Consider the following 57671-nt stretch of genomic DNA (forward strand, 5'->3'; position numbering starts at 1 on the left):
ATCTGTGGCATTGTACTTTTCAGGGAACCAATTACCTGCCGGCCCGCCGTCATGGTCTGAAGATACTGACGACCATCCACGACTTAAACTTTCTTCATGAAAGCAAATCCAGAAAAAAGGAAACCAAATACCTGAAAAAAATTCAGGAGTTGATCCATCGCTCGGATCATATCGTCACCATTTCCAATTTCGTCCGGAATCAGATTCTGGAATATCTGAATATCGAACCGGAAAAAATTTCAGTGATTTATAACGGCACCAATATGCCAAAGTCTTCACGGCTACAGCGTCCACAGGAACTCAATGATCATCCTTTTTTCTTTTCCATTGGCACCATAACAGATAAGAAAAATTTTCACGTCCTTCCTGCTATGCTGCTGAATAATGATTACCATCTGGTTATCGCCGGGGTAACCCAGAGCCAGAGTTACCGCAATCAGATCATTGAAGAAGCAGCCAGACTGGGGGTTTCAGAGCGGGTCAAGTTAATCGGACCAGTAAGTGATTGTGAGAAATTCTGGCTCTACCAGCATTGCGCTGCTTTTTGTTTTCCTTCGCTGGCAGAAGGATTCGGACTGCCGGTAGTTGAAGCCATGCAGTTTGGAACACCGGTAATCCTTTCCAAGGCAACTTCGCTGCCGGAAGTGGGTGGACCACATGCACTTTATTATAACGACACCGATACAGAGAATATCAATATGGCCGCCGAAAATTTTCTGAATCAGGAAATTACACAGGAAAAGAGAAACCATTTAAAAAAACAGGCAGGCCGGTTCCGCTGGGACATCGCTGCAAAAAAATACTGTGAGTTATACGGAAAAATGTAGCAGTCCGGCATTAACTTACACTTCATGGAAATTTCGCTACTGGTTGGATTAAAAAACAATCTTTCATATAGCCGGTATTTTTATACAACGACAAGAGAACTTTATCCTGAGATAGAGATTGTTTTTGTCAGTTATGGCAGTAATGACGGCACCCATGAATGGCTCGATGGCCTGGATGATCCCCATCTGAAATATTATTACGAAGCAAGACCAAAAACCCTTTCCGATACTTATAATAAATGTATTGAACTGGCGACCAAAAAATATGTAGCCTTTTTGCATAATGATATGGTACTGGCCCCCGGATTTGCCGAAGGCCTTTTAGCAGATACAGGCGGTGGGGATCTGGTCTTCTACAGAGTTGTGGAACCGCCTGTTTTTGCCGGAGACCAGCATGCCTGGAAACTGGTACAGGATTTCGGTTCGGGACTTGAAGATTTCAACCGGACGGCATTCCTTGAATATGCAGCTCAGCTACCACAGGAACAACGTTTCGTTAGTGCTGACCCCTTTTTTTTCCTCTGTACCGCGAGAAAGGCACTGATCAGGATCGGGGGACTCGACCCCATATTTAATCCCATGTTTTGCGAAGACAATGATCTGTTGTACCGGCTGGAACTGCTGGGACTGACCGCTTATCAGTCCTGTAATGCACTGGCCTATCATTTTGTAAGCAAAACATCCCGGTTCTCTCCGGAATTTTCCGAAAGGACGACCCGAATCGAAATGCAATCGCGACGTAATTTTTATAGAAAATGGGGTTTTGGGCCCCATGCTGCCGTCCGGGAAAAAAGAAACTATGGCCTGATACTCAAAAATCCCGAGTTCCAGCTCCTGCAGGCCCTGGAGCCACTGGTGGACCGCATCTATACCGACGCTGATATCGAAGCGTATATTACTACCGTTCAGCCGGCCACTGATATTGATCTGCGCAAAAAATTTCTACCTGCCAGCTGGCTCCCCGCTGAGGATATACTGATTTATTTTGACGGTGCCCGCTTCAACACTGCAAACCTTCGTATTTTCGAAAACCTGTCCACACAGATCCAAAAAATATTAAACAGTTCTTGGTTCCGGTTCAAAAAGTACCTATTTTGGTCCAAGACACGGAAAATTGGCGATCTGCGCATCCGTATCAACCAAATAAAAACTTACGAGCGGAACTTAATCATCAGAAAATGATCTTCCATTTCTTCAAAAAAATCAGGATTTCTTTTTGCCTGACGGTCTGTAATGAAGTTACAGAACTGGAAAATTTGCTGAACCGGTTGATCCCTTATATCAGAAAAGGAGATGAAATCCTGGTGCTCCGGGATACTACGCTGCCCGATCGGCAGGTTCAGGAATTGTTATTGCAATACAAACCACATATTACTGCAGTTATCGAAAAAAAGCTCGAAAATGATTTCAGTCGCTTTAAGAATAATTTAATCCGGGAAGCCACCGGTGATTATATATTTCAAATCGATGCAGATGAGCTGCCGCAGGAACATTTACTAGCATCATTGCGTGGCCTGCTGGCCCGGTACAGTCGGGCCGATTGCTTTTGCGTGGCTCGTATCAATACCGTAAAAGGAATCAACGACACGCAATTGCAGCAATGGAACTGGAAGCTAAATGAACAGAACTATATCAACTATCCGGATTACCAAATGCGAATTTTTCGCACACGAAAAGGGATCCATTGGGAAAACCGGGTCCATGAGAAACTGGTAAACTTCACAAGACTGCAATACCTGCCTTCTGAAAACTTTGATCTCTGTCTGATCCACGAGAAAACAATTGATCGCCAGATGCAGCAGAACAAACGCTATGAAAATATGTAATGCGCTTAGGATGTCTGACCTACCCAGGCAATCGCCCTGTCAAACTTTTCCAGAATCTGTTCCCAGTTATAATAGGTTTTAACATAATTTATGGCGCGTTGCGACATCAGTTCCAGCCGGGCTTCATCGAGCCCGAGTACTTCGTCCAACACTGTCTGAAATTCCGGATAATTTCGGTAATAAAATCCAGACTGGCTGTCCTTGATATGATGGGTCAGTACTTCACAATTACCGTTGACAACTACCAGTTTTCCCTCGAGCATGGCTTCCAGTGTCACCATGGAGAGGCTTTCATATTTCGATGGCATGATGACAGCACGGCTCCTGCGGATCAGCATGATTTTGTCCGCTTCTTCAATAAACCCTGTTTTTAAAATCTTATCATTGGTCTTCACTCCCATGAAATCCTTACCTACCAGGACCAGCTGCAGATTTTTACCCCTGGCATACCGTTCGAAAAATTTCACCAGTTCGCCGCAGCCCTTATGCGCATCGATCCGACCCACATAAATAAAATAATCCGTATGTATGCCAAAATCCTCAGGTTGCTTCTCCGAATCCGCAGGCAGGGCGTTAACAATACCTACGCCGGCAATATCATTATGGGGAGTGGGGTCCATAAAATGGGTTTCTATCAGATTCTTTTCCGACCGTGTATTGTACATAATAAACTTCGGCTCACTGAATAGTTTCTCGTATGGTTTGGTATACAAGGGCGGTTCGTCATGGGCAGTAGGGATGAAAATGGCCTTCTCCTTAACCAGTGACATGCCTACCACCGTCGGGTAATACAGGTAGGTAAAAAATATAAAGACGTCATATTGGTCCGTTTCCTTTTTGATATAATGTATCAGATCCGGACAATAAGGACCCTGACCGGATACCCAGTTTTCGATATCCCGGGGTTGTACCCTGGTGATTTGAAAATGCCGAACACAAAAATCAAAGAGTCCCAGAAAACGCAATAGTTTGAAATACTTTTTTTTCTGTTGCAGGGCCCGCCTGGCTTTCCGCGTCTTTTTGCGGGATTGGATAAAGGTCCGAAACCTTTTGACCGGAATACCATTTACCTGATCGTCGCCGGCATCATAATGATTCGCCCAGCCATGGTAATCGAGCGCTGTCGTGGTCAGGATCTGTACATCATAGCGCCGGGCTAGTTGTTCTGCAAGTACCCTGGCGTGATATTCTGCACCGCCATTTACTTCTATACCATATCGCTGACATACGATTGCTATTTTAGTCAAACCGTTCCTGATTTTAAATGATCAATTGGACGCCCATTACTCCCGATAGCTGTCACCACCGGGCTTTCCGGTCAGACGGATAAATAATCGGTAGCGCAACAAAACTTTCCTGAGGATTGATTTGCTGTCTGCTGTCCGGCCTTTTCAGCCAATGCTTGCAGGACGCAAAATTTATGCCTGTTCTTTCACCGAGGATGGAATGTACGCCCGTCGGAAGACGGGGATGGGCTATAGCCATTTTTTCAATTGTTCCAATGCCACTTTCATATCTTTTTGAAGCGGCGCTTCCAGTACCATCAAACGATCGGACGCGTCGGTTATTTGCAGTCGGTGGGCATGCAGGGCGAGACGATTGAGCAGGGGCCTTTCCTGTTCCAGCCCTTTGCTCAGTTTGAACTTCCTTTTGATCGATGATAACAATAGTACTTTCCCGTCACCGTATAAGGGATCCACGGCCAGCGGATGGCCCAGGTGCCGGGCATGTACCCGGATCTGATGGGTTCTCCCAGTATGAATCCGGAACTCCGCCCAGCTGTAGGGACCCAACTGTTCCAGAATCCGGTAATCGGTTAGCGCCGGCTTTCCTCTTTTATGGACCAGCATGCTGCCTCTTTTGGTCATATTCTCTGCGATGGGTGCATCGATATGGCCCTCGGTGGCTGCCGGGGTTCCCAGCAGCAGTCCCAGGTACCATTTTCCGGTCTTACGCTGTTCGAACTGCAGGGAAAAATGTCGGTGGGCGGACGCGTTTTTGGCAAAAATGATCAACCCGCTGGTGTCCCGGTCCAGCCTGTGTACGGTAAAGATTTCCGGATAATATTCCTGCAGGAGCTCTTTGAGGCTTTGTTCCTTACCCGCCCGGTCAGGAACGCTGAGCATGCCCGAAGGTTTGTTTAGGGCAATCAGATTGCCGTCTTCATAAATCAGGATATCTTTCAGCTTCATGCCAGGAATCATTAAACTTCCGCCGGGTTATCCCGCTTTATTTTCTTCTAATTGCTTGGCCTGGAATTTTTTATGAAATTCCTGCGCAAAAGCTTTCATATCTGCTACCTGATCCTGATATTTGGTGGCACGCCCGTAGGTATCAGCCATGGTCATCAGGGTCTGATAGAAAAAATCAGCCATTTCATCCATCATCATGTCCTTGGTCCAAAGGTCTATCCGCAGGGCGGCTTTATCTTCGCCATCCCAAAAAGATAACATCATTGCTTTGGCTTTCTGCGCCGCATCCGCTGTACTTTCCGTGGCGGCCCAGCTGATACTGTCCGGTACCCGGCCTTCATCCATATGCACATCAATGCTGATGGTTGATTTCATTGCTATTTTTTTATTTTTTATTTTTCGGATTATAATACCGGATATTCAGGTCTACTGCTCCGGATCCGCAGGACCGGCCAATGCCGGTAACTGTCGGGACCAGCAAAAGTAGCGTATTCCTTTTTCCTGAACCGGTTCTTTCAGCCTCCACTAAATATTGTCCTGATTTTCTCAAAGGATTCCCGGCGCCGGATCTCCGGTTCCAGCGCACTGCCGGCCCTGATATAACGGCTGCGCAGGGATTCCGACTTATACAGATCCATAAGTGCCCGGGCCATTGCTTCAGGCTGGTCGTCCTCAGCAAAGCACAGGGCATCCGACAGCAACTCGCGGGCAGCAGGATGTGGTCCCATAACGACGGGAATGCCCGCCTGAAGCGCTTCCAGGGCTTCCAGGGGTGATTGTTTCCGTCCGATTTGGCTGACCAGCCCGTAAGCAGCCCTAAGCTTATCCCCCAACGCTGAAGCGTCCGTTATTTGTACGTCCTGCCGGTATTTATAGGTCAGGAGCTTTTCGGTGATTTGCAGGGCTGTTTCGGGATGCTGATTCCTCAAGACCAGTACCAGCTTCCAGTTGCTCTGCTGCATCCGCTTAAAAATGCTGAAAGCCCGCAACAGCGTCATAATGGACCCGGTTCCTGCGTCAAAATCCGTATAAATAAAATATTCTCTGCCCTCATTAAATTGGTCTTTAAACAAACTAATGTTAAAATTCTGATGCCCGCTGACTTCAGGTACCAGCCATTCCACAAGTTCCGTTGCTCCTTCCAGCTGAGGATTGGCCTTTATAAACAGGGTTTTGAGCGCTGCATTCAGACAGATTACACGAAGATTAGGTACCGGGTCCACCCGCTGACGAGCGGAACCAGGTGCTGTAATAAAAAGGATTTGACGTTGCAGCGGTTCGCGGCGCACCGGCTGATCAAAACTGATCCAATTTTTGACAGAATTCTGCTTAATCAGCCTTCTAAATGCCCTTTTTCTAAATAATTGGTCAATTTTACTGAAATATACAGTTTGAATATTGGCTGGTAAATCAACCGCTTTGCCGGCACCGGTCGTCAGAAAACGCCGCAGGGGAAAATGGAAGGCCAGATCCAAAAGCACCGCTTCGGCCAGGGCTGCTTTCGCAGCGCTATCGTCCAGGCCGGTAGCATCCAGGAAAACCACCTGTTCAGAAGGATCCGCTAATTTTTCCGGTTTTGTCTTCGAAACGCCAGTCACTTCAGCATTTTTTTTTATCCCGGGTGCCGGGAAAACACATTTTTTTTATCAATTCAATTATCTTTGTACCACATCTGCAAAGGTATACGCCTCAAAGTAACACTTAACCGCTCATATCGTTTGCAATACCCCAAAAAATTTTATGGAATATAATACTACTAGAAACCACCTGGCTATGCGTGAGTATGGCAGGCATGTGCAGAAGATGGTGGAACATATCCTTTCCATTGAAGATCCGGAAAGAAGACAGAATAATGCAGAAGCCGTTATTGAATTAATGGGTTTTCTGAATCCACATTTGAAGAACGTCGAAGATTTCAGACATAAACTCTGGGACCACCTGTTTCTTATATCAGACTTCACATTGGTGGTAGATTCTCCTTACCCGATTCCTACCAAGGAAACCTATAAGGCGAAGCCCCAACCCCTGCCTTACCCCAAACGCTCTTCCCGTTTTTCGCATCTGGGCAAGAATCTGGAAGACGTCATTAACAAGGCATTGGAAGAACAGGATCCGGAGAAAAAACAGGCTTTCGCCAATGTGATTGCCTATTACATGAAACTGGCCTATAATAACTGGCATAAAGAAGTTGTGCATGACGATGCCATCCAGAGTGAATTGACCAGCATCACGAACGGTCAGTTGGAATTTACCAATACCCCGCATGTTAAAGCCTATCGCATGCAACCTGAGGCCCCCAGTAAAAATTACGGTAAGCGCAATAAGTTTCAACAACAGCGCAATGGAAACGGCAATGGTAATGGCAACCGCCGGAACAGTAACGGTAACAGTGGTGGTTACAAAAAGAAAAGATTCTAAACAAAGAATTAAGAGAAAGGTAGCCGGTAACAGTTTGTTACCGGTTTTTTATTTTTCGGGAGTCAGCATCCGCTCGCTTCAGGCCTCGGCCTTGCCGGCAGCAGCCAGCTTTTCTTCCCAGGACCATGCTGAGCTCATCATATCATCCAATCCATAACGGATTTCCCAGCCCAGCCGGTTAACGGCGTAGTCATTATTGGCATAAATGGCAATCACGTCGCCTGCGCGACGCGGCCCGATTTCGTAATTCAAAGAACGACTGCTTACGCGCTCAAAGGCCTGAATCGCTTCCAATACGGTTACACCGTTCCCGGTACCCAGATTAAAAACCTCATAATTTCCGTTGTTTTTGCCGGACTCAAGAAACTGCACTGCCAGGGTATGGGCATGCGCAATATCACTGACATGAATAAAGTCCCGCAGACAGCTACCGTCCCGGGTATCATAATCCGCGCCGTAGACAATCATTTTGGGTAGTTTGCCGATTGCCGTTTGGGTAATCGCCGGAAACAGATTCTGTGGTTTGCCAATCGGCAACTCACCGATCTCGATAGATGGATGGGCGCCTACCGGATTAAAATACCGCAGCGAAATAATATTGACAGCCGGATTGACCTTGGCAAAATCACGCAGGATCTGCTCTCCCATCTGTTTGGTAGCACCATAAGGGCTCTCAGCGGGTTTGGTGGGCGTCTGTTCAGTTACCGGAATGGCATCAGGATTGCCATAGACCGTACAGGAAGAGGAAAATACAAAATTATGAACGTTAAAGGTCTCGGTACATTTCAGGACATTAATCAGGGAATTCAGGTTATTGTCAAAGTATTCCAGGGGCTTCTCGACTGATTCGCCCACTGCCTTATAAGCAGCGAAATGGATGATTCCCGTAATATCCGGATTCTCCTGAAATACGGCATGGGTGTCATCATAACTACAAAGGTCTACCTTATAATTCTTTACGGTTTTTCCGGTAATCGTTTCCACACCTTTCAGTATATCCGGATTGGAACGGCTGTTATTGTCAATTGAAATGACTTCAAAACCATTTTGAATCAAATCCACCAGGGTATGGGATCCGATATATCCGCAACCGCCCGTAACTAAAATCTTTGCCATAATTGTTATTCCTTTTAATATTATATGTCCGCAGGCAGGCCATCATTACGCCGATGAGTCATCATCGCAGCTGTATCTTCAGCCAAACCTGTCAGGATCAGCCCCTGCCGGGAACGCAAAGTTGCAGGATTTTCCTTAAAATAGCTATCTGGAATTAAGAAACGATTGCCCGGACTATGAAATACACAATGCTGGCAAAGACCGCACTAATGGGAATGGTAAGTATCCAGGCCCAGAGCAGGTTAATGGTCACACCCCAACGGACGGCAGAAAGCCGTTTGGTGGCACCTACACCCATTATGGCTCCGGTAATGGTATGGGTGGTGCTCACCGGTATTTTAAGCTCTTCGGTTATAAATAAGGTCATCGCACCCGCAGTTTCCGCAGCCACCCCTTCGAAAGGCGTCACTTTGGTAATTTTGGTTCCCATGGTTTTCACGATTTTCCATCCACCGCTCATGGTTCCCAGGGCAATAGCGGAATAACAGGCCAGCGGGATCCAGCCAACCATATGTTCCAGAGAATAGCTGCTCGGGTCATAAGCCACCAGGGCTGCCATTATAATTCCCATCACCTTCTGGGCATCGTTGCCACCATGTCCGATGCTGAAAACAGCCGAAGACAGGAGTTGCAAACGCTTGAACCATATATTGGCACGATGTGCGTTGAGGGTGCTGAGAAATAAAGAGAATACAGCCATGATGATGACGATCATGCCAAAAAGGAAAAACTTAAAATTTTTGGAGTCCATCAGGACCTGCCAGAAATAAGATTGGTAATGGGTTTGTAATAGTGCCGGATCTGTCTCAAAACTAAAATACCAGAACAGGAATACCACCAGAATAAGCGAGATCGAAAACAGTTTAATTCCCCAGCTTTTCCTAAATGAATTGATGAACCAGATCGACATCAGGAAGGCCATGATCAAACCGATCAGCGGAGCTAAAAATATAAAAGAAGCAATCTTCAGCACCACGGCGGAGTTAACGGAAGCCAGGGTTTGGGAATGCGCAATGGCGGCACCGGCAAATCCGCCGATCAGGGTATGCGAGGATGAAGACGGAATACCCCGCCACCAGGTAAACAGGTTCCAGATAATGGCCGCCACCAGGCCGGAAAAAATAACGTTCAGATCGATGTACTGTTCTTTAACAGTTTTGGCGATCGTATTGGCCACCCCATGGTCGCGGAAAATAAAATAAGCGACAAAATTGAATAATGCCGCCCATAAAACCGCCTGAAAAGGGGTTAGTACCTTGGTAGATACTACCGTTGCTATAGAGTTGGCCGCATCATGAAATCCGTTGATATAATCAAATATCAGTGCGAGTGATATAATTATTACAAGGTAAGTAAACATATTTTTAAACTGCTGATTCTTTAAGCGGCCAGAGGGTGTGGAACAGCTACATGGCTAATGCTATCTGCCACTGCTTACGCATATTTAATAATGATCGACTCAATGACATTACCTGCATCTTCACATTTATCTGTGATCAGCTCCATCACCTGGTAGATATCCCTTCTCTTAATCAGTTCTTTGGCATCTACATCGCTATTAAATAATTTCTCGATGCTCATATCAAAAACATCGTCTCCCTGGTTTTCTATGCTGTTTATTTTCACCAGGGCTTCGGTAATATTGCGAATATTCTTCATGTTGCGCAATTCTGCAACTGCAGCCTTCACCTGCTGGGTACCCACTTCGATCAGGTCGGCCATTTTCTGAATGCCCGTCTCGTTGGGATTGACTTTATAAAAATTAATCTTTTTGGTAGCGGAATGCGTAAAATCAACAATATCATCCAGTGCCGTAGCGAGTGAATGGATGTCTTCGCGGTCAAAAGGCGTGATAAAATTGCGGCCTAACTCTGTAAATACTTTATGGGTCAGGTCATCATTATCATGTTCCACGTCAACGATATCCTGCACCAGTGCGGTTCTTTTATCGTAGTCGGGCTCGTAGACCATCTGCTTTAAAATTGTACCAGAACGGGCAACATTGGCAGCTATTTCCTCAAACAACTCATAAAAAACCGTGCTGGCGGGTGTAAAAATCTTCAAAAATGAATTGAGACCCATAGTATTGATTTTAAAGTAGTGGCAAAAATATCGGCTTCCCTGCTTATATCTTTTAAAATTACGGGAATTAATAATTCCTTAATATGGAAATTTCCATTTATGTGTATAACCCTTTGTCTGAAATTTCAATGCAGCGATCTGTAAATCAGTGCGCTGTCAGAAAAGTTTCAATCTATTTCCAGCAGTTGGCAAAAGATTATAAGAATACATTGACCCTGCTGAAATGGGAAATAAGACCCATTCATTTTCCGGTAACCTTTTGTTCATATTTTAATAATACCCGCTTAACCCTGTGGTAATACTGGTGGGGCAATTTTGCCAAGTATTCCTGCTGCGCGCAACCATCCAAGCGCACTCAGCGGACTGCAGTACGATAAGTTTTTTTAAATAAAAAAATGAAACAAATGAAAACTTTGAAAAATGGTATGAGTGTGTTGCTGGTTCTGGCCCTGGGTTTTACCGCCTGTTCCAAAACTGATGATCCGGGGGAAGATCCGGCCGGCTCTGACAATATTCTGGTTACACAGCATATCAGCACTGATACCAAATGGACCAAAAATAATGTTTATGAACTGGCAGGTCGGATTACCGTACTGAACGGCGCCACCCTGACAATTGAAGCCGGCACCATCATTAAAGGTCAGGCTGGCAGCGGTGCGAATTCCACGGTACTGCTGGTAGCCAGGGGAGGAAAACTAATGGCCGAAGGCAGCGCAACGGCGCCCATCATCTTTACTTCCGTAGCTGATGAAATCAGCCCCGCAGATATTACAGCAGGAAATTTCGCAAGCCCCAATCTGGCGCCCACTGTAAACGGACTCTGGGGAGGTGTCATCCTGCTCGGTAAGGCTAAGATATCCGCCTCTGCCGCTGAAATTCAGATTGAAGGCATCCCTACTTCGGATCAGAATGGTCTGTATGGAGGTAGTGATGATGCAGATAATTCCGGGACATTGAAATATGTTTCGATTCGACACGGAGGTACCTTAATCGGCGCAGAAAATGAAATCAATGGTTTGACACTTGGTGGTGTCGGATCCGGAACGATTATCGATCAACTTGAGGTCGTTGCTAATCAGGATGACGGAATTGAATGGTTCGGAGGCGCTGTGAATGCAAAAAATGTAGTCGTCTGGAACTGTGGCGATGACGGGATTGATACAGACCAGTCCTGGCACGGCAGTCTCGACAATTTTGCCGTAATTACCGTCAAGGGTCACGCCTTTGAACTGGACGGCCCTGAAGGGACAGCAAACTATGGCGCGCACACCATTCAGAATGGCTATGTGAATGCTGCTGGTACAGCGGACCTGATCAACACTGACGCCAACACCTACGTCAATCTGAAAAATATTTTTGTGACGGGTATCAGTGCGGGACAGGTAATCCGGCACAATGCAGTCTCAGGTGGTATCGTCGGTTATGACGGAATCAATCTGGAGCTGCCGTCCGGCGTTATTGGAGATTATGTGAAAAACAATGACGGGAACCCGGTAAGTCCTGTTCCTGCCGGCATTCAGAGTGGCACAAATTCTACTTTCAACAAATCCGGTCTTAGCTGGACCTGGACGGCTCAGGCAGGACAGCTTTAGACCCTAATTGAATCCTACAAACAATATATCAGATACAGGTCCGTCCACCCTTGGTTACGGACCTTTTATTATACTTTAAGAATTGAAAATGAACAGACGCATTCTCCTGTTTTTACTGGTTTTTTATTCCGGAAACCTATTGGCTCAATTACAACCGGCGACCATCCGTGGCAATGTGATCGACAATGCCAGCGGTGAACCCCTTAAATCCGTTACGGTAAAAATTGCCGGTCGTTCCCAGGCGCTCAGTACGGATCTGGAGGGCAGTTTTTCATTCACCCTGCCCGCGGGGACTTACACCCTGGAACTCAGCTATGTTTCCTATCAGTCAATGACCATTCAGGATATCAGCGCCACTCCCGGACAAGTGACATTACTGACCGATCTGAGGCTGCAGCCTGCTGTCCGGCAGATCGAAGCAGTTGTGGTAACCGCCCGGCAGACCCGAAACTCGGAGGCCGCCATTTATACCATCAAAAGAAGATCGCCGGCAATGATGGATGGCATCTCAGCCGATAAAATGCGGTTAGCCGGAGATGCTACAGCGGGTGCCGCTGCCAAAAGAGTTACCGGCGTGACCGTCGAAGAAGGTAAATATGTCTACGTACGGGGACTGGGTGATCGCTATTCCAAGACCACACTCAATGGCATGGAGATCCCGGGACTGGATCCGGATCGTAATAGCCTGCAAATGGACATCTTCCCTGCGGCTATGATTGACAATATCATGGTCAGTAAAAATTTCGTGGCCGACCTGCCAGCCGATTTTACCGGTGGTGCCATGAATATTGAGCTCAAAGATTTTCCTTCACGCAAAACATTTGGCATTTCGGTGGGGCTGTCTGTCAACCCTGATATGCATTTCAATTCCAATTATCTGAGTTATTCGGGTGGGAAGACCGACTTTTTGGGGATCGACGACGGTACCCGCCAACTTCCTGCGGGCGCCCGTGGCACCATCCCTTCTCCCACCAGCGGACACAGTACGGCACAGATAACGAATTTTATCGGGCGTTTCAATAAGACACTCGGCGCCACCCCTACGACCAGTCTCTTTGATTATGATTTTTCTATTTCATGGGGCAATCAGGTGCGACTGAAAGGCAATAAATCCCGTCATCTGGGCTACCTGATTTCGGCTTCTTATAAAAACGAGACAAGACTCTTCAATGATATCATTTACGGGGAATATCAGAAAGATGCCGACCCGGAGGTGTATGAATTGAATGCAGCCACATTACAGCAGGGGCAGGTAGGCGAACAGTCCGCTTTGCTGGGCCTATTGGGAGGACTGGCCTATAAAACCGAAAATTCTAAACTACGACTTACTGCTATGCACCTGCAGAATGGCATTAGCCGCGCAGGCCGGTTTGACATCGAAAATACAGGAGCTGCGGTAGGCACTTCGGGTTACAGGGCCCAATCCAACAACCTGGAATACAACCAGCGCTCGCTGACCAACCTGTTTTTGAACGGTGACCACCGTTTTCCTAATCCGGACTGGGAACTGGACTGGCGTATCTCGCCCACCTATTCTATTTCCAATGATCCAGATATCCGCAAGACCGCTTTCACTTATGATCCCGGCAAAACCTGGTTTTCGGCCGGAGCCGGAGGCAACCCTTCCCGTATCTGGCGTTATCTGAATGAACTGAACCTTTCGTCGCGGATCGACCTGACGAAAAAATATAGTTTCCGCGAACGGGCAGCAAAACTGAAATTCGGTTTCAGTAATCTTTATAAGAACCGGGACTATGAAATTCTTTCCTATGACCTTCAGTTCTTCCAGCCGCAGGACTGGTCCCAGATCCAGTATGATCCGAATCAGGTACTGTCGGAATCTTTTATCTATCCGAACAGCCCCAACGGCGCCTATTTTGTTTCAGGCAACAATTCGCCCAATCCCAATGAATTTCAATCCAGTATACTGAACACCGCAGCCTATGTTTCCAATGAACTGCCTGTTACCGAAAAACTGCGTGCCATCCTTGGTCTCCGGGCGGAACAATATACCCAGCGGCATACCGGGCGCGATCAGAATTATGCCAATGGCAATACCGTCCAGGGCCTTAACCTGAATAACGCAAAAGTGCTCAACAGCTTCAAATTATTTCCGACACTGAACCTGATTTATGCCCTCCGTGCGAATCAGAACCTGCGGCTTTCATACGGACGTACCATCGCACGACCCTCTTTCAAGGAAATGTCTTTTGCACAGATTCTGGACCCGATTTCGAACCGCATTTTTAATGGAAGCCTGTTGGCTTATCCGGGAGAATGGGAGGGGTCATTGAAAGAAACAGACATCAATAACTTTGACGCCCGCTGGGAACTATTCCTTCCTGGCACACAAATATTTTCAGTCAGTGCTTTTGCCAAAACCTTTAAAAATCCCATCGAACTCGTACGAATCTATACCCAGCAGACCAGCACCGAATACCAGGCCCGAAATGTGGGTAGCGGTATCCTGGCCGGTGCAGAACTGGAATTCAGGAAAAACTTCGATTTTATTTCCGAGACCTTTCGTTCACTGAGCCTGAGCGGCAATTTTACTTATGTGTATTCAAAAATCGACATGACCCACACAGAGTACCAGGCCCGCAACGGCAATTATAAAAAAACAGGCGAGTCCGTAAAAAAAGACCGGGCTATGGCGGGGCAGGCTCCCTGGGTCATCAATGCCGGCCTGAGCTATAATAATATTGACCATGGTATTGATGCCGGACTGTTCTATAATGTCAAGGGACCCGTACTCTGGATTGTAGGCGGCAGCCTGTTTCCGGATGTATGTCAATTGCCTTTCCACAGCCTGAATCTGAGTATCGGCAAAAAAATAGGAGAAAGGTTCAACATGGACCTGAAAATTTCAAACCTGCTGAATCAGAGGGCCCAAAAGGTTTACCGCTCCTACCAGGCTGCCGACCAGCCATTCGAAACTTATCGTCCCGGATCTGCTTTTGGCCTGGGTCTCAGCTATAGCCTGTAAACCGAAACTGCGCCGGCAGTCGTCCACAACGTCGCTGGTTACTGCACCGCTTCAGGCCGGTAAACATAGGCGATGGTGTATAGTTCTTTTTTGAGTTCCGGCAACAGTTCACCGATTTTCAAGTCACGGGACTGGGGAGTCGGTTCACAAACCGTATAGCGGGCACCATCATACTGGATGGTGGTGCCCACCGGTTTGTCAAACTGCACGGCTATCGTAACATGACCGGGATAGGCCAGCACGATCATCGGCAACCGGTAAATCTCTTTTACCAGAAAAAAGAAAAGACCTACCCTGTCGTCACAATCACTATAGGGAGAAAGCAGGGTCTGTTCGGGTGACAGACGTTTTTCCGAACCAAAATACCTGCTATCGGTTTCAAAGGGAAATGCATACCGCGTAAAATGCATCAGGTAATCCACCCCTGCCCGCTGGTGCATACCTTTTAATTGCTTTTTCAGCATCACAATCAGGGAGCGATAGGTTTCATTGCTCAGCGGGATATTCAGGTAATCAGCATATGCCACCACCGGGTAATTATTAAAGAGTCGGTTGATCTGGGGGTTGATGCGGATATTAAACTGATATTCACTGGTATGATAACGGAAGGCCAGTTGCCGGTTTCTGTATGCAGCCGGATCAAAATCCGGCAAGCGGGTAATCTTATAGGAAAAACCCCTTTGCTGCCCGGGTAAGGCCAGCGGTATCACTTCAAAGGGCTCCTGCTCAAAATTAATATTGCTGCCGTAATCATGATAATTCAGGCACACGAATTGCCGGCCATCCGACTGCATCCGGTATGGGATATTAAAAATATTCTCATCACACTGGATGTACAGCAACAGCTTCTTCCCGTGATGGCTGAGTAGTACACCATAGCCACTTTGCACCAGAAAATACCATTTGTACAGGGTATAGCGCAGGTAATTCTCTTCCTTGGGACTGAGGACCTGCGCGGTCTGGCGTACCAGCTGATAATAGAGCCAGTCATCGGGCCGGTGATTGCGGCGGTAAGTTTCCAGTGCTGTAAACAGATTGCGGTAGTCCCGCTGGCGGATGGCCTGGTAGAAAGTCCGGACCTGGTCGGCGTCCGGCCGCTGCGCCTTGAAATCCACGAAGTTGTCGCGGTCAAATTCAAAACTTATGCGTTCGCCGTAAAAATCAAAGCTCACCGGAGCAGCACCTGCCCTGGTACCCGAAAAGAGCCATATCAAGCCGAATAATATGATGTACCCGCTTTTCATATCCGGAAGGATCTTAAAGTTAGTGATCTTTATCCGGCTTGAATATTAAGTTTTACGGGATGGTGAAGGGACCCAATCGCTTAGTTATTCTCCCGGACGCCGATCAGGGAATAGAGTATGGAAGATCCCAAGGAAAGCAGAATACTGAAGGCGAGGGCCCACCAAAATCCTTCTACGACCACACCCTTGAAAAAATTGGCCGCCAACAATACCATCAGGGCATTAATAACCAGTAAGAAAAGTCCCAGGGTGATCATGGTTACCGGGATCGTGAGAATGACCAAAACAGGTTTCACAATGGCATTGAGAACAGCCAGAACCAGGGCAAAAAGTGCAGCGGTTTTCATATCTGCAATCTTCACCCCGTTGAGGATGCTTTGCAGTAAATAAGCAATTAGTGCGGTAATCAGTACTTTAAGGATAAAGTTCATCGGGAATTGTTTATTAAAGCATAAAGATAGTTTTTAGAAATATCTTGCATGCTGATTATTGAAATATTATTTTTTAGTGACTGCCATACCTGTTTGCAGCCTATATTTGATGCCGGAATATCCTGGTTTCCATGCCGCGTAAACTATTATATATTGTAAATCCTGTTTCCGGTACCAGCTCCAAGGAGCGGATCCGGCAGCTCATTTCCAGGGAAACCGAAAAAGCTGGATTCCCTTTTCAGTTTTTCCCTTCCGTGGCTGACGGCAACTACCAATTCCTCTTTGATACTATTATAAACGAAAAGTTTACCGATATTATTATTGTAGGCGGCGACGGAACCGTCAGTCAGGTGGTCGACCAACTCAAACATTTACCGGTAGAATTCGGTATCATTCCCAGGGGATCCGGCAATGGCCTGGCTTACGGAGCAGGAATTCCTTCCGGTATTAAAAAAGCCCTGCAAACTGTTTTTACCGGAAAAAGCCGACTGACTGACGGATTTCGGATTAACCGGAAATTCGCCTGCATGCTCTGTGGTCTCGGATTCGATGGTAAGGTGGCACATGAATTTTCCCGGCAGGCACAAAGAGGACTGGCCACGTATATAAAAGTCAGTGTCAAAAATTTCTGGTCCGCCAGACCTTATCGATTTAATATCGGGCTGGCCACTAAAAACTTCGACATCGAAGCTTATTTTATCAGTATCGCCAACAGTAATCAGTTCGGCAATAATTTCACCATCGCTCCCCATGCGGATCTGAGTGATGGATTACTGGATATCGTGATTGTGACAGAACAGTCGAAACTGGAAATGTTGTATAATACCGTAATGCAGATCACAGGACTCAACCCCCTGAAAACCCAGAAGCAGATTCGCAACCACCGGGGGATCATTTATTTTCAAGCCAGTGAAATTATCATTGGCAATACCGGACTGGCCCCCATGCATATTGACGGTGAACCAGTTGTATCCGATTTACGGGTCCATGCCGAAATTGAGGAAAAATGTTTTAAATTGATCAGCTAATGACCCGGGCAAGACAGCAACCCATTTATTTACCGAGCCGCTACCAGCAACAATATCCGGAAGCCGGGTGTGACGAGGCCGGGCGTGGTTGCTATGCGGGACCGGTCTTTGCTGCAGCAGTGATCCTTCCCGCTGATTTCCGGCATCCCCTGCTTAATGACAGTAAACAGTTAAAACCGGAATTACGACTGGAGCTCAGGGAACTGATTATCGAAACTGCGCTGGCCTATGGGATTGCCATGGTCGATGTCGAGGAAATTGATCATACCAATATCCTGAAGGCAGCGCAGCGCGCCATGCATATGGCGCTGGATGCCCTTGCCCCCGCGCCGGGTTTTATTGCTGTAGACGGTAATTATTTTATCCCTTACCGCCAGGTGCCTCATGCCTGTATCGTTCGGGGGGACGGTTTATACGCACATATCGCGGCAGCGAGCATCCTGGCTAAAACGGCACGGGATGCCTACATGATGGATTTGCACCAGCAATACCCCCAATACAACTGGTGCTCCAACAAGGGCTATGGCACAGCAGCACACCGTGAGGCCATACAGGAACACGGACTATGCGAGCACCACCGCAAAAGCTTTAGGATCCAGCCTGTACAGCAGCCCTTATGGGAATGAAATCAGGCGGTGCCTACCTATTTCAGGGGATGATGGCTAATTTCAATACAGGAAACTTTAATTACGAAACAATATTTGATTAATTTTAGTGATCTAACCTAAAAATTTACAGGTATGAAGAAAATTATATTCCCCTTACTGGCGGGCCTTATTTACACAGGTGTATACGCACAAAGTGATGATAAAGCGGATGCCAAAAAAGAAGAACCGAAAAAAGAAGAAGCCACTGCAAAAAAGTCTGATCGGAAAACCAAGGCAAAATCAGCAGAAAAAGAAACGGCCGAAGAGCGTCATGAGCGACAAAAGGAAGGCTGGCGTCGCTTTGGACGTGCGCAGCGGGACTTCTGGAAGGCGGAACATGAAAAACATGTAGCCGATAAAGAAGATAAAGATTCGGATAAACCGAAAGAAAAGGCCGAAAAGACAACATCAAAAGATGCATCAGCTTCCGAGGACAAGCGTGAAGTAAAAAGGGAAGGTCCTCCCAAACCACCGAACCCGTTTAAAAAGAAAAAGAAAAAGGAAGATCAGGATAAAGACGAACAGGAAGCGGAATAGTACCTACGGCCTCAGAAAACTGCTGCGGCATGCCGCAGCGTTTTAATGTCCCGCCGGCAGGAATGAATCAACTGCCCGGATTCCTGCGATCCAGTCCCCAAATGAGCTTGGTTTGAATGGTATGCAGGAAATTATTCTCTGAAAGACGCAATAATTCGATTCCGAATTTCTCCTTCCTTACCGCCAGCGAGACCTTTTTATGGACAATTTCCTTTCGGGAATCCAGTCCGCAGATGATCTCATCCCAACGACTTTCGATTTCAAAGGATATAATACTCTTATCACTGACTACCAACGACCTGACGTTCAGGTGATGTGGTGCTACCGGCGTAATGATAAAATTTTCAGAATCCGGGAATACAATGGGTCCCCCACAGCTCAGTGAATATCCGGTTGAACCCGTAGGCGTGGAAACGATCAGGCCATCAGACCAATAGGTGTTCAGGAACTCACCATTGATATACGTATGTACTTTTAACATCGACGCAGTATCACGTTTCAGGATCGCAAATTCATTCAGTCCGAAAGGCACATCTCCGAATATCGGGAGATCTGAATCTACATGAATCAGGGCCCGTTTCTCGCTGATATAGGTACGTAGCGCCAGGGCTTTGATGGCCAGGCTCAGGTTGTCCCGGCCAATACTAGCCAGAAAACCAAGCCGCCCGAAATTAATCCCCATTACTGCAATAGGCTTGTCTTTGATCAGAATGACGGTGTCCAGCAAAGTGCCATCTCCGCCAAGGCTGATGATAAATTCCACATCATCACCCAACTCCGCAGCCCCCACGAAAGTAGGGGTATGGGGATCCAGTTGTAAGGGCTCCTTCAGATCTTCAAACAGGGGCCGGTAAACGATATAGCTGAACTTATAATGATCAAGTTCCTCAAAAAACTTTTTCACATCCTCATAAGTGGCACGGTCCACTCCCCTGCTGTAAACGGCTACTTTCATGAATTTTAAAAGATATTCTTCTTGTGTAAATATACCCCGTTTTGCCCTAACTGATTAAAGGAGAGCTCCACCTTAAGTGTAAAATCGTATTCCGTAAAGATATCCAGTCCCAGGCCACCGCCATAAACCATACGGTTGTTCAGACGATTGGATGGCTCAGGGTCGGGATCATAGGAATAACCCGCATTGCCAAAAACTTTTCCGTAAATTTTGAGCGGAATATTTCGGGAAACATATTTTTTGAGAAAAGGCAGCTGAAGGCTGAAATTAGCCAGTCGGTGCGCCAGGGTCGCATTGACCAATCCGCCGGCGACACCATCCATTACATAATATTCATAGCCCCGTAAAAACATATCACCATAACCTAACAGCTGTTTATTGATAAAAGGCTGGTCAAATGGAAGTTTCAGGGTTCCAAGCGCAGAAAGGCTGTAATAGGTATTGCGACCCAGATGCCAGTTACCCAGCCCCCGGGCGTGTAATTGCCAAAGGTTCATATTGCGGTCGAACCCGATTTTACCGAAATAAAGTTCTGCAGCATATCCCTTGGTCGGATAAGGAATATAATCCAGGTTCTGGTAAATCATCCGATAATAGATTCTGGGGAATCGTACATTGTCGGTACCATTCGCCAGAAATTCAGGATTGAGCTTTCGTACGGTATCGCCGATATGCAAAGTACTGTAGCCGATACCAAAAATATGTCGTGTAAAAAAAGCAGGCCGATAAGTAGTCTCTACAAATCCGTCGAAAAAATTACGCAGGTACTTTTCATTGTCTTTTACAAAGAGCTGTTTGTCATTTTCAGTCCCATAATTAATCTCATGATTCTTGCCCAGTGACAGATCCACATTAATCCCCCATTTCAGGTCTTTGTCGATATAAGGCCGGCTGTAGCTGAGCCTTAGCTGTTTGGTATAACCGGTGATAAAATAAAAACGCAATTTATCATTGTTGCCACTGACATTGGTATAGAGCAATTTAACGCCATAATCCAGTCGTTTCGCATCTGCTCCCTTCTCAAAAAGCCATTGATTCAGATTACGGTCGACAGGCTTCACATAAGGAATCGGCCATAAATACCAACGCTCCTTGACTTTAACACCCACGTCTACATAATGTCCTTCGAAACGCTTGACATGCACATTGACTTCATTCACGGCAAAAAGCGAGGTATTCAGCAATTGCGTTTTACCCTGAGAGAATAGATCCGGAATCTGGCTGATGAGAATCGAATCTCCTGACTTAAAAGGTAGTTCCCTGAGGATAATGATATCGCGGGTCTTTCGGTTGCCTTCAATGGTAATATCCCGGATTACAAAATAATTGTCCGTTGTAGGGGGTATGATACTATCCGTAATAAAAGTGTTGGTCCCGACCGGCGAAGGTGTTTTTACGGTATCCCGCCGAAGATCCAGTGAATCCACCTGACCAAAAGCCTCCCTACTACCCAACAAAATAAGCAGACCCAATAAATATGTACGGGGGAATTTTCTCACGTTTTCACAAAATACGGATATGGGGTAAAATTAAATGTTAAGATAGTTGATCAGGTTTTCATAGTTGTCCCTGAGTTCATTGGCATAGAGCTCTTCGCCAAAATAGTGCTTAACATGATACTCATAACGCTGAAATGTCGCGATCACGTCGGACACTTCCAGTTTATTCAGTTTGAGGGTCACCTGCAGCATTCCCGTTTCCTTATTGACTGAAGTATTCAGCTGGGTAATCTGTGCATCGTTGGTTTCCACAATTTTACTGATTTCAGAAAAAGAGTACTGTCGGGGCTCCATTTCCAGAACGACCAGGGCGCCGGCTTCTTCCAGGTTCAGAAATCCCGCCAGATCCTGCACCAGGCGACCCGTCATCAGGGCACCCTTGTACTGTCCTTCCGTATCGGTAACTGCCAGAACGCCAAAGCCCGTACTGGCAGCCAGTGCAACGGCTTTCAGGAAATGTTCCTGTTCCTGCAGCACTACCTGCGACAAGCGGGCATTGAGTTCATTGATTAATACAGCTCCATCCTCCTCCTGCAGGACTGCTTCCGTTATCATACCCAGGTACCGGCCTTCCAGCACAACGGGTAATTGCTGCAACTGATCGTGGTACATCCATTGCAATACCGTATCAACGGTATCCGATAATTTTACCTGCGGGAGCTGTTCTAAAAGAAGGTCTTTTATTAACATTTGTGCGCCTGTTTTTAATAAGACTTAAATTCTCAGGCATTTGTTGCAATAGCGGCATGCTTTTTCAGGAAATCGAATAAAATCGTATTGAATTCGCCCGGGACTTCCATCATAGGAGCATGACCACATTTGTCTATAAAATGCAACTCACTGTTTGGTAGTAGTTTATGAAATTCTTCAGCGACAAACGGCGGTGTTACATTATCATTCTTTCCCCAGATCAAAAGTGCGGGAATATTTATCTTGGAGAGTTCCTTTTCCAGATTATTGCGAATTGCACTCTTGGCCAACGCAATTATTTTAATAACCTTCAGCCGGTTATTGGTAATGGAAAATACTTCTTCCACCAGCTCTTCAGTTGCCATGGCCGGATCATAGAAAGTATACTCCGTTTTTTTTCTGATATATTCCCGGTCGCCGCGTTTGGGATAGCTGTCGCCCATAGCACTTTCAAAAAGTCCTGAACTGCCTGTCAGGGTAATGGTTTTCACCGGGTTCGCTTCATTTTTCAATAAATAAACCAGGCCTACATGACCTCCCAGCGAATTACCCAGCAGGTGGATATTCTGGTACCCCCTAAATTCAATAAATTTATGCAGGTATTTAGCCAGTCCGCTGACACTGGTGTGCAGGATATCCATTTCCAGTAAGGGCAATAAGGGTACCACCACCTTATTATACTGCTTAAAATGATCAATCAATCCTGAAAAATTGCTCAGGGCACCGAATAGACCATGTAAGAGTAACAGGGGCTCACCTTCGCCTTCCTCGACAAAGCTAAATTTATCCTCTTGTTTTATTTCGTATTTCATTCCACACAATATCGCCGCTAATATATTGATTTTAATTATCTATATCACGAATCGGCAGTATTTTATTTAAGCCCGGGACTTTTACAGGCGTCCGAACATCTTCTCTATCTGCTCTTCTTTAAATTCCAGATAGGTTGGCGACCCGTCAGGGGCGGTATTAAAGGGCTGACACTGGAACAGGTCCCGGACTAATTGTCTCATCTCTCGTTGGGTAAGCCGAATACCAGTCTTGACGGCGCGCTGCCGCGCCAGGGAACGAATGAGCTTTTCCCGTTCAGATATCCGGATATCACTGCTGAAATGTTTGTATTGCTCCAGGGTGAAGTCGATGACTTGTTTTTCATCCCCAGGCTCCAGATCTGCCGGGGTACCCTGGATCAGATAACGATGTCCCCCGGCGGGTTCTATCAGATAACCCAGCTGTCCAAAATAAGGCAGCAGCTCCTGTAAAAGACCTGCATCGGCGGGAATCAGATCGATGGTAACCGGAAACATAGTGCTTTGTGTTGCTATCGGCTTGTCAGCGGCAGCCTGACTCATTTGCTGGTAGAGGACCCGTTCATGCGCGGCCTGCTGATGGATCAGCAGAAAACTCTGTTCTCCTCCAATAAGAATATAGGTTTTTAAAACCTGTAAAAGATCGGTATGTTCGTCAATTTCAAAAGCCTGCTGGGGCAACGCAGTTAACTGTCCGGAAGATGGGGGCGGATTTTTTTCGTACTCAAACAGCGCATCTTCTTCTTTCAGCGGGGCATAAAAGTCTTTCCAATCCTGTAGTGGCTCGGCAGGTTTTTCTATAAAATGCGCCTGATGCTTCCGGGTAAATCCCTTATAGAGATCGGAACCTGCCGCTTCCTGTTGTTTATTGGAGGTAAAGGGTTGGGACACGGCCGGCAATTGTTGAATCCGGGCATCCAGATCAAAATCCAGCGTGGGCGTAATACTGAACTGCGCAAGGGCATGTTTGATAGCCGCCTGAACAAAAGCATAGATAATTTTTTCGTCTTCAAATTTTATCTCCTGCTTGGTGGGATGCACATTCACATCTACCTGTTCGGGGTCCAGCTCAATAAAGAGCACATACATGGGAAAACTGCCTGCCGGCAGCATTTCCTGGTACGCATTCATAACGGCATGATGCAGGTAGGGGCTTCTGATAAAACGATTATTGATGAAGAAATACTGGTCCCCGCGGGTTTTTCGGGCTGTTTCCGGCTTTCCCGTAAAGCCGTAGATATTCATATAATCTGTTTCCTCCTTTACCGCGACCATCTTCGCGTTGTAATTATTTCCCAATAGTTGCAGTATCCGTTGCTTGAGATTGCCTTTTTCCAGATAAAATACCTGTTGTCCGTTGGAAGTCAGTGAAAACTGAATTTCAGGAAAAGCCAGGGCGACCCTCGTGAATTCGTCAATAATATGCCGCATTTCCGAGGCATTGCTTTTCAGAAAATTGCGTCGGGCGGGAATATTAAAAAACAGGTTTTTCATGGCAATGCTGGTACCCTCGGGGACCGCAACCGGTTCCAATGACTGAATCCTGCTATTGGCCACCCGCAGGAAATGGCCGGCTTCATCGTCCGGGCGTTTGGTTTTCAGTTCCACTTCGGCGACTGCCGCAATCGAAGCCAGTGCCTCACCCCGGAAGCCCATAGTACTTATATGGAACAGGTCTTCAATCTGTTTTATTTTGGAAGTAGCATGGCGGTCGAAACATACCCTGGCATCAGCCTCGCTCATACCGCACCCGTTATCGATGACCTGTAAAAGGGATTTACCCGCATCCGCTATCAACACTTTTATTTCGGTGGCCCCGGCATCTACCGCATTTTCCATGAGTTCCTTCACCGCACTGGCGGGTCGCTGTATTACTTCGCCGGCGGCGATCTGGTTGGCTATATTATCCGGTAATAAGACTATCTTGTCGGGCACGTTTTGCATTTTTTAAAGCGTGTAAAGGTACAATAATTAACGGGGCGCCCAAATACAGCAGCGTAGGTTGCGTCGCTTTGACCCGGCATAATTTCTGGCAGGATATTTTATTAATTGGGTTCAATCGGGCCCTCGGGCCTTCCCTTTAGCTGTATAAGATTTTTCCTGTAGGTTTGTAATCTCCTTAAAATTCCATATGATGACGAAGCGATCTTTATTCTTTTTATTGATTTTCCTTGGTTTTTCCTGCACTTTGATGGCCCAATCCGGCGATGCCGCCGCACAATGGGTGGATGCCACTTATAAAAAGCTGAGTCCCGAGCAACGGATCGCCCAGCTGATTATTATCAGAGCCTATTCCAACAGAGGGGTGGAAGCCCATGTGGTAAATGATATCAAAAAATACAATGTGGGTTCCATCTGTTTTTTTCAGGGCGGACCGGTACGGCAGGCAGAACTGACCAACTATTACCAAGGTCTGGCCAAAACGCCTATTTTGATTACAATTGACGGAGAATATGGCCTGGGCATGCGCCTGGACAGCGTCACTAAATACCCCTACGCCATGACACTGGGCGCCGTTGCCGATTCCAATCTGATCTACGAAGTTGGAAAATGTATTGGCGAACAACATAAAAGGCTGGGCGTGCATGTGGACTACGCACCGGTGGTAGACATCAACAATAACCCCAATAATCCAGTGATCGGCTTCCGGTCATTCGGTGAAGACAAATACCGGGTAGCCAGGGATGGTGTTGCCTTTATGAAAGGTATGCAGGATGCGGGTATTATGGCCTGCGCCAAACATTTTCCGGGTCATGGTGATGTAGCAGTGGATTCCCATCTGGACCTGCCCGTGATCAAAAAAACCCGCAGTCAGCTTGACGACCTGGAATTATATCCTTTCAGGGAAATGATCAAAGCCGGCGTACAGAGTGTGATGGTGGGCCATCTTTCCGTTCCCTCGATTGATAATGGACGGAACCGGGCCACTTCGATATCTAAAAACGCGGTAGATGGTCTACTGCGAAAAGAACTGGGTTTTGACGGATTGACTTTTACCGATGCCCTGGAAATGAAAGGGGTGGCCAAATACTTTCCAGGCGGCACCATTGCCGTTGAAGCACTGATTGCCGGTAATGATATGCTTTGTCTTCCTGAATCCGTTCCGGGAACAATTAAAGCGGTAAAAGAAGCGATCAAAAAGGGACGACTGAGCTGGCAGGATATTGAAGCCAAAACAAAAAAGGTCCTGCTGGCCAAATACAAGCTCGGGCTGGGCCAATATCAGCCCGTGAATCTTCGCAACCTGACAGCCGACCTGAATGCCGCCACCGAAGGGATCCGTCACCAGATTGCCCGGCAGTCTATAACCCTGCTGAAACTGGCAGAAGTCAATACCTTCCGTAATGAATTCTTCTCTCTGCCGCTGCAGAAAACTGAAAAAATAGCCTATGTGGCCCTGGGCAGCAGCCAGAATACCACCCTGGGCAAAAAGCTGAAAGAAACCCTGAATGCTGATGTTTTCTATGCCTCCTACAGCGACGCCGCTAAAACGGGTACGATTGTCAAGGCGGTCAACGAAGGCAAATACGATAAGGTTATTATCGGATTCCATAATATCAGCACCCGCAAGGGAAGCCGCAATTACGGCATTTCGCGCAGCGCCATACAAAACTGGTATGGCCTGAATAAAACCAATGCAATCACGCTGGTATTCGGTAATCCGTTGTCGGCCGCCAGCCTCTGTCAGGCCAAGAACCTGGCGATCTGTTATGAAGACGATGACGCTTTTCAGGAAGAAGCCGCCAACTGGCTGAAAGGAGACTTTACAGCGAGCGGCACCCTGCCGGTATCCGTCTGCAGTTATAAATTCGGAGACGGAATTACGGGTGATGCCTCTTTTCGCTCCGCGCTCCGACCGATTGGCCAGGGAGATGCCCGTTTTGCAGCCGTAGATGCCATTGCCCAGGAAGGAATTAATAAACGGGCTTATCCGGGTTGTGTGGTCCTGGCTGCCAAAGACGGAAAAATCGTTTATCATAAAGCATTTGGAAATTTTACTTACGACACCACACACCCGATGGAATTGGGGTCGATCTTCGATCTGGCTTCTGTGACTAAGGTTTCGGCGGTGACCGTCTCTATCATGAAAATGGTGGACCAGGGACGGGTCAGTTTAAAAAAAAAATTAAAAGATTATCTGCCTTTCACCCGTGGTTCGGATAAAGCGGAACTCACCCTGGAAAATATAATCCTGCACCAGGCCGGGATGGTGCCTTTCATTGCCTTCTATAAAGCAACCCTGGGAGCAGATGGTAATCCGCGCCCCGATCTTTATCGTTCCCGACCAGAAATGGGCTTTACCACCCAGGTTGCCAGGGATCTTTACTTGCGTAACGACTGGAAAGATACCATCTGGAAAACAATTCTGGACAGCCCGGTTACGCCGCAGGGAGTTAAATATATTTACAGCGATAATGATTTCTGGTTTCTGGGAAAAATCGTAGAAGTCGTATCAGGAAAACCCCTGGACCAGTATGTAAGAGACAGCTTTTATCTGCCCCTGCATATGCGGACCACCGGTTATCATCCCCTGGATCGGTTTCCGATAGATCGAATTGTACCTACTGAAAGTGAATACGGCTTCCGCAATCAATTGATTCAGGGTACCGTACATGACGAGGGGGCAGCGCTGGGAGGTGGTGTTGCCGGCCATGCAGGCCTGTTTTCTACCGCCTATGATCTGGGTAAACTCTATCAAATGTTACTCAATGGCGGCGAACTCAATGGAAAGCGATTCCTTAATTGGGAGACGATTCAGAATTTTACATCCTATCACACACCGATCAGTCGCCGCGGCTATGGATTTGACAAACCAGAGAAAGACAATGCGGTACGCCAGCACCCTTACCCCAGCACACTGGCCTCCCCCCAGACTTATGGACACACGGGGTTTACAGGCACCTGCGTCTGGGTAGATCCGAAATATAATATTGTTTTCATCTTTCTGTCCAACCGGGTATACCCCAGCCGCAACAGTCCCGGTTTGGGAAACCTGTACACCCGCAGCAGGCTGCAGGATGCCATTTACAAAGGGCTCGGCCTGCCGGACTAGGAATATATGCCAACCGCCATGAAATCATGCGCTGCTTTACTACTTTTCGTTTTATTGGTCAGTTCCTGCCACCAGAAACACCGTCGGGTTATCCGCGGCTTTTATTACTGGAAGACCCATTTCAGGCCCGGCCCTTTCGAAAAAACCTACCTGGACAGTCTGCATACAGAAAAACTCTATGTAAAATTTTTTGACATTCTTTGGGACCCACTTCAGCAAGCGGCGCTGCCTGTCGCTAAAATCCGGGTCGCTGATACCGCGTTTCTAAAGCGCCGACAGCTGGTTCCGACCGTTTTTATCACGAACGAAACGCTCTATAAACTGGACAGCAGTCGCGTCCGTCTTTTGGCGGGGAATATCGCTTCGCTTTTGCTTAAATACCAACAATTGTATCAGCTCGACAATGTGAAAGAGATTCAGATGGATTGTGACTGGACAGTTGCTACACGTGACAAATATTTTTACCTGCTGGAGCGAATTAAATCTTTGCATCCGGAAAAAATACTTTCCGCCACCATCAGATTGCATCAGGTAAAATATACCCGCAGCTCCGGCATCCCTCCTGTCGACCGGGGGCTGTTAATGTGTTACAATATGGGCAACCTCCAGGAAGTCGGCAGCCGGAATTCCATCGTAGATCCGGAACTGTTTAAAAAGTACAGCCCCTCAATTAGTTCTTATCCGCTGCCACTTGATATCGGACTGTCACTTTTTGACTGGTTTGTGCTATTTCGGCAAAATAAATACGCCGGACTGTTTTCTGAAATACCAGATTCCGTCTTGTCCGGATTCAATCGACGCGCTCCCAACCTGTTTTCCATCCCAAGGGACACCCTGCTGGGCGACCGGTCACTTCAGTCAGGAGATCTGCTTCGACGAGAGACCAGTAATTACCAGGCACTCCGCGATCTGGTGACGGAACTCAGCCAACGACTAACAGATGACACGCTCAGTCTGGTGCTGTATCATTGCGATTCAGTAATTTTAAAAAAATATTCAGTACATGAACTGGAAAGCTTATTCAGCGGTCTGCGGGCTGATTAGTGTAGCCCTGACGTCGGTTCCGCAAAATATCATTGGTTGCGGTGGCAGTTTGGACCCCTATGATTACTATGTCGGTTTCTTTAATCAATATGCGGCCTCTCAGTTGCAGTATAAACCCTTTTTCTATACCAACGAATTGTTTCTATACGATCGGGAGGAGCCAAAGAATCCGCAGGAGGTATTAATCGGAGAATGGAAAGATTTTACCGGCAATCAGGCATCTGCGAAAGACGTAAACACCCTGGTCATGAAATGGCCGGCCAGAGATATCAGCACCTTGTATTACCATATCGAAAAAGGTCGCCCCGCCCGACTACCGGATTCTGTCGGTAACAATTCGATGGCCAGGTTTTTTCTGAAAAACCGAAACCTCGAAGCACTGGGCTATTTGCTGTATGCCAAAAAAGTCGAACCGCATGTAACCAGCACCGACACCTGGGAGCCGGAAACCCGGGATAGTTTGATGATGGATAAACTGTTGAAAAATGGACTACAGCTCTATCGGGCTGCCAAAACAGATTTGTTCCGTATGAAATATGCCTATCAGATTATCCGGCTGGCGCATTACAATCATCATTACCGGGAGGCTGCCCAGTACTACGAAGATCTGGCTGCCGGCAATCCTACCCAAACGGTTCTCCAGCCGTTATCACTGGCACTGAAAGCCGGTGCCCTGTTCCGGCTGGGGCAAAACAAGCAGGCCGCCTACCTGTTCTCCCAGGCATTTATGGCTGGGGACGTAAAAAAAGTATCCAATTTTTACGGCTTTAACTGGTCCGTAGTCAGAAACGAAGACCGCCAACCATATTTGGCTTTTTGTAAAAACGCGCAGGAAAAAACAGCGATGCTTTCCCTATTTGCACTCCAGAATCCCGAGCCTGATTTACAGGCAATTCAGGAAATTTATACACTGGATCCTTCCGCTGAACTCCTGTCAACACTGGTAATAAGAGAAATCAATAAATATGAAGAGCGGTATCTGACGCCGCTCATAGGAAGGGCTTACAATACCGGCCTATTGGGTATCGAATATTATTATCAATTCAATAATGAGCAGGAAACGGATAGTTTGCTCCGGAACCGAAAGCCGGGGCTGGTGTCATTGGTAAATTTTCTGAACGATGCGGCTAAGTCGCAAAAAGTAAAGGATCCCGCCCTGATGCGGGTGGCAGGCGCTTATGGAGCCTATATGCTCAGGGACTTCTCCAAAGCCAGGGATTATCTGGCGCAGGCGCGCTCGATGAAATTATCTTCCCGGCTGGAAGATCAATGGATGCTGACCAATTTGCTGGTTCAGATCAGTGCCCAGGAGAAAATTGACGCGGCTTTCGAAAAAGATATACTGCCTTCCCTGGAATGGCTCTATAAGAAAGCAAGTCCGCCTGTAGCCTCCGGCACCCGTCAGGACTTAGACTGGAATGGGGAAACGCTTCAATGGCGAAAGTTCTATCGTAATCTGGCAGTAGAAATATTGTCTAAAAGGTACAGGGCCCAGGGTGATCTTCAGAAAGCCCTGCTGGCCATGGGATCGGCAGAAACCATTGAGCCCTATTATTATACGGCACTGGATTATATGCGAGACCTGTTCAGCGGCAAACAAACCGAAGTCTTGTATCAGTTCCTGAATGCGAAGAAATTCACTCCCTACGAAGCTTTTTTAGCCCGTCATATCAAGCTAACCATCAGCGAAGTAGCTGATTTTGCCGGTACCGCTTACCTGCGGGACTATAATTACGATAAAGCCATCAGCTGGCTGCAAAAATCAGATGGCAGCAAAGAGATCGGGAAGGATCCTTTTATAGAACTCATGTATGACCGGGAAGAGGAGCTACCAGGGAATCGCGTAACCACCACCAAGCTGGCTTATGCACGAGAGATGAAAAGGCTTCAGGCGCTGACTCAGGCGGATCCCGCCCAACGGGCTGCAACTTACTATAAGCTGGCCCTGGGCTACTATAATGTCACTTATTACGGCTATGCATGGAACCTGGTGGAATATTTCCGTAGCGGGGTAGATGGTTATCATATACCAGCTAACGCCACAGGTTTTCAAAAAGAATATTATGGTGCATTTACAGCCCAGGAATATTTTAAAAAGGCCTTGGATGCCAGTAAAGATCCGGAGTTTCAAGCCAAATGTCTTTTCATGATGGCCCGTTGCAGTCAGAAGCAAATTACCAAACCCCGATATCTGGATTTTGGATATGACCAGTATGATCTGTTCAAACAAAAGGAGAAGGAATATTATAAGGAATTCGCCAGCAATAAATATTTTCCTCAAATGCAGACGCGCTTCGGAGATACCCGTTTTTTCCAGGAGGCAAAAAGCCGCTGTTCCTATTTAGCCGATTTCCTTTCCAATTGAACAGGAGCGGCTGGTGAACGAGCGGTAACCAGTACCGAGCGAGCGCTGGAATCTCATCAGAACTTGTAATTTGGAAAAATCCTGCTGTTACAATAGAATTTTTTAATACTTTTGCCTCCCTCCGAAAGGGAAAGTTCTTGCTATCTAATTAATTTTTTACCGGTTTAACCGGTAAAGGTCCTATAGCTCAGTCGGTTAGAGCATCTGACTCATAATCAGAGGGTCCCTGGTTCGAGCCCAGGTGGGACCACATTAAAAATCAAACGTTTATCTACATGATAAGCGTTTTTTCATTTATAGATATAGCACATTTATAACACAAGTGCGAAATAAGCCTCCCTTCCCATTATCTAGCTAAATTATAAAAGGATAATCCCCGGGAGGCGGGAAAAGGCTAGTTAAACGGGAATTCTATACCCATTCCCTTTTTTTTGGTTTCCCGAATAGACCGAAGCCACCTCTTTTCTTTTTCGTTTTTCGGTTTCCTTAACCCCTGCGAAAGATATAACATAATGATATCCGGGTCGAGGTCCATTGCGTCGAAATTTCTAATGATTTTTTTTGCCATAATGTAACGTTTTGATTGAGTTTTTCTCAGCGTGAAATTAAAAAAAGCTAATTAGCAGGGAACGCTATTCCGCCGCCCTGTTTCTTTATCTCCTTAATTTCTCTGAGTAGCCTTTTTTCGTATTCATTTTTCGGTTTCCTTAACCCCCAGAGAAAGGTATAACATAATGATATCAGGGTCGAGGTCCATAGAATCGATGTCCCTAACGATTTTTTTTGCCATGATGTAAATGATTGAATTGGTATCTCCCCCGGGCGGAGGTAGGCCATCGGCCTAAGAATCACTAAGATAATGAAAAACTTTCGAAAAGTTAAAATCGCGGTGTAAAAACGATATCGCCCGTCTCCCCTGTACCGTGTTGTCATGGATTCCATCCCCTGAAAGAAAATCGTCGGCAATGTCATTAGGAAAAGCAGGGCAAGTATAACCTCCCCCCTTTAAGATACGAAGTACTTGCTACTTATTTATTGCCTTATTGACGCTCCTGTTTTGTCTTTGCTTTATCTCCTTCTAACCCCATTCTTCCATTTCCATTTTGTTGTACTTACTCCGGTATTCAATGGGGGTAAGTCCGCTATACCTTTTAAATACATCCCGGAATGCCTTTGTATCTACATACCCGACGTCATACATGACTTCGGTAATATTTTTGCGGCTGGCTTCAAAACTTCGTTTGGCCGCTTCTACCCTGACGCGCTGGATATAATTTATGACGGTGTTGTTGGTAGCCTGCTTGAACCGACGCTCAAAACTACGACGGCTGACATTCACATTACCGGCCAGTTCATCTACCGACAGCTTTTCCGCGAATTTCCTTTCAATCAACTGTTGCGCAGTCAACACTTCTTTATCGTTATGATTCTTCTGACCGGTAAATATGGTAAAACTTGCCTGACTGTGCCGATCAATATCTATGGCAAAATACTTGGCAGCCAGGATAGCGGTGTCCCGATCTGCATACTTTTCCAACAGATACAATAATAAGCTCCAGAGTGAATGGGCGCCGCCGCTGGAATATAAACGGCCCAGGTCCGTAATTACAGAACCATCAACGACTTCCACCTGGGGGAACGTATACCGAAACTGATCATAGTAAGCCCAGTGTGTCGAACAGGATTTTCCGTCCAGCAAACCCGTTTTGGCCAGCAAAAAAGCGCCCAGGCATAAACTGGCCACTTCGCTGCCATTTTCATACATGCTGCGTATCCAGGACACAGCTTTAAGGTTGGCTTTTACGGCTATTTGTAAATCACCGTATAAGGCAGGCAACAGTATCAAATCGGTAGTTTCAACATCCTTTAGTAGCCGGTGAGTGCTGATCATGTATTCCCCGTCGTTTACCTGAACCGATCTTTTAAGGCCAATATATTCCACATCAAAAGCAGCTGATTTTCCGGATGATAATAATAACTCATTGGCAGTATTGAACAACCGATAGGCTGGCGTAATGGCTTCGATTGCGCCATGTTCGGGTACATAAATAGAAATCTTTTTCATCATTAATTAGGGTTTGTTTAGTGAATGACATTTATTCAGCGCACTTTCCCGAAACAGCTGCCACAGCTACAAATTTATATCCGCCTTTTAAAAGAAAAACGTTCTCAACCGACTCCTGCTCCTTGATGGCAGAATAAGGTCTTTCATTACAATGCCCTTTCTACGCTTACCGGCGTTTTTAGCGCCGGATTTTTGAAACCGAAAGGTAGGACTATTAATTGGCGGAATCAACCCCCAAACTTGTCGTTTTCACACAGTAGAAAAACGCCGGGAGCAGATGATCTTTGTATCAACAAACAAATTATTCAAATCAAAAGAAATGTCATGAAAAAGAAAAGAATATGCTACTGGATCACCACAGGACTGATTTTTGCCTTCGACGGACTGATTCCTGCATTTACCTCAAATACAGATATGGCCATAGAAGGCATCCGGCACTTGGGATATCCGGATTACTTCCGGGTACTGCTTACATTTTTCAAAGTTTCCGGTGCTTTAATCCTGATTCTGCCAATTTTCAAAGGCCGCATTAAGGAATGGGCTTATGCCGGTTTTAGTTTTAACTTTGTTTGTGCGCTAATTTCCGGTCTTGTTGTAGACGGTCCGGGCGTACAGATGACAGCCCCGTTACTGGCCATGATATTGTTAGGTGCTTCCTATTATTATTACCATCAATTACAGCGGGAGCCGCTTCAGTTCCAAAAAGCCCCTGCAACCAATATTCGGTTTTCCTGATGCAGCGCTTCAGATTTTCATTCACCTTTAATTAAAATATTATGGCATCACTATTACCTTATTTAAATTTTCACGGACAATCCACAGCCGCGATGGACTTTTACCAAAAAATATTTGGCGGCGACCTCACCATCTCGCTGGCGGGTGATACGCCGGCGAAAGACCAAATGCCCCCTGAATATCATGACAAAGTGTTACATAGTCATTTGAAAGGCGGCATCATTGAAATTATGGCAACCGACATGACGCCGCAAAAACCTGTTGAAGGCAATACCGTCTATCTGACGCTTATCTGCGAAAATGAACAGGAGTTGCGGGACTTCTTTAATAAACTGTCAGAAGACGCCATCGTTGATCAACCCGTGCAACAGGCTTTCTTCGGTTGGTTCGCATCACTTCAGGACAAATTCAATAAACACTGGATGCTTCAGGCCCCGGCACCTCAGCAGCAATGAACCGTTAAAGCCGTCACATTCTAATTCTAAAACAAAATAATATCATCCGTTTTCAGTTTTTATATCAAGGCAAGTCCTGCCGGATATAATCAATTGAAAACTCAAAAAAAAATCTCATGAAAAAAAATTCAGTAGCACTGCACCGGGTCTTTACAGCCGCGCCCGAAAAAGTATTTCGCGCCTTTTCCGATGTGGACGCCATTGCGTCCTGGCTTCCGCCTTATGGCTACCTCTGCCAGGTTCATCAAATGGAGTTTAAAGAAGGGGGCACTTATAAAATGTCCTTCGTCAATTTCTCTACCGGGAACGGCCATTCATTTGGTGGGAAATACCTGGAAATCAAACCCAATGAATTCCTAAAATATTCCGACGCATTTGACGATCCTAATATGCCCGGAGAAATGATGACCACTGTCTCTTTAACCAAAGTATCCTGTGGAACATCCATCCAGATAAACCAGGAAGGCTTGCCGGATATGATTCCCGTAGAGATGTGCTACCTGGGATGGCAGGAAAGCCTGGAAAAGCTGAAAAAACTGGTAGAGCCGAATATCCCCGATGGCGCTTAGTGCGCAGGCAATATTTCGACGGATTACAGCATCTGTTAAGGCACTTCATCAACCTTGGTTGGGAAGTGCCTTTTAAACGTTATTTTTTAAGAGGTGATGAACACATTTGGACTGGCTAAAACGCATTTGTTGTACATTTAACATCAAGAATCACCATACTAAAATTCAGATGCAATGCAGAAGAATTATGAAAGAGTATTCAATATGTCATTTGCAGGTCTTTATCCCCTGTATATTCAGAAAATTACCAAAAAAGACCGGACCAAAGAAGAACTGGACACCGTTCTTTGTTGGCTTACCGGTTATACGCCTCAAGGCCTGCAGCAACAGATTGATAAAAAGACGACCCTTCGGGATTTTCTCGGACAAGCGCCTCTGATACATCCGAACAGTTCCAAAATCACGGGCATGATCTGTGGTTATCGGATAGAGGATATCGAAGATCCACTCATGCAGCAAATCCGGTATATGGATAAACTGGTCGACGAATTAGCCAAGGGCCGGGCCATGGAAAAAATTCTGAGAAACTGATGCGCCACAGAGATGTCAGGCGGTTGCGATTCACGTCCTTAAATTACGATTCTAAGCCGGGCGTAATTGAGTAGAATTTTTTTCTCACCATTTTCTTGAAACCGGATTACGGCCATGGGGTTGTGACTGGCTCCCTCCATTTTCAGGATCTCACCAAATCCGAATTTCTGATGTTCGACTTTCTGTCCTACCGCCAATTCGGATATTTCACTGGCAGTGAAACCCGGGGTGGGGGTATGATCTTTGACCTGAGCTTCCGTTTTCGCGGGCAGGTAGGCCGGAGCGGTCTTTTTCCCGGGAGGGGGACCATACTTTTTCTCTGCGTCAGTGGCTGCCTTAGCCCCCCATCCGCCATTCATCCTTTCAAATGCACTGCCTCCGGCGCCGAAGGAACTGTTGAGGCGGGTACCACCGCCGGCGAAACTGCGGTCCAGATGGGATTCGGGCAACTCCGCGATAAACCGACTGGGTTCATTCTGAACCAGCTGACCGAATTTGTACCGGGTATTGGCATAGCTGATCCATAATTTCTTTTTTGCACGGGTTACGACCACATAGAACAAACGACGCTCTTCTTCGAGTTCTTCGCGGGTATTGATACTCATGGCATTCGGAAACAGCATTTCTTCCAGACCGGCTGCAAAAACGCACTGAAATTCCAGGCCTTTGGCGGCATGTATCGTCATGAGCTTCACGGTATCAGCATCGGGGTCCTTTTCATCAGCATCAGTCAGCAGGGTAATTTGCTGCAGATAAGCGCCCAGGGTTTTGTCCACTACTTCCCCTTCGTCATTATCGGGTGATTCCACCCATTCCTTGATAGAGTTCAGCAGCTCCTGGATATTCTCATAACGTTGTAAGCCTTCAGTACTCTTATCGTTAAAGAGTTCTTTAACCAGGTTGGTCTGTTTGCCCACATGAAATGCCAGTTCATAGGCATTCTGCTTTTCCAGCATGCTGGCAAAACTGCGGATCATCGTTACAAAATCGTTGATGACCGCCAGGGTACCCGATCTGAATCCATGAACGGAAGCCTCTTCCAGAATCTGCCACATGGTCTTGTTCTGGGTATTGGCCAGCAATATGATCTTATCCACCGTAGTTTTGCCGATTCCTCGCGTAGGATAATTAATAATCCGCTTCAGCGCTTCTTCATCCCGGTTGTTGATGATCACCCGCAGGTAAGCAACCAGATCTTTGATCTCCTTACGTTGATAGAAACTGACACCGCCATACATCGTATATGGAATGCTCATTCTTCTCAGAGATTCTTCAAATGCCCGGCTCTGGGCATTGGTACGGTATAATATGGCAAAATCCCGGTTCTGAAAATGATTCCTCAGCTTTTGTTCCTGAATGGTATCGGCCACGAACTTTCCTTCTTCGTTATCCGACATTGTCTTAACGATCCTGATTTTCTCACCTTCAGCATTCTCAGTAAACAGCACTTTGGGTATCTGCCCTTTATTTTTACTGATCACTTCGTTGGCGATATGGATGATACTTTGGGTGCTCCGGTAATTCTGTTCCAGTTTAACCAGTTTCACGTCATCATAATCTTTCTGAAACTGCAATATATTCTGTATCGTCGCCCCCCGGAAGCTATAGATACTTTGGGCATCATCACCCACCACGCAGACATTTTCATGCATCGCACCCAACAGTTTGATGACTTCGTATTGTGCCGGGTTAGTATCCTGGTACTCGTCGATCATTATGTACCGGAACTTATGCTGGTATTTGCTGAGCGACTCCGGGAAATTTTTCAGTAGTTCATAAAACTTGAGCAGCAAATCATCGAAGTCCATGGCCCCGTTCTTAAAACAACGCTTACAATACGCATCGTAAATCCTGGCTATGGCGGGTCGATTGGCGCGCAGGTCTTCCTGCTGAATATGGTAATCATTGGCGTAATCCTGTGGACTCACCAGTGCATTTTTGGCCCCGGATATCCGGTTGTAGATGGTATTGGGCTTATAATGCTTGTCATCGAGTTGCATTTCATGGATGACGGTTTTTACCACACTTTTGGCGTCATCGGTATCGTAGATGGTAAAATTGTTCGGATAGCCCAGTTTATGCGCTTCGGCCCTTAAAATCCGGGCAAAGACACTGTGGAAGGTTCCGATATATAAATTCCTGGCTTCGTTATTGCCCAGAATATGGGTGACCCGTTCCTTCATCTCTTTGGCCGCCTTGTTGGTAAAGGTCAGGGCCAGAATATTAAAGGCATCGACACCACTGGCCATCAGATGGGCGATGCGGGTGGTCAATACCTTGGTTTTTCCGCTGCCCGCCCCTGCGATAATCATTATGGGTCCATTGATATGTAATACGGCTTCCCGTTGCCGTTCGTTTAGTCCTTTCAAGTAATCCTGCATGGCCGCAAGGTACGAAGTGCCGGATAGCCTAAAAAGTTTTGTGTAAAATTTGTACCAGACCGCCCTTTAGCCGTTAAACCCTTTCCACTGGAATGCGTCCAAAGAGCGGTCCTTAAAAAATTTAACATCTAAAAACAGCAGGATTCTCGCAGCAAGCACATCTAAGAAAAGGACCCCGCCTGTAAGCAGGATCCGGCAGAAAGGAAGATCTTCAATCATAGAAGGTCGTCCCTGCCCTGATTATTAATAAAAAAAAGAAAAAAGTATGAAAAAAACAGTTTTAATTGCCGTCGGGCTGGCTCTGTTTACGGTCTCCGCCAGTTATGCCCAGGATGCCCCTCCTCCCACGAAGGAAAAAAAAGAACAAAGGGCCCGCAGGGATGGCCGGGGTAACCCTTACGAAAGCCTGAACCTGACTCAGGACCAGAAAGATAAGGTTAAGGCTTATAACGAAGAGCAGAAAAAGAAAATGGATGCCATCCGGGACGATGCGTCGCTGAGTGATGATCAAAAAAGAGAAAAAAGAATGGAATTGATGAAGGCTGGCAGAACCCATATGGAGTCGCTGCTCACACCTGAACAAAAGGAAAAATGGAAAGCCATGCGTAAAGAAAGAGCCAAAGAGAGAGGTCAGCGGGGCAACCGAAGATCGGCCAATAACAATTGATTCTTTCAGGTTAAGAAAATTCTGCCAAAAGCCACTTTCATCGTAAAGTGGCTTTTGTTTGGGCCAATGTTTATCTTTGCTGGCTACTGTTGAAAAACAGCAAGGCGCTGGCCGGAAAAGTCTTCTCAGAGACCGGTTCCGTTTCCAGAACCCCCAAATCATTAAAAAATGAAAAAGACAGACCCCCGGTTTGAAAAATTTGCCCATAAAAAGAGCAATGCCGCAATAAAAGAAGCATTTAAACAGGAAAAACGCCAATATAAAAAGCAAAGGGCTGCTTTTTTTGATCAACAGCGACAGGAAGCAGCCGCCCGGCAACAGGCAGCGGTACAAATACCCCGCGAACAACCGACCCTCGAGCAAATGCCACTGAATAAATACCTGGCACACGGCGGCATCTGTAGCCGCAGGGATGCTGCCGAACTGATCCGCGAAGGCAAGGTGAAAGTCAATGGAAAGGCCATTCTGGAACCTGGTTATAAAATGGCGCCCGGCGATCAGGTGACTGCAAATGGGAAAAAAGTATCCATTACCAAAAACCTGGTATATATCCTGCTGAACAAACCCAAAGATTATATTACCACAACCGATGACCCTCAGAAAAGAAAAACCGTACTGGACATCATTAAAAAAGCCACGACCGAAAGGGTTTATCCGGTAGGTCGACTGGACAGAAACACTTCCGGCGTACTGCTCATTACCAATGATGGCGACCTGGCCCAGCAGTTGACACATCCCAGCAGTCAGGTGAAAAAGATTTACGCAGTCACCCTTAACAAACCACTTGAGAAAAACGATTTTGATAAAATTCTGAAGGGGGTAGTCCTGGAGGACGGACCTGCACCGGTGGATGTACTGGCCTATAGTGATCTCAAGGATAAGACCCAGCTGGGTGTAGAGATTCACTCGGGGCGCAACCGGATTGTACGCCGTATATTTGAACACCTAGGTTACGACGTAAAAAACCTGGACCGGGTCATGTTTGCCGGCCTCACCAAAAAGAATATTGAACGGGGCAAATACCGGTTTCTGAATGAAAAAGAAGTCCGTGCCCTGAAATATTTTGGCAAGGGCGGTAAACCGGGCGCTGGCAATACAGCCAGGAAGGCCAGTCAGGCAGGTCAGACAGGTACTAAAAACCGGCGCACCCAACCTCCTAAAACAGCTGAAACTACCCGGACCCCGGCGAAAGAACCTGTTGTCGGCACGCCATCCTTTCGGCCGAAAAAAAGATCCGGCGGGACGACTGCTAAGACGCCAGGTGGGGCAGCGCGGCCAGGGACCCGATCAGCAGTCAAAACCGGGCGGTCCGCGCCTTCCAATGCAAGCAGTCGCAGACCCCGATCGGCGAAATAAATAAATAGTATAAATAATCCGGTGAACTTCCAGGCAATTAAAGATTGTTTAGCATCACAGGTGTTAGCAACTTACTTAAGCCCCGAAAAGGTTGTAAGTCTTTGTCACTCCATACCTTTACGTGCGAGTCCCTAAGGAGATTTCGGTTGATGCTGACATTACAAATCTACTTTTGTTGCAAAAATCAATACTTTTGTCGCTTACATGCCATCAGCTAAAGACCGATGGGTTTTACGCAAATTTTTATAAATAAGTACAAAGATGTCATTAGAACAAACGATTAATTCCGATATCAAAACGGCAATGCTGGCCAAGGACGCCACAGCATTAACCAGTCTTCGGGCGGTTAAAGCCGCCATACTCCTGGCAAAGACGGCATCAGGCGCCAAAGACAGCCTCTCAGAAGATGATGAGATTAAACTTCTCCAAAAACTTGTAAAACAACGCAAAGATTCGCTGGAAATTTACCAGACCCAGAATCGTCCGGATCTGGCGGAGAAAGAATCCGCAGAAATCGCCATTATTGAAAAATATTTACCGGCGCCCCTATCTGCAGAGGAACTAAAAGCCGCTTTGCAGCAGATTATCGCAGATACCGGTGCCACCTCAGCGGCAGATATGGGGAAAGTTATGGGCGCGGCCAGCAAGGCGCTGGCCGGAAAAGCAGATGGGAAAACCATCTCCACTCTGGTTAAAGAACTCCTGGCTTCTTAACCCCGAAAATTTTGATTGTTGATTGTATAACCGCCGTGCTCGTCGTGATGGCCCTGATCAAGGGCTATCGGAACGGCCTGATTGTAGGGGTCGCTTCGTACCTGGCACTGATTATCGGTCTGGCAGCAGCCATGAAACTTTCTGCAGTGGTCGCAGATCACCTCAGCAGCTCCTTACAGGTTTCTGGGAAATGGATGCCCTTTCTGGCCTTTATTCTGGTCTTCGGTCTGGTCGTTTTTCTGATAAGAGGACTCTCGCGCCTGGTGCAGGGGTTCTCCGAAAAGATTATGCTGGGAGGACTGAACAAGCTGGGCGGCATGTTGCTTTACATCGCTGTAAACCTGACTGTCTGGGGAATTCTGCTGTTCTATCTCGGGCAATTGGGACTGATTTCGGAAAAATCCATGACCCGTTCCATGAGCTATCCTTATGTAAGTGCCCTGGGTCGTTTTGGAATTGACGGCCTGGGAAAAATCATCCCGGTGTTTAAAGACCTCTTCGGTCAGCTGGAATTATTTTTTGAAGGAGTGGCGGCCCAGGCAGTTTAATCAAGACTTACTCGGCTGTAAAAGCCACTTGATCTGGGGGATTCGAACGACCTGTATTTTGTTGCCTGCTGTTCCTTAATCCGGTCGGTAAATAATTTGCCAAATAAATGATCGGTCTCATGCTGGAAAATAACCGCAGTAAATCCTTCTAAAATCTCTTCCTGTTGCGCACCACTCTTCTCGTCTGTATAAGAAATGCCAATCAGATAATGGCGCAGGACCTCTCCATATCCTTCAAATGACAGATCGCCTTCACCACCTCGGGTCAGCAGGTCAGAACCCCAGATAATCCGGGGATTGATGAAAAACTGAAACGGCTGGCCTGGCTTATCATATCGCTGGACCCAGATCAGGTTGCGGTTAATGCCTACCTGTGGAGCGGCAATACCCACGCCGCGATTATTGCTGTCCAGCACGGCTTTCAGCATCCGGCTTTTCAGGACGGGCAGTAAGGGGTCCTGCCAGGAAATTGCTGCTGACAGGCTACGCAAAGCCTTGGCCCCTGCCGGTTCAGCCAGCGGTATCACCCGCAGGGCCTTGCTGGTGTCCCCCGACAAAATAAACTGCTGTTCGGCGGCAGAAAACCCCTGTCCCCCCACCATATTCGCCAATAATAAGGACCCGGTAATAAAAATGATAAACTTCGTCATACAGCGCATTTTGAGAAAAATCAGGAATTCGACGGTAAGCAGCGCGGATCTGCTAATGTGCCTCCAGCCAATTGGCACCCTGGCCGCATTCCGCAATTACCGGTACGGCATTGGGCAGGGGCAGTGCGGCCTGCATATGCTCCAGTATCAGCGGTTTCAATTCATCGACTTCGTCCATCAGTGCATCAAAAATCAACTCATCATGAACCTGCAGGATCATCCTGCTTTTCAGGCCCGCCTTTTTCATGGCCGCGTGTACCTTTTGCATGGCGAGTTTGATCATATCGGCGGCGGTACCCTGGATCGGGGAATTAATCGCATTACGTTCCGCAAAGCCCCGTACCGTAAAATTATTGGAATTTATGTCTTTCAACCAACGTTTGCGACCCATCAGGGTCTGCACATAACCATTTTCCCGGGCAAAATTTATGGAAGCATCCATATACTGTTGGATACCACTGAACTCTTTCTTATAACTGTCAATAATAGCTTTTGCTTCTGTCCGGGAAATTCCCAGGTTGTCTGCCAGCCCAAATGCGCCCTGACCGTAAATAATGCCAAAATTCACGCTCTTGGCTTTATAACGCATTTCCCGGGTAACTTCTGAAACCGGAACACCGAAAACCTGAGCCGCTGTTGCAGTATGGATATCCTCACCGCTCTGAAATGCTTTCACCATGTTGGTATCACCACTCATGGCAGCTACAATCCGCAGTTCAATTTGGGAATAATCCGCAGATAACAGAACATAGTTTTCCGCCCTTGGTATAAAGGCTTTTCTGATCTCCTTGCCCCGATCAGTCCTGACCGGAATATTCTGCAGGTTGGGATTGTTGCTCGCCAGACGGCCGGTAACAGCCACTGCCTGACCATAGGTTGTATGTACCCGGCCGGTGCGCGGATTGATCAGTTGCGGCAGGGCATCCACGTAGGTGGATTTCAGCTTGGTCAACTCCCGGAAATTCAAAATCTCTTCGGCAATATGATGGCCCTTGGCGGCCAGTTTCTGAAGAACATCTTCACCGGTCTGATACTGACCGGTTTTGGTTTTTCTGGCCGATGTTTCCAGTTTCAACTTGTCAAATAACACTTCTCCCAGTTGTCTCGGCGACGCCAGGTTAAAACGGACACCGGCGATTTCAAAAACTTTTTTCTCTGCCGCGGCCGCATCTTTCTCGAGTTCCCGGGAATAGGCGTTCAGAAAAGTCTCGTCAATTTTCACCCCTTCATATTCCATATCAGTAAGTACCGGAACCAATGGATTCTCTACCTCCCTGAATACCCGCTCCACTTCCTTATCTTTCAGCATCGGGTGAAATATCTCTTTGAGCTGCAGCGTAATATCCGCATCCTCAGCTGCATAATCCGTAATTTTCTCTGGTTCCACATCCCGCATCGTTCCCTGTTGCTTGCCTTTTTTACCGATCAGGGATTCAATGGGAATCGGTTCGTAACCCAGGTATTTTTCACTGAGCTGGTCCATACCCCTTTTCCCATCCGGATCGATGACATAATGCGCCAGCATGGTGTCAAAAAGTTGCCCTTTGATTTCGATCCCCTGCCATTTCATAATCAGCAGGTCATATTTCAGGTTCTGCCCAATCCAGGTTTTGGAGGGGTCCTCGAAAAGCGGGCGAAACTGTTTCAGTAATCCTGCGGTGGCATCCTGATCAGGAGGACAGGGTACCCAGAAGGCTTCGCCCGCTGTAACGGCAAAACTCATCCCAACGAGTTCCGCAAGATTGGCATCAATACCGGTCGTTTCGGTATCAAAGCAGATCTCATCATGCGCTGCAAGTTTTTCGAGGAGTTTGGCTATTTCCTGGTCCCCGCTGACCGCTATATACTGATGCGCGGTATCCTGAATGGTTTTCAGGGTTAGCAGGGCGGCCGGATCGCCGCCGGCCGCGGCCGGCGCCAGCAATGCGGATGGCTCGATGACATTTCCGAATAAATCGATCTGTACGCCTTTGGCAGCCGGCTGCTTATCAGCGGTGGCTGGTGCCGGGCCATCCGGACTATCGCCCAATAACCGCCGGGCCAGGGTCCGGAATTCCAGTTCCCCAAAAATTTCCGTCAGGGCAGCCCAGTCCCAATCTTTTACTTCAAAATCCTGCTCATGAAACTGAACCGGTGCATCTGTGATAATCGTAGCCAGTTTTTTGGACAGCAATGCCAGGTCCTTACCCTCCACGACTTTGCGGCCCAGCGCGCCCTTAATTTCTTCCGCATGAGCCACCACATTCTCAAGGTTATCGTACTGGGCCAGCAGCTTGGCCGCTGTCTTCTCACCTACACCGGCGATACCCGGTATATTATCCACGGCATCACCCATCAGGCCCAGCACATCTATGACCTGATCCACCCGTTGAATATTCCATTTTTCACAAACTTCCTCGGGACCCATAATCTGCACTTCGCCTCCCTGATAGCCTGGTTTATATATTTTTATTTTATCGGTCACCAGCTGACCATAGTCTTTGTCGGGCGTGACCATAAAAACTTCATATCCGACCGCTTCTGCCTGTTGGGCCAGGGTGCCGATGACATCATCGGCTTCGTAACCGTCCGTTTCAATACAGGGTATATTGAACCCTTTTATGATACGTTTAATGTCTGGAACGGCTATTAAGATATCTTCCGGTGTCTCCTGCCGGTTGGCCTTATAGGCCGAATAATCAATATGTCTTTCGGTTGGGGCATGGGTGTCAAAACATACCGCCATATGGGTAGGCTGTTGTTTGTTTAGCAGTTCTACCAAGGTATTGGTAAATCCGAACTGCGCGTTTGTATTCTTATTCTTACTGGTAATCCGGGGACTTCGAATCAGGGCATAATAAGCCCGGAATACCAGGGCATAAGCATCTAACAAAAACAACTTTTTTTCCATCACGCTAAGGTAAGCGGCAGTCGGAAGAATGAAAAATTTAAATCCCTCAACCTGAACCTGGGAATAGATAAAGCACCCCGTTCTGGAAACGGGGTTTTGGTGGGAAGAAAATGGCGGCCGGACAGGTCAATCCGCCGGACTACCGCCCTTATTGGGTCGCCGGGCTTCAAAAATTTGGACGATACTGCATTGATGGTTATATTTTTGCGCAAAACCAATGATATGTTACAAATAAATGTGATCAGGCAGAATGTGCAGGAAGCGAAGGATCGTTTAGTTGTTAAAAATTTTACAGCACTCGAACTCGTTGACAAGGCAGTAGAGCTAGATGACCGCCGCAAGAAATTACAACTGGACTTTGATACCAATCAGGCTTTGGTCAACAGTGCGTCCAAAGAAATAGCAGGTTTGGTTACAAAAGGAGATCAGGCGGCCATTGCTGCAAAAAAACAGGAAGTGGCTACATTAAAAGCGGGACTGCAACCGATTATCGAAGCGTTGGCAAATACCGAAAAAACGTTGGAGGAGGTATTGGTGCTGATCCCCAACCTGCCGGCACCTGAAGTACCAGCGGGCCATGGAGCGGAAGACAATGTGGTCGTGCGTGAAGGAGGCAACCGCCCCCAGCTGCAACAGGGAGCCCGACCCCACTGGGACCTGATCAAAGAATTTGATCTGGTAGATTTTGAAACCGGCGCCAAAATTACAGGTAGGGGCTTCCCCCTGTACAAAGGGGCGGGAGCGCGGTTGCAACGCAGCCTGGTACAGTATTTCCTCGATTTTAATATTGCGGCCGGTTACACGGAATACCTGCCGCCTTTTATGGTTAATGAAGCTTCCGCTTACGGCACCGGCCAATTGCCTGACAAGGAAGGTCAGATGTACTATATGCCTGCCGATCAGTTTTATCTGATTCCCACCGCAGAGGTTCCCGTCACGAATATCTACCGTGATACCATCGTCAAAGCGGCATCTTTACCGGTAAAGATGACTGCCTATTCGCCCTGTTTCCGACGCGAAGCCGGAAGCTTCGGGAAGGATGTACGGGGACTCAACCGGGTGCATCAGTTCGAGAAAGTAGAAATTGTTCAGTTAACTGACCCTGAAAAAAGTTATGAAGCTTTAGAAGAAATGGTAGCGCATGTAGAAAAACTGCTTGGTTCCCTGGAACTGCCCTACCGGATACTGAAGCTTTGTGGAGGCGATATGAGCTTTACTTCAGCCCTGACCTATGATTTTGAAGTTTATAGTGCAGCCCAGCAGCGTTGGCTGGAAGTCAGTTCTACATCCAATTTTGAGAGCTATCAAACCAACAGGATGAAAATTCGCTTTAAGGATGATAACGGCAAAACGCGGCTCCTGCATTCATTGAATGGCAGCTCATTAGCGTTACCCAGAATTATGGCATGTCTTTTGGAAAATAATCAACAGGAAAATGAAATAATCCTTCCAAAAGCATTACATTCATACTTCGGAAGAGAAACTATCAAAAAATAAAGGAAATAACGATGAAGAAAACTATTACGGCCCTGGTGGCCATCACGACTTTTGTTATCGCCTGTTCTCCCAAAGTTACCAGTACTCCAACAGGTGCAGGTTCAGCCGAAGCAGGTGGCGCACTGATCAGTTCAGCCAAATGTACCAAATGTCATAAAGACCAGACGGCCCACGTGGCCCGTCACACCTATGATGAACAGGAGAAGCTGATGCACACGATGGCAAAAAAAGCCAGACTAAGTCCTGAAGAAACCGCCGATCTCCTGGCATATGTAAAAGCCAACGCAAAACAATAAAAGGTAAAAAATAAAGGAAAGAATACTAAAATCCGGGCTTAAATGTCCGGATTTTTTTTGAATGAAATTTCCGTCTGCCGCTGTGCTCTTTTCCTTTTAGCTTCACCATTTAAACCTAATTGAAAAAATTCAGTCAACCATGAAACAGTTTTCTGTATGATCGTATCAAACGCTGATAAAAACAAACATCTACTTTGGCGCGCCGGCTTCGGACCCGCCGCAAAACAGTTGGACGAACTGCAGCGGCTATCTCCCGAAAAGCTGTGGAAATCAATGCGAAAAGCTTCTTCCCGTCAACCTGATTATATCAATGTGGTGCCCAAAGATCTGGCGGACCTGTATGATGCCTACGGTCAGCGGTCGCGGCGGGCGGACCCGGAAGAACGTCGTTTATTGAACCGGATGCAGCAGGCTGCCGTCAGGGACCTGAACACCCGATGGTTCAGCGAAATCGTCAGCAGTCCGGCTCAGCTACGAGAAAAAATGGCTTTTTTCTGGCACGGCCATTTTGCGAGCCGCAACCGAAATATTTTTTACAATCAGCTGTTGCTGCATGTCTTCAGAAAACATGGTTTGGGGAACTTTGGAACCCTGCTTAAAGAAGTTTCGCATGCGGCTTCCATGCTCTATTTCTTGAACAATCAGCAAAACCGAAAAGGTCGTCCCAATGAAAATTTCGCCAGAGAGGTTATGGAACTCTTCACCTTGGGCCGGGGGCACTATTCAGAAACGGACATTAAAGAGGCTGCCCGGGCATTTACCGGATGGACTGCCAACAGAAACGGCGAATTTATCTTCAGGGAAAAATTCCATGATGAGGGCGAAAAAACGGTACTGGGTAAAAAGGGAAATTTTAATGGGGATGATGTGTTGGACATTATCCTGGAACAACGGCAGACGGCACTTTTCATTACCCAGAAAATCTACCGCTTTTTTGTCCATACAAATCCGGATGAGGCGTTGATACAATCGCTGGCGAAACGTTTTTACGATTCCGGCTATGATATCAACAGGCTTATGGAAGATATCTTTACCAGCGATTGGTTTTACGATGCCAAAAATATCGGGGGCCTGATCAAATCACCGATTGAACTGCTTGCAGGCATCCACCGAATGATTCCGATGGAAGTACAGCGTGAAAACGCCATGTTCAACCTGCAGAAAATTTTGGGACAACAGTTACTTTACCCGCCCAATGTGGCAGGCTGGCCGGGAGGGCAGGCCTGGATCGACAGCAGTACCCTGATGATGCGCCTGCGGATACCACAAATGTTCAATGACAAAGACGAGTTGAATGTGACGCCCAAACAGGATGATGATTTGATGATGGGCCGCACCAGGGAAGGAAGCCCGGCGGTTCCCGCCCGGCCCGCTAAAAAAAGATATGGCGCAATTGAAGCAAGTATAAACTGGGCGCCCTATTTGAAACAATACGATGATATCAAGCGCGAGGAATTGCTGCAGGCCATCAGAAATAATTTACTGTCTGTAGCCTCCCCGAATATAGATGCCCTGATTAAGAATTATACGGATAACAGTTCTCGTCCGGGCTATATTAAATCAGCAACGATTCAGCTGATGAGCACCCCCGAATACCAGCTTTGCTGATCGAAGATCATTATTGAAAAAGCAACTGGACTTTTAAACTATAACCCAAGTTCATGAACAAGAAATTAAACCCTGGTACTTTCTGGAACGGCCCATTCATCAAACGCCGGGATTTTATACAGACCGGATCCCTGGCGGCGGCTTCCCTGATGCTGCCTAAGTTTCTGAAAGCTTTTGAATCCAATGCCCTGGTTCCTGCAGGCAATAAGGTTGTGGTCGTGCTGCAATTGAGTGGCGGCAATGATGGCCTGAATACGGTCATTCCTGTCAGAAATGATATTTATCATAAATTAAGACCCGCACTGGGTATCAAAAGACCCAAATCCGCGGTGCTTACTGATGAGGTCAGTCTGCATCCGGCCCTGACACATTTTAAAAACCTGTATGATGAGGGCCATCTGGCGATCCTCAACAATGTGGGATACCCCAATCCGGATCGTTCCCATTTCCGCAGTATGGACATCTGGCACTCCGCCAGTAAAAGCAATCAATATTGGAATACCGGATGGATTGGCCGCTACCTGGATGCCCAATGCAGCGGTTGCAGCCGACCCACCCAGGCCCTGGAAATTGACGATGTGCTGAGTCTGGCACTGAAGGGTGAACAGGCGAATGCCATCGCTTTTAAAGACCCCAGAAGGCTGTACGGCACTTCGAATGAAAAATTCTTTAAGCAGGTACTGAAAAATCATGATCACGACCACCATGAAGAAGCGCCCGTGGACTATCTCTATAAAACCATGACCCAGACCCTGTCCTCGGCGGATTATATTTACAAACAGAGCAGGTTGCATCCCACAGGGGCCAGCTATCCTTCCACCCAGCTGGGTAATGGATTTAAGACCATTGCATCGCTAATTTTCTCTGATATCAATACCAAGGTCTATTATATTTCACTGGGAAGTTTTGATACCCATGTGGGTCAGGAAGCCCAGCAAAACCGCTTGTTCACCCAAATGAACGAAGCCGTCAAGGCTTTCACTGATGATCTGAAAAAAAACGGTCGCTTAAATGATGTATTATTGTTCACCTTTTCTGAATTTGGTCGACGCGTGGCACAAAATGCCAGCATCGGAACCGATCATGGCACCGCTAACAATATGTTTCTGATTAGTGGTGGCCTCAAACAAAAAGGTATCCTGAATGCGATGCCGGACCTGGGTGATTTGAATGAAGGAGACCTGAAATACAAAGTAGACTTTAAGGAGGTCTATGCCACCATTCTCAAAAACTGGTTACAGGCAGATACAAATCTAATTCTGGGGGCGGATTACAAAACCCTGGACTTTGTCTAAGCCTTATACCAGAGAGTCTATCAAAGAATCGACAGGGGCTTCAATGCCTATTAACGCTATCAGATCGGCTTTACGCGTAATTTTAGACTATTAATGTTACGGACCAAGCTAACAAAGTAAAAGGCCCTCAAATCCTTAGATCTGTGGGCCTTCATTTTGAAAGGGCTTAATGGTAAGAACTTTATTCCCGAACCACTTTGATAACTTTGGAATAAGTGGTTGTTCCGTCTTTATCAAACTGTGCAATTCTGATATAGTAATCTCCCTGTGCCTCGATTTCTCCGCTGTTCTTTTTACATCCAACACCTATACCGACAAATACGAGGATCAGCGCCATCGGCAGTAACAGCTTACGTCGTCTCCGCGGTCCGCAAAACGCTGCCAGGCCAATCAACATGGATGCTGCAAACAGATACCCGGTCGCCTTACCCGACACCCATTCATAATTGAGGGGTGTATCACTGTTACCATCGGTCGCTTTGGAAGCTACCGTCGCTAATGAAGTGAATGTTACTCCATCTTTGGATCCTTCAATTTCAAAATGGTCGTTATTTTGTTCTTTGAGTGATTCCCAGCTGACTCGAAGCTGCTGATCTCTGAAAATGGCACTGATTTCGCCAAAATGCACCCAGAGGGCCACATCACCGACGACACTCAGTGGGGCGGGATTGGTGCATACTGCAGCTGTCACTACATCCCAGGTAAAAGTCGTACTTGCCGTTCCCGGCGGTTTGGGTGTGTCCGCCACACTTTCAAAAAAAGGCTGGCCATCATACGCCAATAACCAGGCTCCTTCAATATTGTCCCAAAAAATGGTAATCGAAATATTAGAAAAGCCGGCCACCGTGCCTGTACCTTCATAATAGGGCTTACCGTCGATTTGACTCGCCGCCTGAGTGAGGGTCACCGGGGCCTCGATACATTCTCCTGATACGGTGATTTCCTGCGCGGCCACAGTAAATTGTAACAACAGGCCCAGAAGACAAAAGAATAAGTTTTTCATTGTTTTTACTTTATTATTTATGCGTTCATATTGCCAACCAGCATCGGTATTACAGTGACCGGCACCGGATACCCAATTGGTTTTCTGCATGAATGATTTCCTTCTGCTTCAGTCTGTCATTGGGCTTACAAAAAAACTGAACCAGGTTTTCTGAGTGTTCTTCTGTAAGGCCGTCCAGGCTGGCAAGATGGTTATTGTTAATATATACCTCTTTTAAACGGGTAAGTGTTTTGAGTGGCCTGAGCGAATCGATCCGATTGTACTGTACATATAGTTGTTCCAGATGCGTCATGTCTTCGATGCCTTTCAGGCTACTGATCTGATTGTTGAAAAGGAACAGTGATTTGAGGTGTTTCATGGAGGAAAGCGGTTGGATAGATTGTAACTGGTGGTGGGTCACCACCAGGATTTCCAGTTTTTGTAAATCCTGGATACCGCTAAGATTACTCAGTTCAAAACCCATATTCGGATAGGGTGCCCGCGGGCCAGCCAGTCTCAAAACTTTCGTGTTCAGCAAGTTCCGAATTTCTTCAGGTCCCGGCGTATTACCGTTTTTAAAGAAAACAGTTCCAAATGCCTGCTTCCATTGCGATTCCAGGTTGTTCCACCAGTTGGATTCATTCATACAACGGTACTTTAATTCCGAGAGGGATATATACCAAATAAACTGATACAATAATTGATTGTCAGCAGCGGTTGCAATACACTAAAGGGCTGTGGAGAAGTTCCGCCGTTACCTACCACGCCGCTATTCATCAATACCTTTTCAGTTGGTGCCGTTTTATATTCCTTGTCGATTTGAAGTGAATTCGCAGGATACGCCCCGGCAGGCGCATTCGTGTCACCCTGCTCGCTGGTGCCGAATATAGTGTGATTATGATTCGGCAGGTTATTGATCGTAAGTGTCGATGTTTCGGCACCACCCGCCTGGCCAACAACATAATTGGGCTGACCAGGCCCTGTTCCCTGTCCGATGGCGATTCTTCCCCTTAGATCAGGGACCGCGAAAGTTGTGATCCCATCGCCTCCATATGTGGTGCCAATCAGACTGAACAAAGTTTCGTATTGGGCAATCGGTAAAAGTCTGCCATCGCAATAAACCCACCCCTGTGGTATAAAATTAAAGCCAAACATGGCGATCATACCAATTAAAGTTTCCATATCATCAATTTTTACTTTTTAAATCATTGACGCCTAACTAATATAAAGTCCCTCTATTGCCGCGAAGGAAAAATACCCTGCAACGCAATGCAATAATTAACTGTCACATAAGGCTGCATGATACTGACAGGCTGACCGCCGCCATTAAAGCCTAGCATTTGGCCATTCATTGCTACGATACTTCCTCCCGAAGGTGCGGCTTTATATTCCCGGTCAGCGGAACCTGTATTCGACCAAAACGCATTTTCAGGCGTCGCAGAATCGCCAGTTTCGGAAACGGCCATGACAGGGTGGTTATGCGCGGGCATATTCCCTGTCGTTAGGGACACCGTACTTGTACCCCTGGTCTCCCCAACTGCATAAGGGGTAAGCCCGGCACCGGTTCCAACGCCCACCGGCGTTCTACCTCTCAGATCAGGCAGGGCAAAAGTTGTCGTGCCGTTCCCCCCGTACTGGGTGCCTAATAAGGCAAATAAGGCCTGGTTTTGGACAATCGCCAATAACTGCCCGCTACAGGTTGCCCAGCCTCGAGGGGCAAAATCAAAACCGAAGATGGCGATCATTCCCAGAAATGGATCAATCATAAGAAAAATTTTAAAGTTAAAACATATGGGCGTCAGCTTACTTATGATCTGGGTGGAAAAATCCCCTGCAAGGCGATACACACATTAAGGCCCAGCACCGGATTAATTACAGAGAAAGGCAGGTTTGCCCCCTGCATGCCGGTCATTTGGCTATGCATCACTACCTGTGTTCCCTGAGCCACCCGGTAGTCTTTATCAAATACACCTGTTCCGGCCGGAAACGCAGCTGCCGGAGATGCACTATCTCCTGATTCTGCCGTGGCCGAAACACTATGATTATGTGCCGGCAAATTGGTAGAGAGTAAAGTCAGGTTCTCTGTACCGGTTTGCTGACCTATAAAATAATTAGACAAGCCGGGGCCCTGACCCTGTCCAACGGCCACCCGCCCGGAAAAGTTGGGAAGTGCAAATGTTGTTTGGCCATTCCCTCCATACGTAGTTCCTAACAGGGAAAATAATGCCGTATTCTGGACGATCGAAATTAATTGTCCACTACAGGTACTCCACCCACTGGGTGGAAAATTGAATCCGAAAATCGCGATCATGCCGACAAATGGTTCCATAAATACAATTTAAATATGATCAAAAGGGCAATAATGGTCAGGCAATAATCTGTCGACCAGACGCAGTTTTACTTATACTGGCCATCCAGAAATCCCGCCCTGTTCTTCTGGGTTCGATCAGTTGAAGGAGCGTTAGAGATTGACCTTTATCCTTCTGACGCGTAAAACGTGCCAGTTCAAATCGGTTGATACTTATCACTTCATCCTGTCCTGAGTGAAAATTGACAATCAGGTCAGAAGGGCGATTTCTTTGACTGGGCCAGTAAATCCAGACCGGAGCAGCGACAATTTGCTGATCGGGAAACCAGACTTGCTGACCCTTGCGATGTTCGTGACTTTTACAGGGCTCAATAGACTTCTCTTGTGACAGTTTGCCTGAAAAATCAACAGCGCCGTGCTGCTGGCAAAACTGCTTCCACAATAATTCAATATTTTCCATCGCTCCATTAGAGGAAATCGATGCAAAGGTTTGCCCGCTAAGTGTAACAGCAGCCGTCAGCATTGTCAGCTGACTCAAAAATACCCGTCGGCTTTTAATTGGCCTGCTCATAATGTCAGTGTTGTTTTAAACCACACCCTTCAAAATTGATTTTAGTTTAGAATCCTGTAGAAGTAGGGCTAGTACTTCTTACACCTATGCCGTTAATTCAAGAATTTGTCAGTTTGGTCCGCAATATCTATGGTGCACTAAATCGTCTGAGTTATCGGGCATCTTTTCATCATCAAACAAGTCAGGGAGGGTGTGAAGTCTACCTAACGTTCTGATTTTGAAAGTTGAAGGTATAACATTTTTTATTGCAAAAAACAAAAAGCAAAAATATTTTTTCCCAGGGTAAAATATAGGAAAAAAATCAAGTCAATGGTTGGAGCAGTTTTCTGGTCCGTTCCAACAGGGTTTCTTTATCCGCATCAAGACCGCCACCACTATAAATATGCATCTCGATTTCCTGTAACAGTGATAAAATTTCCGTTTGCTGAGCCGCTGAAATACCATTATCCTTCATCGAACGGCTGAGACTTTCGGAATTGAAAATAGCAGCTGGGAGCGCATACCTGGTTTCAAAAAACTGTACCAACGCGTGCTTTAAGGCACTGTAAAAGGCATTGCCGGTATGATGAATCCGGTCCGCCGCCGGTCGCAATAAGGTTTCCATACCGACAGGCACCCCAATCACCGGAGCCGCATCCACCGTTCCGGATCCTTGTACCGGGTTCAAGTGACGCCTCCTGGATTTCCTGCCGCGCCTCACCAACCAAAACAGCAGGAGCAGCAGTCCTACGCTAGCAGCCAGACCGATCCATAAGATATTGTCTGCAGGTTGATCGGGAGGCGTTGCCCGCGGCAGTGAAATCGCCGCAGTAGATTTTCCCTCTTTGACGACATGAAAATTAATGGGGATATTGGTGATCGTCTTGTACTGATTGCTGGTCGCATCAAAAAACGAAAATTTGATCGATGGAATTTTATAAGCCCCTTCCTCATTGATGATGAAAGGAATCACATAGGCTTTATAGCCGCTTCCGTCTGCTTTGATATCGCTGGATTCTTTCGCGGGAAACACTTCGGTTTTACGGGGCCATTCAATTTCGGGCTGTACAATCTTTGAGAAATCACCGACTCCGATGATGGTGATGGTCAGTTGCCCCTGCTCGCCCGGAGCATAGACCAGTTTGGGCAATTGCACATTCATTTTAAAATTTCCCACCAGTCCGCTAAACTGGGCGGGCCGGGTTGCCGAGCCCGGCAGTGCGGCCACATCGATCTGGATCGGCACCGAGTTGATGGTAATCGCATAATAACCATTATTTAGAGAATACCCTTCCTGAACACCATTCAGGATCGGATCCTCATTGCCATTGGCGTCAATAAGTCGTATATTATTGCGCACCGACAGCGACCCGATGGTTAAACGGCCGGCACGTTGCGGTGTCAGTTGCAGTTTTTTTATTACATGGACATCAAATCCCACGCCGTCCACCGTCTCTCTGAAAGGGAGTGACGCGTCGCCGCCCAGCAGGTCCTTCACTTCAAAACCACTGAAGGAAGGATTGCGGGTAACGACAGACTCAGAGTTCATCGCGCTGTAGAGACGATAGGTAACAATGATCGGCTCGCCTACATAACAATCTGTCGCGCTGGCATCTACTTTTAGAAAAACATTACTCTTTATCCGCTCAGGCAGACTTACATAATTGGCGTCCTGTCCGAAACCATTGACAGGGAGCAGGACGATTGTCAGCAAGCCCATCAGGCCTGATAGAAAATAAGACCTGTATTTACTGCAACGACCATGAAATTCTTTCATATCCAAATCAGTTCTTTTTAAACCCTTACCGAACCAGCCCGCTTCTTACAAATCACCCAGCTGGGGTCTTAATACGATTTCTTCAACACAGGCACCCGGTGATAACCGGGAGGCTGCATACACCATGGCGCCGATATCCTCTTTCTCCATAATCCGATGTTCACTGTTGTCAAATCCCGCCCAGGAGTCGGTCATAACCGCCCCCGGATACACGGTTGTTACTTTGATGCCATGAGGCCGGAGCTCGTCTCTGAGATTAATGCTGAATCCATTCAACGCAAACTTGCTGATGCTATAGGCGCCACCACCGGGATAGGCTTTCAATCCTGCAATAGAGCAGATATTGAAAATATGACCGCTTTGCCGCGCGATCATAGCCGGCAGCAGTCCCCGGGTTACATGATAAGCACTGTACAAATTCGTTCTGAGTTGCAAATCCAGCACGCCTTCGGCCTCATCACTGATATTGCCCGGCCGGTAAATCCCCGTATTGTTAACCAATACATCCGGACATTCCTGCTGCAGACTCCAGGATGCAAAGGCTTTGGCCTGATCTTCGAGCGCAAGATCAAAAGCCCGCGATCGGATATCGATTCCGGGATAAGCGGCCAGAAGCCGCTCAACGGCTTGGTACAATTTCTGTTCGTTCCGGGAACATAACTGCAGCCGGTAGCCTTGTTGCGCAAATTGCTCCGCAATAGCAAATCCAATGCCTCTCGATGCGCCTGTTATTGCAATACAATTCATAAAACTCCTAATTACTGATAATCAATAAACATGCCGGCAAAGTTCTGTATTTCATCTATATAATCTGCATCATTTTCAGAACCTTGTTCTCCTTTCTGTATCTAAAGAGCCCAAAAGCAATAGCAGGTGAATGAAACATAAAGCACCGGCTTCCGGTTCTGGCGATTGTCGCCAACAACAAAAAATGTCGAAACCCATGCCAAGCATTTAATTTTGCGGTTTTAACAGCATAAAGGAACCGCTCCCACATGGCTGTCAATAGGAATTAACACATGAACTATCAACATCTTTTTTTTGACCTGGATCATACATTATGGGATTTCGATACCAATGCCCGGCAAACCCTTTCTGACCTGTACCTGACCCTCGAATTGCAAAGCAGAGGCGTCGATGATTTTGACCAGTTTTACAAAAACTATTCGCAGCACAACCAAAAACTATGGGCAAGATACCGCAAAGGGCATATTCAGCAAAAGGAATTGCGTGTTAAAAGGATGCGCCTGGCGTTGCTGGACTTCAAAATCGGTGACGAAACACTGGCCGAGACTTTATGCCACAGGTACCTCGAAGGATTACCGGGCAGGAAGGCGCTCTTCCCCTATACCATGGAAATCCTGGAATACCTTAAAGCAAAAAATTATCAGCTGCATTTGATTACCAATGGTTTCCAGGAAGTACAATTTCAGAAAATCACCCATTCAGGCATCGGCAAATACTTTGACAAAGTAATTACTTCCGAAAGCAGCAACAGTCTGAAACCTCAGAAGGAAATTTTCGACTATGCGCTTAAAATCACCGGGGCTAAAGCCGCAGAAAGTATCATGCTCGGTGATGATATGGAAGCCGATATCATGGGTGCCAGCCGGGCAGGGCTGGATCAGGTATATATCAACCATACCGGGGCCCTTCACGATTTTCGTCCGACCTATGCCGTAACCCACCTCAGAGAGCTGGAGGATATCTTTTAAAATGGCGGCCGCATTCGATGACCGGAATGTGTGGGGTGCTATGAATTTTCGTCCTCCCGGATTACCCGGACTTGTTCCCAGAGTTCGGGAATACGCTTAATCCAGGCCAGTTCCCGTAGTTTTTCACGGGCCTCGGCCACCGGATATCCAAAATATATCTTACCCCCTTTTAAAGAATTGGGAACACCGCTTTGCGCATTGACTACCGCGGCTTTTCCGATGGTGAGCGTCTTACTGACACCCACCTGCCCCCATAGGATAACTTCATCTTCAATAACGGCAGCGCCGGCAATCCCGACCTGGGCGGCAAACAGACAATTACGTCCTATTATTGTATCATGCCCAATATGAACCTGGTTGTCCATCTTGGTTCCACGGCCTATGACGGTATCACCCGTCACCCCCCGGTCGATGGTACAACCTGCGCCGATCTCTACATTGTCCTGGATGACAACCCGACCGCAACTGGTCATTTTTTTATAGTGCACCGCCCGATCAGCCTTCTTGTTATAATAAAAAGCATCACTTCCGATCACGGTACCACTCTGGATGGTTACATGATCACCGATCTGACAGTCATCCATTATAGTAACATTCGGAAATATTACGGTGTGCGCGCCAATGGTTACATTATTCCCCAGATAAACATTCGGCATAACAAGCGTTCCTTCACCGACAGTCACCGAAGGCGCATGCAAATCCATTGAAGGACGAAATGGTTTATAATAATCAACGATCCGG

The 57671-nt window shown here is 46.9% G+C and carries 52 protein-coding genes and 1 tRNA gene (2 of these 53 cut by a window edge); 26 read left to right on the plus strand and 27 right to left on the minus strand.

The window, feature by feature from the left end; all coding sequences use genetic code 11:
- The 3 genes in view from ACYVI9_RS01790 to ACYVI9_RS01800 are tightly spaced (at most 24 nt apart) and all read left to right on the plus strand, a layout consistent with a single transcriptional unit that may run on beyond the window.
- On the plus strand, positions 1-827 hold the 3' portion of the coding sequence (locus tag ACYVI9_RS01790) for a glycosyltransferase family 4 protein (RefSeq protein ID WP_460759837.1). It extends 193 nt beyond the left edge of the window; the window shows 827 of its 1020 coding nt (coding positions 194-1020); its start codon lies beyond the left edge, outside the window; its stop codon occupies positions 825-827.
- 24 nt (positions 828-851) lie between these two features.
- On the plus strand, positions 852-2009 hold the full coding sequence (locus ACYVI9_RS01795) for a glycosyltransferase family 2 protein (RefSeq protein WP_460759839.1): 1158 nt from the start codon (positions 852-854) through the stop codon (positions 2007-2009).
- A complete protein-coding gene (locus ACYVI9_RS01800) occupies positions 2006-2653 on the plus strand; it encodes a glycosyltransferase (RefSeq protein ID WP_460759842.1) in 648 nt (215 codons plus the stop codon). The genes ACYVI9_RS01795 and ACYVI9_RS01800 overlap by 4 nt, the downstream gene beginning before the upstream one ends.
- Positions 2654-2658: 5 nt before the next feature.
- Here ACYVI9_RS01800 and ACYVI9_RS01805 read toward each other — a convergent pair whose 3' ends face one another.
- The 4 genes from ACYVI9_RS01805 to ACYVI9_RS01820 form a co-directional block, all read right to left on the minus strand.
- A complete protein-coding gene (locus tag ACYVI9_RS01805; RefSeq protein WP_460759844.1) occupies positions 2659-3900 on the minus strand; it encodes a glycosyltransferase family 4 protein in 1242 nt (413 codons plus the stop codon).
- Positions 3901-4128: 228 nt separating this feature from the next.
- Positions 4129-4845, minus strand: coding sequence for an RluA family pseudouridine synthase (locus ACYVI9_RS01810; protein ID WP_460759847.1), 717 nt, complete (start codon positions 4843-4845; stop codon positions 4129-4131).
- A 27-nt stretch (positions 4846-4872) separates the two neighbouring features.
- A complete protein-coding gene (gene gldC / locus ACYVI9_RS01815; RefSeq protein WP_460759849.1) occupies positions 4873-5220 on the minus strand; it encodes a gliding motility protein GldC in 348 nt (115 codons plus the stop codon).
- 140 nt (positions 5221-5360) lie between these two features.
- Positions 5361-6443, minus strand: coding sequence for a glycosyltransferase (locus ACYVI9_RS01820; protein ID WP_460759851.1), 1083 nt, complete (start codon positions 6441-6443; stop codon positions 5361-5363).
- 142 nt (positions 6444-6585) lie between these two features.
- Here ACYVI9_RS01820 and ACYVI9_RS01825 point away from each other — a divergent pair, with 142 nt between their 5' ends.
- Entirely contained in the window at positions 6586-7263 is a 678-nt protein-coding gene (locus ACYVI9_RS01825) for a DUF4290 domain-containing protein (RefSeq protein ID WP_460759853.1), read from the plus strand.
- Between the two features lie 78 nt (positions 7264-7341).
- Here the strand turns inward: ACYVI9_RS01825 and galE are convergent, their stop codons facing one another.
- The 3 genes from galE to ACYVI9_RS01840 all read right to left on the minus strand — a co-directional run bounded on the left by galE (position 7342) and on the right by ACYVI9_RS01840 (position 10461).
- The gene (galE, locus tag ACYVI9_RS01830; protein WP_460759856.1) at positions 7342-8379 is read right to left on the minus strand and encodes a UDP-glucose 4-epimerase GalE; all 1038 of its coding nucleotides are present in this window, start codon (positions 8377-8379) and stop codon (positions 7342-7344) included.
- A 154-nt stretch (positions 8380-8533) separates the two neighbouring features.
- Positions 8534-9739, minus strand: coding sequence for an inorganic phosphate transporter (locus ACYVI9_RS01835; RefSeq protein WP_460759858.1), 1206 nt, complete (start codon positions 9737-9739; stop codon positions 8534-8536).
- Positions 9740-9813: 74 nt separating this feature from the next.
- Positions 9814-10461, minus strand: a complete 648-nt coding sequence (locus ACYVI9_RS01840) for a DUF47 domain-containing protein (RefSeq protein ID WP_460759861.1) — start codon at positions 10459-10461, stop codon at positions 9814-9816.
- A 404-nt stretch (positions 10462-10865) separates the two neighbouring features.
- On the opposite strand from ACYVI9_RS01840, the gene ACYVI9_RS01845 reads away from it, so the two are divergent.
- Positions 10866-12053, plus strand: a complete 1188-nt coding sequence (locus tag ACYVI9_RS01845) for a hypothetical protein (RefSeq protein WP_460759864.1) — start codon at positions 10866-10868, stop codon at positions 12051-12053.
- A gap of 88 nt (positions 12054-12141) precedes the next feature.
- Positions 12142-15039 carry a TonB-dependent receptor gene (locus tag ACYVI9_RS01850; RefSeq protein WP_460759867.1) on the plus strand — a complete coding sequence of 966 codons (2898 nt, stop codon included), beginning with the start codon at positions 12142-12144 and terminating at the stop codon, positions 15037-15039.
- 38 nt (positions 15040-15077) lie between these two features.
- Here ACYVI9_RS01850 and ACYVI9_RS01855 read toward each other — a convergent pair whose 3' ends face one another.
- Together ACYVI9_RS01855 and ACYVI9_RS01860 are read right to left on the minus strand one after the other, a co-directional pair.
- Positions 15078-16283 carry a hypothetical protein gene (locus ACYVI9_RS01855; protein ID WP_460759870.1) on the minus strand — a complete coding sequence of 402 codons (1206 nt, stop codon included), beginning with the start codon at positions 16281-16283 and terminating at the stop codon, positions 15078-15080.
- Between the two features lie 80 nt (positions 16284-16363).
- A complete protein-coding gene (locus tag ACYVI9_RS01860; RefSeq protein ID WP_460759872.1) occupies positions 16364-16714 on the minus strand; it encodes a phage holin family protein in 351 nt (116 codons plus the stop codon).
- A gap of 131 nt (positions 16715-16845) precedes the next feature.
- Here ACYVI9_RS01860 and ACYVI9_RS01865 point away from each other — a divergent pair, with 131 nt between their 5' ends.
- The 3 genes from ACYVI9_RS01865 to ACYVI9_RS01875 all read left to right on the plus strand — a co-directional run bounded on the left by ACYVI9_RS01865 (position 16846) and on the right by ACYVI9_RS01875 (position 18926).
- On the plus strand, positions 16846-17742 hold the full coding sequence (locus ACYVI9_RS01865) for a diacylglycerol/lipid kinase family protein (RefSeq protein ID WP_460759874.1): 897 nt from the start codon (positions 16846-16848) through the stop codon (positions 17740-17742).
- A complete protein-coding gene (locus ACYVI9_RS01870) occupies positions 17742-18368 on the plus strand; it encodes a ribonuclease HII (protein ID WP_460759877.1) in 627 nt (208 codons plus the stop codon). The genes ACYVI9_RS01865 and ACYVI9_RS01870 overlap by 1 nt, the downstream gene beginning before the upstream one ends.
- A 114-nt stretch (positions 18369-18482) precedes the next feature.
- Entirely contained in the window at positions 18483-18926 is a 444-nt protein-coding gene (locus tag ACYVI9_RS01875; RefSeq protein ID WP_460759879.1) for a hypothetical protein, read from the plus strand.
- A gap of 67 nt (positions 18927-18993) precedes the next feature.
- Here the strand turns inward: ACYVI9_RS01875 and ACYVI9_RS01880 are convergent, their stop codons facing one another.
- The 5 genes from ACYVI9_RS01880 to mutL form a co-directional block, all read right to left on the minus strand.
- Positions 18994-19881, minus strand: coding sequence for an NAD kinase (locus tag ACYVI9_RS01880; RefSeq protein WP_460759882.1), 888 nt, complete (start codon positions 19879-19881; stop codon positions 18994-18996).
- Positions 19882-19886: 5 nt separating this feature from the next.
- Positions 19887-21380, minus strand: a complete 1494-nt coding sequence (locus tag ACYVI9_RS01885; protein ID WP_460759885.1) for a POTRA domain-containing protein — start codon at positions 21378-21380, stop codon at positions 19887-19889.
- Between the two features lie 30 nt (positions 21381-21410).
- On the minus strand, positions 21411-22070 hold the full coding sequence (locus ACYVI9_RS01890; RefSeq protein ID WP_460759887.1) for a CBS domain-containing protein: 660 nt from the start codon (positions 22068-22070) through the stop codon (positions 21411-21413).
- A gap of 32 nt (positions 22071-22102) precedes the next feature.
- Entirely contained in the window at positions 22103-22882 is a 780-nt protein-coding gene (locus tag ACYVI9_RS01895) for an alpha/beta fold hydrolase (RefSeq protein WP_460759890.1), read from the minus strand.
- Between the two features lie 81 nt (positions 22883-22963).
- Positions 22964-24814, minus strand: coding sequence for a DNA mismatch repair endonuclease MutL (mutL, locus tag ACYVI9_RS01900; protein WP_460759893.1), 1851 nt, complete (start codon positions 24812-24814; stop codon positions 22964-22966).
- Positions 24815-25010: 196 nt separating this feature from the next.
- On the opposite strand from mutL, the gene ACYVI9_RS01905 reads away from it, so the two are divergent.
- The 4 genes from ACYVI9_RS01905 to ACYVI9_RS01920 all read left to right on the plus strand — a co-directional run bounded on the left by ACYVI9_RS01905 (position 25011) and on the right by ACYVI9_RS01920 (position 31591).
- Entirely contained in the window at positions 25011-27932 is a 2922-nt protein-coding gene (locus tag ACYVI9_RS01905) for a glycoside hydrolase family 3 N-terminal domain-containing protein (protein WP_460759895.1), read from the plus strand.
- 18 nt (positions 27933-27950) lie between these two features.
- The gene (locus tag ACYVI9_RS01910) at positions 27951-28976 is read left to right on the plus strand and encodes a hypothetical protein (RefSeq protein WP_460759898.1); all 1026 of its coding nucleotides are present in this window, start codon (positions 27951-27953) and stop codon (positions 28974-28976) included.
- Positions 28936-31341 carry a hypothetical protein gene (locus ACYVI9_RS01915; RefSeq protein ID WP_460759900.1) on the plus strand — a complete coding sequence of 802 codons (2406 nt, stop codon included), beginning with the start codon at positions 28936-28938 and terminating at the stop codon, positions 31339-31341. The genes ACYVI9_RS01910 and ACYVI9_RS01915 overlap by 41 nt, the downstream gene beginning before the upstream one ends.
- Positions 31342-31517: 176 nt before the next feature.
- A tRNA-Ile gene (locus ACYVI9_RS01920) sits at positions 31518-31591 on the plus strand.
- A gap of 828 nt (positions 31592-32419) precedes the next feature.
- On the opposite strand, the gene ACYVI9_RS01925 is transcribed toward ACYVI9_RS01920, so the two are convergent.
- On the minus strand, positions 32420-33409 hold the full coding sequence (locus ACYVI9_RS01925) for a GlxA family transcriptional regulator (protein ID WP_460759903.1): 990 nt from the start codon (positions 33407-33409) through the stop codon (positions 32420-32422).
- A 321-nt stretch (positions 33410-33730) separates the two neighbouring features.
- On the opposite strand from ACYVI9_RS01925, the gene ACYVI9_RS01930 reads away from it, so the two are divergent.
- The 4 genes from ACYVI9_RS01930 to ACYVI9_RS01945 all read left to right on the plus strand — a co-directional run bounded on the left by ACYVI9_RS01930 (position 33731) and on the right by ACYVI9_RS01945 (position 35696).
- The gene (locus tag ACYVI9_RS01930) at positions 33731-34141 is read left to right on the plus strand and encodes a DoxX family protein (protein WP_460759905.1); all 411 of its coding nucleotides are present in this window, start codon (positions 33731-33733) and stop codon (positions 34139-34141) included.
- A gap of 41 nt (positions 34142-34182) precedes the next feature.
- Entirely contained in the window at positions 34183-34596 is a 414-nt protein-coding gene (locus ACYVI9_RS01935) for a VOC family protein (RefSeq protein WP_460759908.1), read from the plus strand.
- Positions 34597-34712: 116 nt separating this feature from the next.
- Entirely contained in the window at positions 34713-35165 is a 453-nt protein-coding gene (locus ACYVI9_RS01940; protein WP_460759910.1) for an SRPBCC family protein, read from the plus strand.
- A 174-nt stretch (positions 35166-35339) separates the two neighbouring features.
- Positions 35340-35696 (plus strand): DUF2200 domain-containing protein, encoded by a 357-nt coding sequence (locus tag ACYVI9_RS01945; protein WP_460759913.1) that lies wholly within the window; start codon positions 35340-35342, stop codon positions 35694-35696.
- Positions 35697-35734: 38 nt separating this feature from the next.
- Here the strand turns inward: ACYVI9_RS01945 and ACYVI9_RS01950 are convergent, their stop codons facing one another.
- Entirely contained in the window at positions 35735-38077 is a 2343-nt protein-coding gene (locus ACYVI9_RS01950) for an ATP-dependent helicase (RefSeq protein ID WP_460759915.1), read from the minus strand.
- 265 nt (positions 38078-38342) lie between these two features.
- Here ACYVI9_RS01950 and ACYVI9_RS01955 point away from each other — a divergent pair, with 265 nt between their 5' ends.
- The 4 genes from ACYVI9_RS01955 to ACYVI9_RS01970 all read left to right on the plus strand — a co-directional run bounded on the left by ACYVI9_RS01955 (position 38343) and on the right by ACYVI9_RS01970 (position 41362).
- A complete protein-coding gene (locus tag ACYVI9_RS01955) occupies positions 38343-38744 on the plus strand; it encodes a Spy/CpxP family protein refolding chaperone (protein WP_460759918.1) in 402 nt (133 codons plus the stop codon).
- Between the two features lie 168 nt (positions 38745-38912).
- Positions 38913-40100, plus strand: a complete 1188-nt coding sequence (locus ACYVI9_RS01960; RefSeq protein WP_460759921.1) for a pseudouridine synthase — start codon at positions 38913-38915, stop codon at positions 40098-40100.
- Positions 40101-40361: 261 nt separating this feature from the next.
- A complete protein-coding gene (locus ACYVI9_RS01965) occupies positions 40362-40814 on the plus strand; it encodes a GatB/YqeY domain-containing protein (protein WP_460759924.1) in 453 nt (150 codons plus the stop codon).
- Positions 40815-40825: 11 nt separating this feature from the next.
- The gene (locus tag ACYVI9_RS01970; protein ID WP_460759927.1) at positions 40826-41362 is read left to right on the plus strand and encodes a CvpA family protein; all 537 of its coding nucleotides are present in this window, start codon (positions 40826-40828) and stop codon (positions 41360-41362) included.
- Here the strand turns inward: ACYVI9_RS01970 and ACYVI9_RS01975 are convergent.
- Both ACYVI9_RS01975 and polA read right to left on the minus strand, forming a co-directional pair.
- Complete coding sequence (locus tag ACYVI9_RS01975; protein ID WP_460759930.1) at positions 41359-42012, minus strand: peptide deformylase; 654 nt, start codon at positions 42010-42012, stop codon at positions 41359-41361. The two genes, ACYVI9_RS01970 and ACYVI9_RS01975, sit on opposite strands and share 4 nt — an antisense overlap.
- Before the next feature lie 52 nt (positions 42013-42064).
- The gene (polA, locus tag ACYVI9_RS01980) at positions 42065-44884 is read right to left on the minus strand and encodes a DNA polymerase I (protein ID WP_460759932.1); all 2820 of its coding nucleotides are present in this window, start codon (positions 44882-44884) and stop codon (positions 42065-42067) included.
- Positions 44885-45124: 240 nt separating this feature from the next.
- Here polA and serS point away from each other — a divergent pair, with 240 nt between their 5' ends.
- The 4 genes from serS to ACYVI9_RS02000 all read left to right on the plus strand — a co-directional run bounded on the left by serS (position 45125) and on the right by ACYVI9_RS02000 (position 49598).
- A complete protein-coding gene (gene serS / locus ACYVI9_RS01985) occupies positions 45125-46399 on the plus strand; it encodes a serine--tRNA ligase (protein ID WP_460759934.1) in 1275 nt (424 codons plus the stop codon).
- Between the two features lie 11 nt (positions 46400-46410).
- Complete coding sequence (locus ACYVI9_RS01990) at positions 46411-46695, plus strand: hypothetical protein (RefSeq protein WP_460759937.1); 285 nt, start codon at positions 46411-46413, stop codon at positions 46693-46695.
- Between the two features lie 156 nt (positions 46696-46851).
- A complete protein-coding gene (locus ACYVI9_RS01995) occupies positions 46852-48303 on the plus strand; it encodes a DUF1800 domain-containing protein (protein WP_460759939.1) in 1452 nt (483 codons plus the stop codon).
- Positions 48304-48356: 53 nt separating this feature from the next.
- Positions 48357-49598, plus strand: a complete 1242-nt coding sequence (locus tag ACYVI9_RS02000) for a DUF1501 domain-containing protein (RefSeq protein WP_460759942.1) — start codon at positions 48357-48359, stop codon at positions 49596-49598.
- 181 nt (positions 49599-49779) lie between these two features.
- Here ACYVI9_RS02000 and ACYVI9_RS02005 read toward each other — a convergent pair whose 3' ends face one another.
- The 8 genes from ACYVI9_RS02005 to ACYVI9_RS02040 form a co-directional block, all read right to left on the minus strand.
- Positions 49780-50601, minus strand: coding sequence for a hypothetical protein (locus tag ACYVI9_RS02005; RefSeq protein WP_460759945.1), 822 nt, complete (start codon positions 50599-50601; stop codon positions 49780-49782).
- 49 nt (positions 50602-50650) lie between these two features.
- A complete protein-coding gene (locus tag ACYVI9_RS02010) occupies positions 50651-51226 on the minus strand; it encodes a leucine-rich repeat domain-containing protein (RefSeq protein ID WP_460759947.1) in 576 nt (191 codons plus the stop codon).
- 11 nt (positions 51227-51237) lie between these two features.
- Positions 51238-51762, minus strand: a complete 525-nt coding sequence (locus tag ACYVI9_RS02015; protein ID WP_460759950.1) for a phage tail protein — start codon at positions 51760-51762, stop codon at positions 51238-51240.
- Between the two features lie 53 nt (positions 51763-51815).
- Positions 51816-52346, minus strand: a complete 531-nt coding sequence (locus ACYVI9_RS02020) for a phage tail protein (protein ID WP_460759953.1) — start codon at positions 52344-52346, stop codon at positions 51816-51818.
- Positions 52347-52387: 41 nt separating this feature from the next.
- On the minus strand, positions 52388-52909 hold the full coding sequence (locus ACYVI9_RS02025; protein ID WP_460759956.1) for a phage tail protein: 522 nt from the start codon (positions 52907-52909) through the stop codon (positions 52388-52390).
- Between the two features lie 37 nt (positions 52910-52946).
- Positions 52947-53459, minus strand: a complete 513-nt coding sequence (locus ACYVI9_RS02030) for a hypothetical protein (protein ID WP_460759959.1) — start codon at positions 53457-53459, stop codon at positions 52947-52949.
- Positions 53460-53760: 301 nt separating this feature from the next.
- Positions 53761-55215 carry a BatD family protein gene (locus ACYVI9_RS02035; RefSeq protein WP_460759961.1) on the minus strand — a complete coding sequence of 485 codons (1455 nt, stop codon included), beginning with the start codon at positions 55213-55215 and terminating at the stop codon, positions 53761-53763.
- A 45-nt stretch (positions 55216-55260) separates the two neighbouring features.
- Positions 55261-55962, minus strand: a complete 702-nt coding sequence (locus tag ACYVI9_RS02040) for an SDR family oxidoreductase (RefSeq protein WP_460759964.1) — start codon at positions 55960-55962, stop codon at positions 55261-55263.
- 272 nt (positions 55963-56234) lie between these two features.
- On the opposite strand from ACYVI9_RS02040, the gene ACYVI9_RS02045 reads away from it, so the two are divergent.
- Positions 56235-56930 (plus strand): YjjG family noncanonical pyrimidine nucleotidase, encoded by a 696-nt coding sequence (locus ACYVI9_RS02045; RefSeq protein WP_460759966.1) that lies wholly within the window; start codon positions 56235-56237, stop codon positions 56928-56930.
- A gap of 38 nt (positions 56931-56968) precedes the next feature.
- Here the strand turns inward: ACYVI9_RS02045 and ACYVI9_RS02050 are convergent, their stop codons facing one another.
- Positions 56969-57671 carry the 3' portion of a UDP-3-O-(3-hydroxymyristoyl)glucosamine N-acyltransferase gene (locus ACYVI9_RS02050; protein ID WP_460759969.1) on the minus strand. 260 nt of this gene lie beyond the right edge of the window, so the window shows 703 of its 963 coding nt (coding positions 261-963); its start codon lies off the right edge, out of view — the gene reads right to left on this strand; the stop codon is at positions 56969-56971.

Source organism: Niabella terrae (assembly GCF_054783135.1).

Bases quoted from the DNA above. Each gene is read 5' to 3' on its own strand.
- ACYVI9_RS01795 (WP_460759839.1), top strand. From the start codon at position 852: ATGGAAATTTCGCTACTGGTTGGATTAAAAAACAATCTTTCATATAGC.
- ACYVI9_RS01800 (WP_460759842.1), top strand. From the start codon at position 2,006: ATGATCTTCCATTTCTTCAAAAAAATCAGGATTTCTTTTTGCCTGACG.
- ACYVI9_RS01810 (WP_460759847.1), bottom strand. From the start codon at position 4,845: ATGAAGCTGAAAGATATCCTGATTTATGAAGACGGCAATCTGATTGCC.
- gldC (WP_460759849.1), bottom strand. From the start codon at position 5,220: ATGAAATCAACCATCAGCATTGATGTGCATATGGATGAAGGCCGGGTA.
- ACYVI9_RS01825 (WP_460759853.1), top strand. From the start codon at position 6,586: ATGGAATATAATACTACTAGAAACCACCTGGCTATGCGTGAGTATGGC.
- galE (WP_460759856.1), bottom strand. From the start codon at position 8,379: ATGGCAAAGATTTTAGTTACGGGCGGTTGCGGATATATCGGATCCCAT.
- ACYVI9_RS01835 (WP_460759858.1), bottom strand. From the start codon at position 9,739: ATGTTTACTTACCTTGTAATAATTATATCACTCGCACTGATATTTGAT.
- ACYVI9_RS01840 (WP_460759861.1), bottom strand. From the start codon at position 10,461: ATGGGTCTCAATTCATTTTTGAAGATTTTTACACCCGCCAGCACGGTT.
- ACYVI9_RS01845 (WP_460759864.1), top strand. From the start codon at position 10,866: ATGAAAACTTTGAAAAATGGTATGAGTGTGTTGCTGGTTCTGGCCCTG.
- ACYVI9_RS01850 (WP_460759867.1), top strand. From the start codon at position 12,142: ATGAACAGACGCATTCTCCTGTTTTTACTGGTTTTTTATTCCGGAAAC.
- ACYVI9_RS01855 (WP_460759870.1), bottom strand. From the start codon at position 16,283: ATGAAAAGCGGGTACATCATATTATTCGGCTTGATATGGCTCTTTTCG.
- ACYVI9_RS01860 (WP_460759872.1), bottom strand. From the start codon at position 16,714: ATGAACTTTATCCTTAAAGTACTGATTACCGCACTAATTGCTTATTTA.
- ACYVI9_RS01865 (WP_460759874.1), top strand. From the start codon at position 16,846: ATGCCGCGTAAACTATTATATATTGTAAATCCTGTTTCCGGTACCAGC.
- ACYVI9_RS01870 (WP_460759877.1), top strand. From the start codon at position 17,742: ATGACCCGGGCAAGACAGCAACCCATTTATTTACCGAGCCGCTACCAG.
- ACYVI9_RS01875 (WP_460759879.1), top strand. From the start codon at position 18,483: ATGAAGAAAATTATATTCCCCTTACTGGCGGGCCTTATTTACACAGGT.
- ACYVI9_RS01880 (WP_460759882.1), bottom strand. From the start codon at position 19,881: ATGAAAGTAGCCGTTTACAGCAGGGGAGTGGACCGTGCCACTTATGAG.
- ACYVI9_RS01890 (WP_460759887.1), bottom strand. From the start codon at position 22,070: ATGTTAATAAAAGACCTTCTTTTAGAACAGCTCCCGCAGGTAAAATTA.
- ACYVI9_RS01895 (WP_460759890.1), bottom strand. From the start codon at position 22,882: ATGAAATACGAAATAAAACAAGAGGATAAATTTAGCTTTGTCGAGGAA.
- ACYVI9_RS01905 (WP_460759895.1), top strand. From the start codon at position 25,011: ATGATGACGAAGCGATCTTTATTCTTTTTATTGATTTTCCTTGGTTTT.
- ACYVI9_RS01910 (WP_460759898.1), top strand. From the start codon at position 27,951: ATGAAATCATGCGCTGCTTTACTACTTTTCGTTTTATTGGTCAGTTCC.
- ACYVI9_RS01915 (WP_460759900.1), top strand. From the start codon at position 28,936: ATGAACTGGAAAGCTTATTCAGCGGTCTGCGGGCTGATTAGTGTAGCC.
- ACYVI9_RS01925 (WP_460759903.1), bottom strand. From the start codon at position 33,409: ATGATGAAAAAGATTTCTATTTATGTACCCGAACATGGCGCAATCGAA.
- ACYVI9_RS01930 (WP_460759905.1), top strand. From the start codon at position 33,731: ATGAAAAAGAAAAGAATATGCTACTGGATCACCACAGGACTGATTTTT.
- ACYVI9_RS01935 (WP_460759908.1), top strand. From the start codon at position 34,183: ATGGCATCACTATTACCTTATTTAAATTTTCACGGACAATCCACAGCC.
- ACYVI9_RS01940 (WP_460759910.1), top strand. From the start codon at position 34,713: ATGAAAAAAAATTCAGTAGCACTGCACCGGGTCTTTACAGCCGCGCCC.
- ACYVI9_RS01945 (WP_460759913.1), top strand. From the start codon at position 35,340: ATGCAGAAGAATTATGAAAGAGTATTCAATATGTCATTTGCAGGTCTT.
- ACYVI9_RS01950 (WP_460759915.1), bottom strand. From the start codon at position 38,077: ATGCAGGATTACTTGAAAGGACTAAACGAACGGCAACGGGAAGCCGTA.
- ACYVI9_RS01955 (WP_460759918.1), top strand. From the start codon at position 38,343: ATGAAAAAAACAGTTTTAATTGCCGTCGGGCTGGCTCTGTTTACGGTC.
- ACYVI9_RS01960 (WP_460759921.1), top strand. From the start codon at position 38,913: ATGAAAAAGACAGACCCCCGGTTTGAAAAATTTGCCCATAAAAAGAGC.
- ACYVI9_RS01965 (WP_460759924.1), top strand. From the start codon at position 40,362: ATGTCATTAGAACAAACGATTAATTCCGATATCAAAACGGCAATGCTG.
- ACYVI9_RS01975 (WP_460759930.1), bottom strand. From the start codon at position 42,012: ATGACGAAGTTTATCATTTTTATTACCGGGTCCTTATTATTGGCGAAT.
- serS (WP_460759934.1), top strand. From the start codon at position 45,125: ATGTTACAAATAAATGTGATCAGGCAGAATGTGCAGGAAGCGAAGGAT.
- ACYVI9_RS01990 (WP_460759937.1), top strand. From the start codon at position 46,411: ATGAAGAAAACTATTACGGCCCTGGTGGCCATCACGACTTTTGTTATC.
- ACYVI9_RS01995 (WP_460759939.1), top strand. From the start codon at position 46,852: ATGATCGTATCAAACGCTGATAAAAACAAACATCTACTTTGGCGCGCC.
- ACYVI9_RS02000 (WP_460759942.1), top strand. From the start codon at position 48,357: ATGAACAAGAAATTAAACCCTGGTACTTTCTGGAACGGCCCATTCATC.
- ACYVI9_RS02005 (WP_460759945.1), bottom strand. From the start codon at position 50,601: ATGAAAAACTTATTCTTTTGTCTTCTGGGCCTGTTGTTACAATTTACT.
- ACYVI9_RS02010 (WP_460759947.1), bottom strand. From the start codon at position 51,226: ATGAATGAATCCAACTGGTGGAACAACCTGGAATCGCAATGGAAGCAG.
- ACYVI9_RS02015 (WP_460759950.1), bottom strand. From the start codon at position 51,762: ATGGAAACTTTAATTGGTATGATCGCCATGTTTGGCTTTAATTTTATA.
- ACYVI9_RS02020 (WP_460759953.1), bottom strand. From the start codon at position 52,346: ATGATTGATCCATTTCTGGGAATGATCGCCATCTTCGGTTTTGATTTT.
- ACYVI9_RS02025 (WP_460759956.1), bottom strand. From the start codon at position 52,909: ATGGAACCATTTGTCGGCATGATCGCGATTTTCGGATTCAATTTTCCA.
- ACYVI9_RS02030 (WP_460759959.1), bottom strand. From the start codon at position 53,459: ATGAGCAGGCCAATTAAAAGCCGACGGGTATTTTTGAGTCAGCTGACA.
- ACYVI9_RS02035 (WP_460759961.1), bottom strand. From the start codon at position 55,215: ATGAAAGAATTTCATGGTCGTTGCAGTAAATACAGGTCTTATTTTCTA.
- ACYVI9_RS02040 (WP_460759964.1), bottom strand. From the start codon at position 55,962: ATGAATTGTATTGCAATAACAGGCGCATCGAGAGGCATTGGATTTGCT.
- ACYVI9_RS02045 (WP_460759966.1), top strand. From the start codon at position 56,235: ATGAACTATCAACATCTTTTTTTTGACCTGGATCATACATTATGGGAT.